This is a genomic window from Thermomonospora catenispora (genome assembly GCF_006363815.1).
GTDB lineage: Bacteria > Actinomycetota > Actinomycetes > Streptosporangiales > Streptosporangiaceae > Thermomonospora > Thermomonospora catenispora.
The window spans coordinates 54728-111060 of sequence record NZ_RRYT01000013.1 but is presented as its reverse complement, the minus strand read 5'-3'; the positions used below and the strand labels follow the sequence as shown (position 1 = coordinate 111060).

The following is a 56333-nucleotide window of genomic DNA, read 5'->3' as shown; positions in this document are numbered from 1 at the left end:
CCGCAGGATCTTGGTGCGCGGCGGTTGCGCGGCGGCCGCTCCCGCGGGAGCCGCTCCCCCTCCGTCCTCGACCCTGGTGGCCAGGGGGTCGGCGTTCGGCGGGACGTTCACCGGGCCGCCCGGCGCCTCGGGCTGCGGCCCGGGCGCCGCCATGGGCGAGGCGGCGGGAGCGTCCGGTCCCGGCTGCGGGCCGGGCGCGGGCATGCCCGGCTGCGGGCCGGGCGCCCCCACGGGCGCTCCGCCCGGCTGTCCGGGCTGCTGGAACCCCTGGTCGGCGGGCGGGGGCGGCGGGGCCTGGTTCTGCTGCTGCGCCTGCTGCTCCCACTGCTGCTGCTGCGGGGGAGTGGAGGGCGCGAAGCCCAGCTGGGTGTAGGGGACGACGAACCCGTCGCCCTGCTCCTCCTCGCCGTTCTCGGTGCCCGGCAGCGGATCCGGCGGGGCGATCTGCCCGGGACCGCCGGGCGCGCCGCCGGGACCGAACGGCTGCGCCGGGGCGGCGGCGCCGGGAACGCCCGGCGATCCGAACGCCTGTCCCGCGTCCGCCGGGCCCGGGCCGGCGGGAGAGGCGGCGGGCGGCTCGGGGGCGGGCTCCGGCTGGGCGGGGGCCTGCACGAACGGGTGGCCCGGGTCGGGCTGGTGCCCGGAGCCGCCGGGGGCCGCGGAGCCGCCGGGGGCGACGACGCCTCCCGGGGCGGCCCCGGGGAACCCGGGGGCGGGCAGCCCCGGCTGGCCCGGGGTCTGCAGCGACGGCGCCGCCCCCGGCGGCGGGGTCATCGGGGCGGCCGTGCTCGCGGCGCGCGCCCGCGTGGTGCCGATGATCTCGGCCAGGATCGCGGTGGGCACCGGGAATCCGCGGGGCCGGGCGGGGATGCCCGCCAGCCGGCACCAGGCCAGGTCGGCGGCGTAGGCGGCGGCCAGCAGCGGCTCGGCGCCGTCGGAGGAGGCGCCCTTGAGGTTGCCGTGCAGCGGCTCGGGCAGCCGGGCGTTCTGCGGCCACAGGCGGCGCAGCGGGTGCCCCGGCTGGGTCTGCACGGCCTGGATGGTGTAGCGGATCTCCGGGTCCAGCCACGGCACGACCCTGCCCGCGACGTCCTGCCGCACCTTGGCCAGGTCGGCGGCGATCAGCGCGGCGGCCACCAGCCGCGGCTCGATGTAGCCGGGATCGGCGGGGTCCCCGGCGATGGGGACGACCGCCTCGGCCAGCTCGTAGAAGGCGTGCCGGACGTTGTCGCCCGGGGAGCTCTCGGCGCGCAGCGCGGGCGCCAGGTTCGGCGGGCAGCGGGTCAGCCACTGCTGGACGATGGCCTGGTCGCCGTAGGAGAGGGCGCCGTAGTCGACCTGCGGGTTGGCCAGCGTGGTGCCCACGATCGCCATCAGCGCGTCGGCGCGGGCCTGGAACCTGGGGTCGTCGCGCAGCACGCTGGCCGTCGCCCACATGGTCCGCAGCACCGACACCGCCGCGTCCACCCGCCCGGCGCGCAGGCGCTCGGAGTACAGGGCGACCACCGCCTCCAGCGGCGGCGGGGTGAGCCAGCGCGGCCCGTCCACGGTCGGCAGCGGCTTGACCCGGTACGGCGACCACAGCTCCAGCAGCTGCGCGTCGAGCTTGGAGTCGAAGACCGGGGCGACCGCGCACCACAGCATCACGCCCCAGGTGACCGCGACCGTGCCGGGAGTCTCCTGGGTGAACAGCGACCACCAGTGCGGGTAGTCGGCGGCGGGCAGCGCCGCGGCCTGCTCGATGGTGGCCCGCATCCGCGCGGTCACGTCGGAGGAGAGGGAGCGGCCCACGAACGGCAGCGGGGCGGGCGCCCGGTAGGCGAAGTCGGGCCCGGCGGGCAGCACGTGCGGCGGCAGCTCGGGGGGCCGCCCGGCGTGCTGGGCGGGCCGCGCCGACATGCGGGTGGCGGGGGACTGCGGCGGCGGGCACAGGTACCACTGGCCGTCGGACGGGTGCCTCCGGTACCAGCGGGCCCACGCCCCGAACACCCACCACGTGCCGTCGGGCAGCACGAGCATGCGCCCCGCGATCGCATGCTGCCGCTGCTGCGGCGGCGCCGACGGCCACCACCCGGCGGACACCATCGATCTCGTGTCGCGCTCAGCCGCCGTGAACGGGTCCTGCCCCATCGGAGGTGCCGCCAGACCCTGCCCCATCGGGGGCGGAGCCCCGTATCCCGGTCCCCACACCACGTGGTCATGGTAGTTCCGCCGCGTCCCGGGCACCGCCGCATATCACCGCGGAGTGTCCGGCGCCGGTCACAGCGCCGTGAAAGGGACGGCCGCCCGGCCGCCGTCCCCTCGCCGGCCGATCGACGGTCAGCCTGCGGAGTCCCAGGACGCGGAGGTGCGGTGATGCTCCGCCTTGCGGACGTAGACCTGCCAGGTGTGCTCCAGCACCAGGCGGTCGTCGTCGTTCAGCTCCCGCACGACCCTGCCGGGGACGCCGGCGACCAGCACCCCGGAGGGGATCTGCTTGCCGGGCGGGACCAGCGCGCCCGCCGCGACCAGGGTGCCCGCGCCGATCCGGGCGCCGTTCAGCACGATCGCGCCGATGCCGATCAGCGAGCCGGTCTCCACATGGGCGCCGTGCACCATCGCCTTGTGCCCCAGGCTGACGCGGTCCTCCAGGATCGCCGGCATCCCGGGGTCGGCGTGCAGGCAGCACAGGTCCTGGATGTTGCACTCGTCGCCGACGATGATCTGCTCGTCGTCGCCGCGCAGCACGGACCCGTACCAGACGTTGGCGGACCGGCCCAGCGTCACCTTGCCGACGACCACCGCGCCGGGGGCGATCCAGGCCTGGGGGTGGATGTTCGGCTTGTCGGAGCCCAGCGACCCCACGTAGCTCATCTGACTCATGACGGCGATCGTAGGGAAGGGCCGCGTCGCCTCCTCGCCCGAGCCCCTGTCGCCCATGACCGCACCGGGCGTCCGGCCGTCACGCTCCGAGACGAAGAAATCGCAGCGAGAACGGGCATTCCGGTTGCGCAGGCGGGGCGGTCGGGGCGAGAGTCGACTCTTGACATCTGTGTGCTACTACAGAGGTTCCCGAGCGGGTTCCACCCCGCCCGCCGACCGTCGACTCCGACCCCCTTGACGGGGCATGCCCCGCCAACGACCCCCTTAGGCCCATGAGCAACGAAGCAGAAATCCTGCCGAACCTCCTCCAGCAGGACGAGGAGTTCGAGATCGTGATGCGCGGCTACAACCGCCGTCAGGTGGAGGACCGCCTGCGCGATCTCAAGACCAAGTACCAGAACCAGATCCGCGACCTGGAGGCCAGGCTGGCCCGCGCGCTCGACGACGTCGAGCGGACCCGGCGGGAGATGGCCGAGCTGCGCGAGGCCCGCAAGCCCACCGGCGACGACCTGAGCGAGCGGCTCCGGCAGATCATCAACCTGGCCGAGGAAGAGGCGCGCGACAAGGTGGCCGAGGCCGAGGCCCAGGGCGAGCAGATCCGCAAGGACGCCGAGGCCGAGTCGCAGCGGATCATCGACGAGGCCCGCGAGGCGGCCTCCCGGGACGTGGCCGAGGCCAAGGAGAAGGCCGGGCAGGTGCTGAACACCGCCAAGCAGGAGGCCGAGGCCATCCTGGCGGCGGCCAAGGCCGAGGCCGAGCAGACCGTCTCCACCGCCCGGCTGGAGGCCGAGCGCACGCTGACCACGGCCGAGCGCCGGGCCAGCGTGATCAACGAGGACGCCACCCAGCGGCTGGACAAGCTGACCCGCACGCACACCCAGGCGCTGCAGCGGCTCACCGAGATCCACGAGACGCTGGCCGGCCTGCTGCGCGCCGAGAACGAGGCGGGCCCGCTGGAGAAGATGGTCGACGACGCGGTGAGCCGGACCGCCGGCTCGCGCAAGCAGTCCGCCAAGGCCGCCCAGCCCGCCAAGCTCGCCAAGCCCGCTCCGTCGGCTCAGCCGGCGCAGCCGGCCAAGGCCGCCCAGCCGGCGCAGCCGGCGCCCGCCGAGTCGGAGCAGGCTCCGGCGCCCAAGCACGCCGTGGCCGCGCCGCCCGCGCCCGCCGAGCCCGCACCGACCAAGCCGGACCTGGCTCCGGCGCCGGAGCCCGCGCCCACGGTGCCGCCGCCGGCCAACGCGCTGGACGACAAGATCGTCCTGGACGACCTCAACGAGCTGGAGGGTCCTCGGCCGCTGCCCGGTCAGGCGCCGTCCGCCCCGACGGCCGACGCCTGACGCCGGGCCGCCGGTCGGACCGGGAGTCGGGGGTTGTGACCGGATGCGCCGCCGTGCGCACGGCGGCGCATCCGGTCGGCTGCGGTCGACGGTGTCCGGGCCCGCAGGGTCCGCGGCGCCCCGTGCGGGCCCGGTCCCGCAGGGCGGGGCCCGGCGGTCGGGCCTCCTCGCGGCCCGACCGGGCGCCGCGGGCGGGGGTCGTGATCCGGGGCCGTGACGCCGGGGACCCGGCGCCGGCGGAAGGTCAATAGGCTTTGACCGTGACCGACAGCAAGGGCCGTGGCGCGGTGCGGCCGATCCGCACGTTGGGCGATCCGGTGCTGCGCACCTCCTGTGATCCGGTGCGCGAGTTCGACGCCGCCCTCAAGCGCCTCATCGACGACATGTTCGCCAGCATGTACGCCGCCGAGGGCGTGGGGCTGGCCGCCAACCAGATCGGCGTGTCCCGCCAGGTGTTCGTCTACGACTGCGAGGACGACGACGGCCGCCGCCACGTGGGCCATGTGGTGAACCCCGTCCTGGTCGTCGAGGACGGCGAGATCATCACCGACAACGAGGGCTGCCTGTCCGTCCCCGGGCTGCACTTCCCCACTCCCCGGTACGCGCACGCGGTGGTGGAGGGCGTCGACTACAAGGGCTCTCCCGTGCGCGTGGAGGGCACCGGCTACTTCGCCCGCTGCCTGCAGCACGAGAGCTATCACCTGCGCGGCGGTCTGTACATCGACGTGCTCAAGGGCGAGACCCGCCGCGAGGCCATGCGGGCCATCCGTTCGCTCCAGTGACGAGGGGGCGGCCGCCGGGCCGTCCTTCGGTCGAGGGGGCGCCCGCTCCGCCCGGCGCCGGGCTCAGTACCAGCGCGCGGAGCGGGAGCGCTTGAGTTCGCCGCGGTGCCGTTTGTCCTTGAGGCGGCGTTCGTGGACGCGGCGGCTGGGTTTGGTGGGGCGGCGCGGTTTGGGGGGCGGGGCGGTGGCCTCGTGCAGGAGCATGGCCAGCCGCCGGCGGGCGGCCTCGCGGTTGCGCTGCTGGGAGCGGTGCTCCTCGGCGCGGATGGTCAGCACGCCGCCGCTGATGCGGTTGGCCAGCCGTTCCAGGACCCGGCGCCGATAGGGCTCGGGCAACGACGGAGAGCCGGCGACGTCGAAGGAGAGCTCGACGGCGGTGGCGCTGGTGTTGACGTGCTGCCCACCGGGTCCCGAGGAACGGGAGAAACGCCAGCGCAGCTCGGTCTCGGGGATGACGACCGAGCCTCGCACGCGGACGACGGTGGGCATGCGCCCGATTATCTCCCCTCGTCGTGGTCCATGTCGTTCGATTTTCGTCAGTGCGCACTGGCGAGCGAAGAAAGTGGTTACTTACACTCGTGCCATGAGCGACGGGCTGTTCACGGACGACGACATCATCCGCACGGTCACCAAAGAGGGGCTGCTGATCGCGGCGGGCGGGGCCGCCTCCCTCCTGCAGACCTCCCACCCCAAGGTCGCGCAGGGGGTGCATGACCACAGCTACACGTTCGACGACCCGATGACCCGGCTGCGCAACACCATGGGATGGGTCTACATGGTGGCGTTCGGCAGCCGTGAGGAGGCCGAGCGGATCAGCGCCATCGTCACCCGGATGCACGACCGGGTGGTCGGGCCCGGCTACCACGCCAACGACCCCGAGCTGCAGGTCTGGGTGGCCGCCACGCTGTTCGCGGTCGCCGCGCAGACCTACCAGATCCTGTTCCGGCGCCGGTTCACCGAGGAGGAGCTGGAGGAGTACTACCAGCAGGCCAAGATCTACGCGACGATCCTCGGCTGCCCCGAGGAGCGGATGCCGGCCACCTACCGGGACTTCCGCGAGTACTACGCCCACATGGTCAACACCCTGAAGATCAGCGACGCGTCCCGGCACATCGCCGACGGAGTGCTGCACCCCACCAGGCTGCCGTGGTTCATGCGGCCTTCGATGATCGTGATCCGGCTCATCACCCACGGCCTGATGCCGCCGCCGATCCGCGAGCAGTACGGCTGGAAGTACGGCAGGCTCCGCGAGCTCCAGTTCCACCTGCTGATGATGACGCTGTCGCTGATCTACCCGCGGCTGCCGGAACGGATCCGCACCCTGCCGCGGGAGATCTACATGCACCAGACCCGCAAGATGCTGCGGAGGCTGGCCGAGAAGGAGAACAAGCCCCGACTGAAGATCAAGGCCGACGCGGCCTGACCGCACGGGGCGTTCACCGCCGGCCGTCCGGGGTGCGGGGATCGGTCGACGGGCCGGGATCGTCCGCCGGAGAGGGGCCGTGCGGCGGGCGGGGGGCGGTCGACGGAGGGGCCCGATCCGCCTCCGGCACGGGCGGCGGATCGTCCGGCTGCACGCCCTCCTCCCACAGGGGCAGGATCACCCGGAAGGCGGCGCCCCGGCCCGGGGCGGTCTCCAGCTGGACGACGCCGTTGTGCGCGGCCACCAGGGCGGCGACGATGGCCAGCCCCAGCCCCGTGCCGCCGTCCTGCCGGCTGCGGGACTCCTCGGCCCGGTAGAAGCGTTCGAAGACCCGATGGGCCTGCTCGCGGGTGAGGCCCGGCCCGGTGTCGATGACCTCGCAGACCACGGCGGGCGTGCCGGGCGGGGCGCCGCGGGCGTGCAGCTCGTGCCGCTCGGCGGAGGTCCCGGGGCGCAGCCGCACCTCCACCGGGGTGCCGGCGGGGGTGTGCGTGACGGCGTTCTTGAGCAGGTTGCCCAGGATCTGGCGGAGCCGCGGCTCGTCCCCCATCACCTGGTAGGCCATGCCGCCCTCGACGGACAGCTCGACGGTGCGGTCGGGGGCGACCGCGCGGATCTCCTGGACGGACTCGGCGGCCACGGCCAGCAGGTCGACCGGGCTCAGCCGAAGGGGCCGCTGCCGGTCCAGCCGGGCCAGCAGGAGCAGATCCTCCACCAGCAGACCCATCCGGGCGGCGGTGTCCTCGATGCGGCCGAGCAGACGGTCGATCTCCTCGGGGGTGCGGGCGGCGCCCTGCCGGTACAGCTCGGCGAAGCCGCGGATGGCGGTGAGCGGGGTGCGCAGCTCGTGACCGGCGTCGGCGATGAAGCGGCGCATCCGGCGTTCGGACTCGCGGGCGGCGGCCTCGGAGATCTGGCGGGCCCGGAACGCGGCCTCGATCTGGGCGAGCATCCCGTTCAGGGATCTGCTGAGCCGCCCCACCTCGGTGCCCGGCTCGGCGTGCGGGACGCGGCGGGACAGGTCGCCGGCGGCGATGGCCTCGGCGGTCTCCTCGATCGCCTCCAGTGGGCGCAGGCTGGCGCTGACCATCCACACCCCCGCCCCGACCAGCACGAGCAGGACCGTCACCCCCACCACCAGGTCGATGGCGATGAGCCGCCGCACGGTGCGGTCGGCCTCGCCCAGGCTGACGCCCACGACCACGCTGCCGCCGCCCACCACGGGGACCGCCATCACCCGCCAGGAGGGGCCGCCGCCGGTGTCCGAGACGGTGAACGGCTCGTCGTACCGGCCGCCGAGATCCTCGGGAAGGCGCGGGCTCCCGGTGATCCAGGGGGCCTGGGTCTCGGTCCGCACGGTGCCGTCGGGGGCGCGGACCTGCCCGTACATGTCGGCGGGCACCCGCAGCATGATCCGCCCGTCCGGGTCGACCAGCGGCCGGGAGAGCTGGTCGACCAGCCGGGCGGTGGCCTGCCGCAGCTGCTCGTCGGCACGGGCGATCAGATGGCTGCGCAGGACCGACACCCCGGCGACGCCGATCACCGCCAGACCCGCCAGCACCAGCGCCAGCATGGCGGCGATGAGCTTGACCCGCAGCGGAACGCGGGCCGACAGGCGGTGCAGCGCCGCGACGGTCATGACCCCTGGGGCGGGCGGAGCACGTATCCGACCCCGCGCAGGGTGTGGATGAGCCTGGGCTCGGCGTTGTCGACCTTGCGACGCAGCGCCGAGACGTAGGACTCGACGATCCCGGCGTCGCCGCGGAAGTCGTAGTTCCACACGTGGTCGAGGATCTGCGCCTTGGACAGCACCCGTCCGGCGTTGGTCATGAAGTATCGCAGCAGCTTGAACTCGGTCGGCGACAGCGCGATCGGCCGTCCCGCCCGCCACACCTGGTGGCCGTCGTCGTCCAGCTCGATGTCGGCGACCACCAGCCGAGGGGAGGGTGCGGGCCGCTCGCCGCGGGTCCGCCGCAGCACCGCGTGGATGCGGGCGATGACCTCTTCCAGGCTGAACGGCTTGGTGACGTAGTCGTCGCCGCCGATGGTCAGTCCGGTGATGCGGTCCTGCACCGCGTCCCGGGCGGTCAGGAACAGCACCGGCGTCCGGGCGCCGCCCGACCGCAGCCGCCGCACCACGGCGAACCCGTCGAGGTCCGGCAGCATCACGTCCAGCACGATCAGGTCGGGCCGGTGCCGCAGCGCGGCCTCCACCGCGGCGGTGCCGTTGGTGGCGGTGACCACGTCGAACCCGGCGAAGCGCAGGCTGCCCGCCAGCAGTTCGAGGATGTTGGCGTCGTCCTCGACCACCAGCAGGCGGGCCGCCGGCGCGGCGCGCTCGTTCACGAGACCACTCTCCCCTTGTCCATCATGCCCAGGCTGGCCGGCGAACCTGAACGCATCCTGAAAGCCCGCCGAAAGCCCGCTGAGGGCGGTGAAGCGGGCGCGGGGCGGGGCGGGGAGGGCGTGAGAGCGGGCGCGGAGCACGCCCGGGACGGGCCGCGGGAGGAGCCGCGGACGGGGGCGGATGGGGCGGGCGCGGAACGGGCCCGGGAGGAGCACGTGAGGAGCGCAGAACGCCCCGGCCGTGCGGCCGGGGCGTTCCGATGCCGGGTCAGGCGATCACTCGCCCTTCCACACCGGCTTGCGCTTCTCCGCGAAGGCCTTCGGCCCCTCCTGGGCGTCCTTGGAGGTGAACACCGGGCCGGTGATCTCGCCCTGCTTGACCCACACCTGGTCGGCCGGCCAGGTCGGCGACTCGACGATGATCCGCTTGGTGGCGGCCAGCGCCAGCGGAGCGTTCTCGGCGATCTTGAGCGCCAGCTCCCGGGCGCCCTCCAGCGCCTGGCCGGGCTCGGTCAGCCGGTTGACGAAGCCCAGCTCGGCCATCCGCTCGGCGCCGTAGAAGTCGCCGGTCAGCGCGATCTCCATGGCGATGTGGTACGGGATCCGCTGCGGCAGCCGCAGCAGCCCGCCGCCGGCGGCGACCAGCCCGCGCTTGGGCTCGGGCAGGCCGAACTTGGCCTCCTTGGAGGCGACGATCATGTCGCAGGCCAGCGCGACCTCGCAGCCGCCGGCCAGCGCGTAGCCCTCGACCGCCGCGATGATCGGCTTGGCCGGGGGCTTCTCCACGATGCCGGCGAATCCGCGGCCCTCGGCCCACGGCAGCTCGCCCTTGAGGAAGCCCTTCAGGTCCATTCCGGAGCAGAACGTGCCGCCGGCCCCGGTGAGCACCGCCACCGACAGGTCCTTGCGGTTGTCCAGCTCATCGAGCGCCGCGGCGATGCCCTGGGCCACCGCGGCGTTCACCGCGTTCTTGGCCTCCGGGCGGTTGATGGTGATGACGAGGACGGCGCCATCGGTCTCGGTCAGTACCGCGTCGGACATGCCTGCCCCTCCTTACTTGGGCTGGAAGCGAATGGCGCCGTCGAAACGGATGACCTCGCCGTTCATGTAGTCGTTCTCGATGAGCGCGCGCACCAGGTGCGCGAACTCGGCGGGCTGGCCCATCCGCTTGGGGAACTGCACCGGCGCGACCAGCTTGGCCTTGAACGCCTCGGCGGCCTCGCCCTCGCCGTAGATCGGGGTGTCGATGATGCCCGGGCAGATGGTGTTGACCCGGACGCCGATGACCGACAGGTCACGGGCGGCCGGCAGCGTCATGCCGACGATGCCGCCCTTGGACGCCGAGTACGCCACCTGGCCGGTCTGGCCCTCCAGGGCGGCGACGGAGGCGGTGTTGATCACCACGCCGCGCTGGCCGTCGGCGTCGGCGGGCTCGGTCTTGGCGATGGCGGCGGCGCCGATCCGCATCAGGTTGAAGGTGCCGATCAGGTTGACGGCGATGACCTTCTGGTAGGTGGCCAGGTTGTGCGGGGAGCCGTCGCGGTTGACGGTGCGCTCGGCCCAGCCGATGCCGGCGCTGTTGACGATGATGCGCAGCGGGGCGCCGGTGTCCACCGCGGCCTGCACCGCGGCCTGCACCTGCCCCTCGTCGGAGACGTCGGTCTTGACGAAAACGCCGCCGATCTCGTCGGCCAGCGCCTTGCCCTTGTCCTCGTTCAGGTCGGCGATGACGACCTTGACGCCGTGGCCGGCCAGGTCGCGGGCGGTGGCCTCACCGAGACCGCTCGCACCACCGGAGATGACGGCGGAGACTCCGTTCAGGTCCATAAGCAGCACCTTACGTCAGGGACCGAATGTCGTTCGGGTTGATGTTACCCAGGGGTCAAACTACCGGGAATGTTTGACCCCGTGTCCAAGGGGGATGCGCCTTGGCGCCGTGAAGTCGCCGCGGAGCCGCCGCGGACCGTCCGCCGGCTCATCCGCCGACGACTCCGGCGACGCGATCTTGTCACCGAGTGAGCAGCGGGGACCCCATGAGCGAACGACCCGCCCAACAGCAGCCCTACCCCGGCCGCAGCGGAGATATGACACCCCGCCCGCGCGACGAGATGCGCGACTACACCGGCAGCGGGCTGCTGGAGGGACGACGCGCCCTGATCACCGGCGGCGACTCGGGCATCGGCCGCGCCGTCGCCGTGGCGTTCGCCAAAGAGGGCGCCGACGTGGCGATCACCTACCTGTCCGAGGACGCCGACGCCCGGCGCACCGCCGCACTGGTCGAACAGGAGGGCCGCCGCTGCCTGACGCTGGGCGGCGACATGGCCGAGGAGCGGCACTGCCGCGAGGTGGTCGAGCACGCCGCCCGCGGCCTCGGCGGGCTGGACGTGCTGGTGCTGCACCACGGCACCCAGCAGCCGGTGCAGGACCTGCGCCAGATCGACGACCGGCAGCTGCTCCGGACCTTCACCGTCAACGTCTTCAGCCTGCTGTGGACCGTGCAGGCGGCGTTGGACCACCTCGGCAAGGGCTCGTCCATCGTGATCACCGGCTCGATCAACGGGCTGCGCGGCAACGCGTCGCTGATCGACTACGCCGCCAGCAAGGCCGCGGCGATGAACCTCGCCCAATCCCTGGCCCAGCACCTGATGGAGCGGGGCATCCGGGTGAACTCGGTCGCCCCCGGCCCGGTGTGGACGCCGCTGATCCCGGCCACCCTGCCGGAGGAGAAGGTGGAGACGTTCGGACGGCAGGCCCCCATGGGGCGGGCCGCCGAGCCCGACGAGATCGCCCCGTCGTATGTGTTCTTCGCCAGCGACCGGCTCTCGTCGTACTACACCGGCCAGACCCTCGTCCCGGCGGGCGGGGAGATCCACCCGGGCTGAGCCCGCGCCCGCCGGCCCGCCTCCCGCCCCCGGGCCCCGCGCTCCTCAGCCGCGCCGACCGCCCCCGCGCGCCGCGGAACCGTGCTGCGGGACCCTGGCGCAGGGCCGTGCGCGGGGGCGCGCCACGGGGCCGTATCGCGCCCCGTGGCACGCGGCCATGACGCGGGGTCGCCCCGCGGGGCCGCCGCCGCGGCGCGTGGGCGCCCCGGAACGCTACGGGGTGCGGGTCTGCGGCTGATACCCCTCGGCCTCGCCGCCGGGCGCCTCCTCCGGCGCGTTGGGCGGATCGGTGGGGCTCGGCTGATGCTCGCCGCCGATGTCCGGCACCTCGTACGGCTCCTGGGCGTCGTCGTCGGCGGCGCCGGCGGCCTCGGCCCGCCGGTCCGCCAAGGGCTTGTCTCGGTTGTCGGCCATGGCGAGTACGTCACCGGTCACCGGGTTTCAAACATGACCCCCGGGGATCCCAGGAGGGATGGAGCTCAACCGCAGCGACCCCTCCGCCCCCGGCATCACCCGGCGCCGACACGGGCGGGGGTTCCGCCTCCTGGACGCCGACGGGCGTCCGGTGCCGCCCTCCACGGCGGCCCGGGTCGAGGACCTGGTGATCCCGCCGGCCTGGCGGGACGTGTGGATCTGCCCCGACCCCGACGGGCACATCCAGGCCGTCGGCACCGACGCCGCGGGCCGCCGCCAGTACCTGTACCACCCGCGGTGGCGCGAGCGACGGGACCGCGAGAAGCACGACCGGGTGCTGGACTTCGCCGAGGCGCTCCCGGCCGTCCGCGCCCGGGTCGCCGAGCACCTGTCGGGGCGGGGCCTGACCAGGGATCGGGTGCTGGCCGCCGCCGTCCGGCTGATCGACCTGGGGTTCTTCCGGGCCGGCGGGGAGGAGTACGCCGAGGAGAACGGCACGTTCGGGATGGCGACGGTGCTGCGCGAGCACGTGACCTGCCGCCGCAACGAAGTGATCTTCGAGTACCCGGCCAAGGGCGCCAAGGACCGCCATCAGGCGGTCGCCGAGGAGGCGGTGTGCCGGGTGGTCGGCGCCCTGAAGCGGCGCCGGGACGACGGTCCGGAGCTGCTGGCCTATCGGTCGCCGGACGGCGGCCGGCGCGATGTGACCTCCGCCGACATCAACGCCTATCTGCGCGAGGTCTCCGGCGGCGGCTTCACCGCCAAGGACTTCCGCACCTGGCACGCCACCGTGCTGGCCGCCGTGGGACTGGCCGTCTCGACGCAGGCGGCGACCGGCGAGGCGGCCCGCAGGAGGGCGGTGAGCCGGGTCGTCCGGGAGGTCGCCGACTACTTGGGCAACACCCCGGCGGTGGCGCGCGCCTCCTACATCGACGCGCGCGTCATCGCCTGGTACGAACGGGGCGTCACCGTCGCCCCCGCCCTGACCGCGCTGGGCGAGGGGGCCGACTTCGGGGAGCTCGCCACCCAGGGCGAGGTCGAACGCGCCGTCGTGGACATGCTGCGCCGTCCCCTGGAGGGCGGGTGAGCCGCCGCGGAGGCGGATGCGGGGTCGCCCGGGCCGCTGCGGGAGGCCGCCCGGCGCTCAGGCGCGGGTCGCGGCCGGCTCCAGGCAATAGACCGCGTACGCCTGCCCGAGCACCGGGAGGGCGACGTTGCGGACGCGGGTGCCGGCGGAGGTGACGCCCTTCTCGCTGCCCAGATGGGCATGCCCGTGGACGGCCAGGTCGGCGCCCGCCTCATCGATCGCCTCGGCCATCAGATAGCTGCCGAGGAACGGATAGATCTCCAGCGGCTCCCCCGCCAGCGTCTCCTTGATCGGCGAGTAGTGGGTGAGGGCGATCGTGACGTCCGCGCCCGCCTCGTTCACCTCCGTGAGCGCCTGCCGCAGGCGTTCGGAGAAGCTCCGGGTCTCCCGGACGAACTCCTTCATCACCCGCTCGCCGAACTCCCCGGCGCTGCGGCCCGGGAATCCGCCGCCGAACCCCTTGCCGCCGGCGACGCCCAGCCGGACGCCGTCGCAGTCGACGATCGCGCCGTCGCCCTCCAGCACGATGATCCCGGCGTCCCGGAGCATCGCGGCGATCTCGTCCTGGGCGTCGCTGTGGTGGTCGTGGTTGCCCAGCACGGCGATCACCGGTACCGGGGCGTCCTTGAGCTCCTCCACCGCGACCCGGCCCTCCTCGACGGTGCCGTGCCGGGTCAGGTCCCCGGCGACCAGCAGCACGTCGGCGTGCCCGGCCAGGCCCGTGACGTGCCGCCGGTACCGGCCGGCGGTGTCGGCGCCCACATGGATGTCACCGACCGCGGCGACGCGGATCATGAAAGGCGCTCCTGCTCGCCTTCGTCGGGCTCCCTGGAGGAGACCACCGACACCTCGTTGCACACCGGGTGCCCGTGCGCGGCGGCGCGGGCGGCCTCCTCGACGTCGCGCCTGCGCTCCGACGACATCACCCGGCCGCGCAGATAGACCTTCCCTTCCCGGACGTCCACCTGGACGCCCAGCTCGTGCGCCTCCTCGGCGACCCGGGCGCGGATGTGCTCGACCAGGTAGTGCGGCACGTCCTCGGTTCTGGTCACAGGAAGTCCCCCTCGATCACCTTCAGCCGGTGCAGCAGCGTCAAGAACGCGTACGCATAAGGGGAGTGCGCCGTCTCCTTGGCCACCTTCGGCCAGTCCACCTGCTCGCGCAGCGCCCGGCACACGTGCAGGAAGCCGCTGAAGTCGCAGGCCGTCTCGGTGAACGCCAGCAGTCGCATCACCACCAGGTCGTCGGCCGCCAGCACCGGCATGTGCACCGCCGCCACCGGCAGCTCCTCGGCCCGGGCCAGCAGCTCATCGTCCACCGGACGCCCCGACGGCCGGAAGATCAGATCGATCGGCCGGTCGCCGTCGTACACCTTGGCCAGCCAGTCCTCCGGGGTCTCCAGGCGGCGCATCCCGGCGGCGGTCAGCGCGGCCACCGCCGCGTCCACGTCCCGCTCCCGCAGCACGAAGTCCACATCGTGGGTGGAGATCGCCGCTCCCCTGGTGTAGGCGGCGAAGCCGCCGGCCAGCGCGAAGCCGACGCCGGCCTCCTTCAGCAGGCTCGCCACCCGCTTCAGGCTGGTGAGCAGCGTCTCCTCATCGGTCCGCGGCCTGACCTGCGGCATGCCCCCCGCCCTGCGCCTGGTGGTCCCGCCGCGCTCCCCGCGACGGGGTCGTGGCGACGCCGTACCCGCGCAGCGCCCCCTCATGCGCGCAGATCCGCCGCACGCCCTGCGCGAGGGCGCCCCCGAGCCCGGGCGGCGTCCGCGCCCCGCCCGCCCGGGCCCGGGGGACGGCGGCTGCTCAGCAGTCCACGAGCTCGGGGGACTGGTTGAGCAGCTGGGCGCGGGGCGAGACGAACTCCGCGTACCGCTGGGCGGTCCCCGGGGCGTCCGGGACGAACGCGGCGACGCGGTGGCAGTTCTGGAACGCCAGGCGGACGCCGAAGTGACGCTCGAGGGCGCCGCGCATGGCGTCGCTGGCCAGCGCCCGCAGCAGCTGACCGCGGGCGGCCTCGTCCGGCGGCGGGACCTGGTTGTCGGCGAAGCCGTCGGGGGCCTTCCGGGAACGTTCGGCGACCTCGCTGATCACCTGCCAGGCGTAGGGGAGCGAGTCGCGCACGCAGGCCAGGAAGTCCGCGTCGCGCACCTCGCCGTCTCGGGCCCGGCGCAGCAGGTCGTCGCTGACGGTCAGGGACATGGCAGGTCCTTTCTCCTGGGTCTCTCCCGGGTCGTGGCGGCCGGATCCGGCCATGCCCCCGAGTCTTGTATGAAAACGATTTTCATTGCAAGCGGTTCGGGTCGGCGGGTCGCGACGACGGTCGACGGAGGTCGAGGCGGGCGCCGCCGCCCGCGGCCCCGCCGACCAGGGATCGGCGCCCCGCCCCCGCAGGCCCGATCCGCAGGCCCCGAGCCCGCAGGCCGCCGCGCTCGGCAAGAACCCTCGGCTCCCCGTTCACCGCGATCGGCGAGGAACGGTCGGACGCCCCCAGATCCACGCCCCTGGGCCCGCACGCCTCCGGGGCCGGGGACGCCGCCCGCGGCCGACCTCCGGTCCGTCGACCGCCGGCCGCGAGGTCGCGGAACGCCCGCGACGACCCTCGCGCCCCCCATGAACCCCTCACGAGCCGACCCGGCCCGCCGACGGATCCACCGCCCGATTTCCCCGCACGCCGAGGCGGCGTCTCAGGGGAGACCGTCGCGAGCTCCTCACCAGGCCGTTTTCCCCGCACATCGAGGCGGTGCGAAGCCTCATGATCCGGTGCCTCCGACGGCGAATCACCAAGGCCGCACACGGCCCCCTTCAGAAGGCGGAAGCGCCCTATGCGCCCCGGTAATGATCATCTGACTTTTCGGATGCACCCGGCTGACGGAGTCGCTGTGATGATCCCGTGATCATCACCCCAGGGCGACGTCGACACTCCTCGAGGGCTTCTCTTCCGCGATCTTCCTCGTAATGCGACACAAGTCACACATTACTGATCATTTTCTACGTCTTCGCAGCTCAGAGGCATGATCGAAGGAATGTCACGAACCTTTTCTCGATCATCTCCATGCCGAACATTTGCCCTCTCAGGGTGACATGGTTAACGTTCTTCCCGGTTCCGGCGGTGACCGGATCACCGTCGGCGACCCACCCCGCCGACCCGGCGCACGGCGCATCAGATCGCCGTCGAGCCGCGTCGGCCGCCGAGTCCGTGCAGCCAGGAGGCACGGAGCCGGGATTCCCGCCCGCAATGGCGCAGGTTTCGGGACGCCGTTCAGCCGAAAACGCCGCTTCGGTCGGTTTCGGCTGCCCGGTAGGCACAAACCGCGAGGGCTGGAGCTGTTCTGAATACCTCCCGCATCACCCGACTCACGCTGAGCGGACTCGCGCTGAGCGCCTCCGCGACCGTGTTCACCACCGCGATGGCGGCCGCCCCGGCCGACGCGGCGACCAAGACGGCCGCCTTCCAGCCGGCCGCCACGGCCAAGGCACAGACCACGACCGCGAAGAAGTCGTCCTCCAAGGCCGCCAAACAGGCTCAGCTGGCGGAGAAGGCCGTCCGGTACGCCGCCAAGCAGATCGGCGACCCCTACCGCTACGGCGGCACCGGCCCCGACAGCTGGGACTGCTCCGGCCTCGCCGGCGGCGCCTGGCGCAAGGCGGGCGTGAAGCTCCCCCGCACCACCACCCAGATCTACAGCCACGTCAAGAAGAAGGTCTCCTACCGCAACCTCAAGCGCGGCGACCTGGTCTTCTTCTACAGCGGCCGCAGCCACATGGGCATCTACGTGGGCAAGGGCTACATGATCCACGCCCCCAGCAGCGGCAAGCGGGTCCAGAAGGTGAAGCTGAGCACCTACTACAAGAAGCACTTCAACGGCGCCGTCCGCCCTGGTCTGTGACCCCGCGCCTCGGCGGCGCCGTGGGCGCCCCGCCCGTCCACGGCGCCGCCCCTCCCCCGCCCGGATATCCCGTCGCGAACCCGTGATCCCTCTGGGTACCCTTACCAGCGGGTCGCTAGCTCAATTGGCAGAGCTCCGGACTTTTAATCCGTAGGTTGTGGGTTCGAGTCCCACGCGACCCACCACTGATGACCTGCGGCAAGGCGCGGGAAGGCCGGTGTGCGGCATCCCGGCCGCCCGCGTCCGCTCCCATGTTCGCCCCATACCCGCTCAAGGACCGGTCCAGGACACGGGCCATTCTCCCCTGCCTGAACATCCCGCCGCATCGGGCCGCCGTCTGATTCCCGGCCGGCGATGGTCGGCGGATGCTCCAGGGGCACGGCCGCGCTCGCCGGTCAGCCACGTGGGGTCCTGGATCCAGTCCACCCGACCGTCGGCCTTGGTGCCGGGAGCGACGGACAGGTGGTACCGGTGGCTCCACCGCCTCCGTCCAGCTCCTTCCATGCGAAGATCCGCCACACGGATGCAGGCGGACCATGGTGTGCGCCGGCGACTGCAACTCCGGGAAGGTCCGCTCGATGCGCACCGGCCTTGGGCGGCGTGGTCGGCCGCATCGCTTCTTCGGCCGACACGGCTCCCCTCATTAATCGAGCCGGAACTCAGGGACGGCCGATGACAAGGCCGGATCCGAGCTGAGGAGAAAAGCCACTCCGGTCGAGCGCATCGCCGGGCGCGGAGCCGCACATGCCCGACGCCGTCAAGGACGCTCCGGCCGTCGCTATGGCGTCCCGGTCATGTCGACCATGCCGTGGCGTGCGTCCACCTCGCGGATCCTGACGAGCAGGTCCACCGGCGTTCCGGCCTCGACCGGTCCTCGCCACGGGTGCGGGTGCCGTGGAACTCCCCAGGAGGAGCGGGTGAACCGTCCGAACCGGCAGATCCACGTATCGCGTGTGCGGGATTGGATCTCGGCGGCTGCTCGTTCGGGTCGGCCGTACACGCTGTCCGGTCGAGTGAAATCGGGCTCGTCGGGTCTGGGCGGCATCCGCATCGGCCTTGTTCTCCCTTGGAGGGTCGCATGCTCCGATGGCGTCGGTCGTCAGGGAGGTGCGGAGCCGCAGGGGGTTCGGGGACTGGCCCCGCAACAGCCCGGCCGGCTCGTGCAAGGCGGCCTGTCGCGGATCCGTCTCCGCCCTGGAGAGGTCGCCGGCGGAGGTCATACGGCGGCTTCCGGACAGAGCACACGGGCGTCCCGAACGATCTCCGCGAAGATGTCGCCGGGCCTCATCCGGCCGCCGCCGTCATGCTCGACCATGACGACCGCATCGGCCCTATCCCCGATGGCCACGCGAAGCAGCGGTCCGCTGTACCGATATCCCCTGCAATCTGGACTCAGCGCGACTTTGTGCAAAAGTCCGAATGCACCGGGCGGTGCGGCTCGAAGGGCGTCGACCATCTTCCGCAGGGCTCGGTCACGATCACTGCAGACGCCGACGGCACCGAATTCTGGCGGATCACCAAGGGCTTCGACGATGGTCCAAGAGAACAGGCCGTCGTCCGATGAGGAAGGCGCCGTCACCGGGACGGGCGCAACCGGCCGGGGCGGTGAGTGTTCTTCGAGCCGGGATGACATCAGGAACCTTTCGCATGCACCATCGCCAGTGACAAGGGCGGATGGGCATCCGCCCTGACCGCGTATTCCAGAGGTTCGTGCGGTCACTCGTCAGCGAACACCGAGGAGAAAGCGGCCGCCAGCCGACAAGGAACGACGAGGAGGGACAGCGGCCTCCGACACGTCCCGACAAGCCGAAGGAATACCGGGCGGTCAGGTGCCGCCGAACGCAGCGAGGACGCACGCTCATGGCATATGAGACGACTCAGCGAGTACGTGACCGGCTCCGCGCCGAACGCAAACGCCGAGGCTGGGACCCCGCCCGCCTTGCGCAAGAGATGCTCGCGGCGATGGACGAGCGCCAGCGGCCCACCCTGGCCAGCCTGGTCCGCAATATCGAACGGTGGGAGTCTGGGGACGTCACCCGGATCACCGAGCGATACCGGCTGTTGTACTGCAAGGTCCTGAAGATGTCCGAGGACGAGCTGTTCAACCTCGACGACCTTCCTCCGCAGAACGCGCCACCGCCTCGACCGACGCCCGGTGACGTTCCGGTGGTGCGGAGGATGCCGGCCGCGCTGACCGCCTCCGACCGACAGTTCGGGGGCGAGCACGCTCGTCAGTACGCCACCGAGTACCTCACCCGGGTGGTGCGGCCTCGCCTGCATGCGCATGCACCGGATCCGTTGCGCCGTGACCTGTTCACCGTGGCGACCGAGTTCTCGATGCGCGTCTCGGCGATGCACATGGACGTCGGGCAGAACGCCACCGCACGACAGCTGCTGGCGGACGCGGCGAGCATGGCTCACGAAACCGACGACACGACCTTGTCGGCATGGGTGCTGGCCCGCCGCGGTGAGCACGAACTCCAGATGGTCGCCATCGGCGCGGAGCCCGAGCGACGCCGTGTCCATATCGACCGGGCGATCGCCTACACCGACGGCGCCTGTGGCCTGGCCCGGCGCGCCGGCCCGCTCAGCAAGGCCTTCATCCACACCAAGCATGCGCTGGCCTGGTCGATGACCGGTGACCGAGCCGAGACCCGGCGCGCTCTGACGGCGATGTGGCGCGCCTACGAGCAGCCCACCACCAGCCCGGAGCCGGCCTGGGCGAGCGCCTACGGGTGGGGACACCTGCGACACGAGGAGGCCCGCTGTCTGGTCAACGTCGGGCTCGGTGAGCCTGCCGTGCGCGCGGCCGAGGAGTCCCTGACGGTTCGCAGCGACCTGCGGCCCCGGGCGTTCACCCTGGGAGTGCCGGCGATGGCACATGCCCAGTCCGGTCACATCGATCAGGCCTGCACCACGGCCCAGGAACTGATCACGGTAGCCGGCCATCTGTCGTCCGCGCGGGTACGGCTGCGGCTTTCGGAGGTGCTCCAGGCTCTGGAACCGCATCGAGCCGCCCCTGCCGTCAGGGACGTGTTCGAAGCGGCCCGGCCGGTGCTGCATCCCGCCGAATAGCCGGGGAGGCGGCGTCGGTATGCCTTCTTCGCCCCCTGAGGACGTTCTCCGCGTTCTGGCCGAGGTCGCCGAACGTTGCCGGGTCCCGACCGACGACGCGAGGCTGCTGCACCGGCACAGCAACACGGTGATCGCGCTTCCGTCCGCCCGTCTGTTGATCCGGATCGCCGGCGCTCCCGCCGCCTTCGAGCGCGTGGCCGCATCGATCGCGGTCACACGCTGGCTTCATGCCCGCGGCTTCCCCTGCGTCGTACCGGCCGAACAGGCGGGTCCGTTCCGGGTGGACGGGCGGGTGGTCTCGGTGTGGCGGCTGGCCGACGTCACCGACGGACCCGCCGGAACGGGCGGTGACCTGGGACGGCTGCTGCGGCTCCTGCACGACCAGCCCGCCCCGCCGTTCCCGCTCCCCCGCCTGACCGACCCTCTCGCCGGTGTCGCCGCGGCCGTCGACCACCACCCCGAAGGACTGACCGCCCGCGACCGAGCCTGGCTCACCGATCGGATCGCGACCTTGCGGCGCCGCTGGTCGGCCCTGCGCCCCGCATTGCCGACAGGACTGATCCATGCAGACGCCCACTCCAACAACCTCATCCCCACCCGCGGCGGAATGCTCTTGGGCGACTGGGACCACGTCGCCATCGGCCCTCGAGAGTGGGATCTCGTCCAGATCCATCACATGCGCCGCCGCTTCGGTCGGCACACCGCCCAGGAGATCGACGACTTCACCGCCGCCTACGGCTGGGACGTCCGTGCCTGGGACGGCTTCGACACGCTGCTGCGCATCCGGGAGATCAGCGGGCTGAGCCCGTACATCCGCCGCGCCACCGCCCAAGAGGCGGCCCGCGCCGAAGTGGCCCACCGGTTGGACACCCTCCGCCGAGAGGATCGCCACGCCCGGTGGAACCCACCGCCCCGCAGGTGATCGAACGGGTCGCATGCACGGGGTGCGGCCGTCGCGCGGAGCCCAAGGAGTCCCGCCGCTCCGCCCCGTTCGGGATCACCGAGCCGACCCCGCTCCGGAAGGGCGCCTGGAATGTCGGTGCCGTCGCAGAGGATGCCTCCGTCCGATTCCTCGATCGGGGGTGCTCCGATGGCGATCCATGTGGCGAGCAGGCGCAGGGCGAGGGCGTCCATCGAGGCGGCCCATCCCGGTGCGCTGATCGTGGACGTCACCTCGCGCGCCGAGCGGCCGTGGGTGCGGTTCAGCCCGTTCTATCCGCACGGCGGCATCCCCGTGCCGTTCTCCCCCGGCGTCACCGCCCAGTCGGTCGAGGGCATCTGGCAGGCGCTCAAGGTGTTCGCCGACGCCGACGTCGACCCGACCAAGCTGACGATCACCACGATGCGGGGCCTCAAGCGCACGGTGCGCAGGCACGGCCCGGTGCTCGGGCACCGAGCGGGACTGACGGGCGGGGAGCTGCTGCCGTACGAGGAGGCGCGCCGGCGGATCTACCTGCCGTCCTACCGCTGGGTCCTGGAGCATCGCGTCGCCGACCTGGTGGACCGGCTGCGCGAGCTGAGCTCCCGCCGGGACGTGGTGCTGCTGGACTACACGACGAACGGGGAGGTGAGCGACCTGTCCGCGCCGCTGTCGCACGCCGCCCTCATCCGCCGCCACCTCGAGGGCCGGTGGCCCGTGCCGCCGGCCGCCCCGTGAGGGACGCGGGGGACGGCCGTCATCCGGCGGGCGGTGCACCGGGCGCCGACGCCGGTCGAGCCGCTGGACGGCCCGCTCCGGCCCGAGGGCCGGGGGCCTGCACCGCGGATGTCCCGGGTCACGGCGCGGCGGCGCGGGCGTCCGGGACGGAGCACTCCCACAGGGTGCGGTAGAGGCCGGGACGGGCGATCAGGTCGGCGTGGGCGCCGCGCTGGACGACGCGGCCGGCGTCCAGCACGACGATCTCGTCGATCTCCTCCATCCCGGTCAGGTCGTGGGTGATGAGCAGGGTGCTGCGGCCCCGGGTGGCGCGCAGCAGGTCGGCGGTGAGCGCGGCGGCGGTGGGCCGGTCCAGGTGGGCGGTGGGCTCGTCCAGGATCATCAGGGCCGGGTCGGCGAGCAGGGCGCGGGCCAGGGCGAGGCGGCGGCGCTCCCCGCCGGACATTCGGGCGCCGTGGGCGCCGACGCGGGTGTCGAGGCCGTCGGGCAGCGACTCGATCCACGGCAGCAGCCGGGCCCGGGCGGCGGCGTCGGCCAGTTCGGCGTCGGTGGCGTCGGGGCGGGCGAGTCTCAGGTTGTCGCGGACGGTGGCGTCGAAGATGTGCGGGTCCTGGGGGCAGCCGCCGATCAGGCGGCGCACCTGGTCGGGGGCGAAGGCGGTCAGGTCGGTGCCGTTCAGGGTGATGACGCCGCCCGCCGGGTCCAGGAAGCGCAGCAGCAGGGCGGCCACGGTGCTCTTGCCCGCGCCGCTGGGCCCCACCAGCGCGACCCGCTTGCCGGGGGTCAGGTCCAGGTCCAGCCCGTCCACCGCGAGCGGGCCGCCCGGGGTGTAGCGGGCGCGCACGTCGCGCAGCCGCACGGTCAGCGGAGGCTCGGGCGGCGGCGCCGGCGTCGCCGGTTCGGCGACCGGGTCGGGGGCGTCCAGCACGTCGAGGATGCGGGCGGCGCCGGCCCGGGTCTCGGCGAGCTGGGCGGCCGCGGCGGGCAGGGCGGCGGTGGCCTCGAAGGCGGCCAGCGCGGTCAGCGTCAGCACCGCCAGCGGGACCCGGCCCAGCGTGCCGTCCTCCACCGCGGCGACCCCCAGCAGCAGCACCGCCCACACGGTCAGCCCCGCCGCCAGGGAGGCCAGTCCGGCGCCGGCGGCCTGCACCAGGGCGCCGCGGCGGCTCTGGGCGGTGAGTTCGGCGTCGGCCTCGGCGACGGCGGCCAGCGCCCGGTCCTGGGCGCCGAAGGCGTGCAGTTCGGCCGCTCCGGCCAGGGCGTCCACCACGCGGGCCGAGACGGCGCCGCGGGCGCGGGCGGTGCGGCGTCCGGCGGCGCGGGCCGACGCCGACGACAGCGCCGGCAGCAGCGCCCCCGCCGCCAGCAGTCCGAGCGCCAGCACGCCGGCGGCGGGGGCCAGCAGGAACGCGCAGGCGGCGACCGCGCCGCCGCCTGCGAGCGCGGCGGCGACCACCGGCACCACCCCGCGCACGAACAGGTCCTGGGTGGAGTCGACGTCGCTGACCAGCCGGGTGAGCAGGTCGCCGGAGCGGAGCGGGCGCAGCCCGGCGGGGGCCAGGCGCGCCAGCCGCCGGTAGATGCGCACCCGCACGTCCCCCAGCACCCGGAACGCCGCGTCGTGGGCGGTCAGCCGTTCCAGGTAGCGGAGGACGCCCCGGCCGACGCCCAGCGCCCGCACCGCCACCACGGCGATGGACAGGGCGGTGATGCCGGGATGCTCGGCGGCCCGGGCGATGAGGAACCCGGAGATCCCCAGCAGCCCGATGCCGGCGGCGGTGGTGGCGGCGCCCAGCAGCGCCGCCAGCGCCAGCCGTCCGCGCACCGGGCGGGCCGCCGCCAGCAGCCACGGCAACGGGCGGCGGCGCTCGAGAGGCTCGGCGGCGGTGGCGGTCATGAGGCCATCTCCAGGGCTCGGTGCGGCCTCGGCCGCGGGGGAGGGGATTCGGTGAGGCGGCCCGCCTCGATGCGCACGACGCGGTCGGCCAGGCGCGTCCAGGTCGGGTCGTGGGTGACCAGCACGACGGTGCGTCCGGCGGCCAGCCGGTGCACCGTCTCCTGCACGCCGTGGGCGGTGAGCGGGTCGAGGTGGGCGGTGGGCTCGTCCAGCAGCACCAGCGGCGCGTCGCGCAGGAAGGCGCGGGCCAGGGCGACGCGCTGCCGCTGGCCCGAGGACAGGCGGGCGCCGCGTTCGCCGACGCGGGTGTCGAGGCCGTCGGGCAGGGAGGCGATGAACTCCGCCAGGCCCGCCCGGGCGGCGGCGCGGCGCACCTCGGCGGGGGAGGCGTCGGGGCGGCCGAGCCGGATGTTGTCGGCGATGGTGCCGTCGAACAGGTGGGGGTGCTGCGGCACCCAGGAGATCTGGGCGCGCCAGGCCTCCACCGGGACGTCGGCGAAGCCCACCGTGCCGGCGGACGGTTCGACGAAGCGCAGCAGCAGGCTCAGCAGGGTGCTCTTGCCCGCGCCGCTGGGGCCGAGGACGACGATCCGCTCGCCGGGTTCGATGGTCAGCGACACGTTCTCCAGGGCGGGCCGGTCGCGTTCGGGATGGCGCACCGTGACGTCGCGCAGGACGATCGGGTCGCGGCGCAGGTCCGCGACGGCGCCGCCGGGGGCGGGGCGCCGCGGCGGCGGGGTGTCCAGCACCTCGAAGGCGCGTTCGGCGGCCGCCACGCCCTCCATGCCGGCGTGGAACTGGGCGCCGACGGTGCGCAGCGGCAGGTAGGCCTCCGGCGCCAGGATCAGCACCAGCAGCGCCGTCTCGTACGGGACGTCGCCGCCCAGCAGCCGCAGCCCCACCTGGACGGCCACCAGCGCCACCGCCAGCGTGGACAGCAGCTCCAGCACCATCGCCGACAGGAACGCCACCCGCAGCACCCGCATGGTGACCCGCCGGTGCGCGCCGGTCACCTCGGCGATCACCTTCGCCTGGGCCTCGGCCCGGTCGAACAGCTTCAGCGTCGGCAGCCCTTCGACCACGTCCAGGAAGTGGCCGCCGAGCCGTTCCAGCAGTCGCCATTGGCGTTCGGTGCGGGCCCGGGTGTGCAGGCCCACCAGGATCATGAACACCGGGATCAGCGGCAGCGTCACCGCGATGACCATCGCCGACAGCAGGTCCGCGCCGGCGATCACGGCCAGCACCGCGATCGGGGTGATGCACGCCAGCACCAGCTGCGGCAGGTAGCGGGCGAAGTAGACGTCCAGGGCGTCCAGGCCGCGGGTGGCGACGGTGGCGACCTCGCCGGCCCGCGCGCCGGCCGTCCACTGCGGCCCCAGCCTCAGGGCGTGCGCCACCAGGCGGCGCCGCAGCAGCGACCGGACGGTGCCGGCGTAGTGCAGCGCGGCGGCCTCGGCCAGGCCGTGCACGAGGGCGCGCGCCGCCACCACCGCCAGCAGCGCGCCGAGGGCCGTTCGCAGCTCGCTCGACCCCCGGCCGTCGAACGAGCCCGCCAGCACGTGGGCCAGCAGCGCCGCCTGGGCCAGCACCAGGCCGGTGGTGACGGCGCCCAGCAGCACGGTGAGGGCCAGGAAGGTCCGGGCCGGGCGGGCGTGCCGCAGCAGCCGGGGGTCGAGCGGTTTCATGCCCGGCTCCGCTCCGCGGCCCGTCCGGTCCGGGGGCCTTCGGCGGGACGGGCGGGGGCGCCCGCACCGGTCGGTCCGGCCGGTGCGGGCGGCACGATCGCCTCCCGGGTGAGCCGCGTGCGGAACACCCAGTACGTCCACGCCTGGTAGCCCAGCACGATCGGGGTGAAGATCACCGCGACCCAGGTCATCACCGTGAGCGTGTAGGGGCTGGAGGCGGCGTTGTCGACGGTCAGGCTGTAGGCGGGGTCGATGCTGGACGGCAGCACCGCCGGCCACAGGTCGCCGAACAGGGTGGCCACGGTGGCGACGATGGCGACCGCGGTGCCGGTGAACGCCCAGCCGTCCCGGCCGCGCAGGGCGGCCGCCACGCCGCCCGCCAGGGCCAGCGCCGCCACGGCGGTGGTCGCCCAGGTCCACGGCACCCCGAAGCGCATCCCGGTGATCACCAGGAAGGACGCCGCGCTCACCACGGTCGGCGGCGCGATGAACCGGATCGCCCGCCGCGCCTGGTCACGGACGTGGCCGCGGGTCTTCAGCGTCAGGAACACCGCGCCGTGCAGGGTGAACACCGACAGCGTGGTCAGCCCGCCCAGCAGCGCGTACGGGTTGAGCAGGTCGAGCAGGGTGCCGGTGTAGTGGTGCCGGGCGTCCAGCGGCACGCCCTGGAGGATGTTGGCGAACGCCACGCCCCACAGCAGGGCGGGGACGGCCGACCCCCAGAAGATGGCCCGGTCCCAGTTGCGCCGCCACCGGTCGCTGTCGATCTTGCCGCGGAACTCGAAGGCCACCCCGCGGGCGATCAGCGCCGCCAGGATCACCAGCAGCGCCAGGTAGAAGCCGCTGAAGAGGCTGGCGTACCACTCGGGGAAGGCGGCGAAGGTGGCGCCGCCGGCCACCAGCAGCCACACCTCGTTGCCGTCCCAGACCGGGCCGATCGAGTTGATCATGACTCGGCGGTCGACGTCGGAGTGCGGCGCCTTGCGGGGGGCCAGCACCGGCATCAGCACCCCGACCCCGAAGTCGAAGCCCTCCAGCAGGAAGTAGCCGGTCCACAGCACCGCGATCAGCAGGAACCAGACTGTGGTGAGTTCCATCGCTCACTCCCCGGTCGTCAGTAGGTGAAGGAGGGCATCGGTTCGTCCTCCTTGGGGGTCTCCGCCTCCGCGGGCGGCCCCTGCTTGGCGAAGCGCACCATCAGCACGCCCGCCACCACGGCCAGCACCCCGTACAAGACGGTGAAGACCGACAGCGAGACGATCACCTCGGCGCCGCCGACCGTCGGGGAGACCCCGTCCGCGGTCTTCAGCACCCCGTGCACCACCCAGGGCTGGCGGCCCATCTCGGTGAAGATCCAGCCCATGGTGTTGGCCAGGTAGGGCAGGGCGATCCCGGCCAGCGCCGCGCGGGTGAACCAGCGGCTGCGCGGGGTGCGGCCGTCGCGGGTCAGCCACAGTCCCCAGATCGCCACCGCGCCGGCCAGCAGGCCGAAGCCGATCATCAGCCGGAAGCTCCAGTAGGTGACCGGGACGATGGGGATGTAGTCGCCGTGGCCGTAGAGGGCCTCGTAGGCGCGCTGCACGTCGTTGATGCCCTCGACCCGGCCGTCGGGGTCGCCGGTCGCCATGACCGACAGCAGGTGCGGGACCCGCAGGCTCCACAGCTCCGCACGGCCGTCCAGGCTCCCGAGGGTGAACAGCGAGAAGGACGCGGGGGCGGAGGTGTCGTACAGCGCCTCGGCGGCGGCCATCTTCATCGGCTGCTGCTCGGTCATCAGCCGCGCCTGGATGTCGCCGGAGATCACCACGCCCAGCGACGCCGCCAGCGAGACGATCAGGCCGAGCCGCAGCGCCGGGCGGAACACCTCGGTGTCGCGGCGCTTGTGCAGGTACCAGGCGGAGATCCCGACGATCAGCATGCCGGCGGTGATCAGCGCGCCGAAGATGACGTGCGGGTAGGCCGCGAGGGTGGTGGGGTTGGTGAGCACCTTCCAGATGCTGGTCAGCTCGGCCCGGCCGGTGTCGGGGTTGATCCGGTAGCCGACCGGGTGCTGCATCCAGGAGTTGGCGGCCATGATGAAGTAGGCCGACAGGGCGGTGCCGATCGCCAGCAGCCAGATGCACGCCAGGTGCACCGCCGGCTTGAGCTTGTCCCACCCGAAGATCCACAGCCCCAGGAACGTGGACTCCAGGAAGAAGGCCAGCAGGCCTTCCATGGCGAGGGGGGCGCCGAACACGTCACCGACGAAGCGCGAGTACTCCGACCAGTTCATGCCGAACTGGAACTCCTGCACGATGCCGGTGACCACGCCGACGGCGAAGTTGATCAGTATCAACTTGCCGAAGAACTTGGTCATCCGCAGGTACCTGGGGTCCTTGCGGCGGAACCACATCGTCTGCATGACCGCCACCAGGACGGCCAGGCCGATGCTCAGCGGAACGAAGATGAAGTGGTAGACGGTGGTGATCCCGAACTGCCATCGGGCCAGGTCCAGAGCGTCCATGGGGCTCTCCTCGGCAGGCGGGGGACGGAGGCGGCCGCGCGGTCGCGCGGCCGCCCCCTCGGTGGTAGGTCCGGTGGTTCCAGCCCATCACCGGCCCTTCGCCCGCCTTAGGGGCGAAGGTCCATCGCCCGAGGGGACCTTCGCCCCTGCCGTCGAGGGCGTTCTTCCCGGCCCCCGAGCGTTTCCCCAGGTGGCCGCGGGTGCTCGCGGGTGCGGGGGCCCGTCGCCGCCGCGCTGTGTCATCGATCACGTTCGCCCAGCTCAGCGCGCGTTCTCCGGCCGGTCTCCCGGTCGGAGACGCCGGGGAGCCCGGCCGGCTCCCCGGCCGGTGCGGGGTCACCAGAGCATGCGGACCTCTTCGGCCCAGCCGAGCAGGCCGTCGATCAGGACGTCCCGTCCGTCGTCGGTGCGCACCCGCCCGTGGTAGCGGCCGAAGCACTGGTCGGTGCGGTTGGCCAGCAGGACGGCGTCGGTGCGGACGACCCGGTCGTGGAACGGGGTGAAGGTCAGCTCGACCTGCTCGCCGTCGGGGGTGCGGATCGTCCAGGGCGCCAGGAAGTCGCCCGGGTCGTAGCGCCACTCCAGCTCCTGGCCGATCTTGGTGAGCCGGCCGTCCACGCACACGGCGTTCTCGGTGACGCCGGTGCCCGCGGTCCACTTCCCGCCGAGCTGGAGTCCGACGACGCGGCCGTCGCTGCGGCCGGAGGCGGCGCCCCAGTTCCAGGTGATCGACCGCGGCCAGCGGCCCCTGCCGTGGTCCAGCACGCCCCAGGCGTCCTCACCGAACTCGTAGACGGTCGCGCCGATCCGCACGGTGCCGGTGGCGGGGCGGGCGGTGTGCTTGGCGGTGTACTGGAACCGCCGGTCGCTCCAGGGGACGACGACGCCCAGCGTCTCGTGCCCGTCCGGCAGCGCCACCGTCAGGTCGGCCTCCAGCGGCTCCCGGTCGGGGGTCAGGCAGCGCGCCCGCAGCCGGGTGCCGTCGGGCAGCGCGGTGATCTCCACGCGGACCTGCCCGCCGGTGGGGCGTTCGGGGCCGACCGCCACGTCGGTCCGCGGGTCGCCGGGGGTGCCGGCGATGACCGGCGGGAGGGACACCCCGCGCCCGAACGGGACCAGCGCGGTGCGCTCCACCTCGCGTCCGCCGTACTCCAGGAAGTAGACGCTGTTGAGGGCCAGGAAGTCCAGGTCGCTGACGGTGAGGGCGAGCAGGTGGGCGGGGGTGGTGACGCACCAGTACTCCCAGCGTTTGGTGCGGCCCCAGCCGCGCAGCCGGCAGGTGTGCAGGGGGCGGCGCGACCAGCCCACCGCGGCGGGGTTGAGCCGCCCGTCCGGCAGGCACAGTTCCACGGGCTCGGTGATCTCGCGTTCGGTGGTGGCCACCGGCCCAGCATAGAAACGGCGCCCCCCGATTTGGCGACACCATGTCCCCATCTTCTAGATTCGTCTCGGCATGCCGCCGATCCTTCGAGGTGGTCCGTGTTCCTGGCATTGCGCGACCTCCGGTTCGCCCGGGGGCGTTTCGCATTGATGGGCACCGTGGTCGGGTTGATCGCGGTGCTGGCCGTCCTGCTCACCGGCCTGGCCACCGGCCTGGTCAACGACAACGTGTCGGGGCTGCGCAGCCTCCCCGCCACCCATCTGGCCTTCCAGCCGGGCGTGGACGGCAACCTGTTCTCCCGCAGCACGGTCGATCCGGCGCTGGCGCAGGAGTGGGCGAAGGTCCCCGACATCCGCGCGGCGACCCCGTACGGCAACACGCTCGCCCACGCCAAGGAAGAGCGCAGCGGCAAGGACGTGGACGTCGCGGTGTTCGGCGTGGAGCCCGGCTCGTTCATGGCGCCCGAGCCGCTGACCGGCGACCCGCTGGGCAGCCGGGAGGACGGGGTGCTGATCTCCCGCAAGCTGGTGGACGAGGGCCTCAAGATCGGCGACACGCTGGTCGTGGAGCGCAGCGAGGTGCGGCTGCCGGTCATCGGCACCATCGGCGACGTCTCCTACGGGCATGTGGCGGTGGTGTACGCGCCGCTGAAGACCTGGCAGCGCATCCACTACGGGCTGCCCGGCGAGCCGCCCGAGGAGGCGTTCAAGGCGGCCACCGCCATCGCCCTGGACGGTGAGCCCGGCGCCGGCGGCCCCGAGGCCGAGGTGCTCAGCCGGGAGGACTCCTACGGACAGTCGCCGGGGTACTCCGCCGAGCAGGCCACGATGCAGATGATCCAGTTCTTCCTGTACGTGATCTCGATGTTCGTGGTCGGCGCCTTCTTCGTGGTCTGGACGATCCAGCGCAGGGACGAGATCGCGCTGGTGCGGGCGCTGGGCGGCTCGGCCGGCTACCTGCTCCGCGACGCCATCGCCCAGGTGCTGGTGGTGCTGGTGTCCGCCACCGCGGTCGGCACCGCGGTCGGCGCAGGGATGATCGCGCTGCTGCGGCGGGCCGCCCCCGGCATGCCGATCGCCTGGGCGCCCGGCCCGATCATCACCGCCATGGCGCTGCTGGTGGTGCTGGGCGTGCTGGGCGCGCTGGCGGCGCTGCGCCGCATCACCTCCGTCGATCCGCTGCTCGCCCTGGGAGGCAACCGATGACCGCCGCCACCGCCACCGCCACCGGGCTGGCCCTGGAGCAGGTCACCCTGGAGTACGGGACGGGTGAGACGCTGGTGACCGCGCTGGACGAGGTCACCTTGACCGTGGAGCCCGGAGAGTTCGTCGCGGTCGTCGGCCCGTCGGGGTCGGGCAAGTCCAGCCTGCTGGCCGTGGCGGGCGCGCTGATCCACCCCACCCGGGGCCGGGTGCGCATCGCCGATGTGACCGTCTCCGGCGCCAAGGCCGCCGAGCTGGCGAAGCTGCGCCGCACCCGGATCGGCTACGTCTTCCAAAGCGGCAACCTGCTGGCCTCGCTGACCGCCCGCGACCAGCTGCTCTTGGTGCCGCACCTGTCGGGGCGGATCACCGCCGAAGACCGCGCCCGCGCCGACGAGCTGCTGGAGGCGGTCGGGCTGACCGCCAAGGCCGACCGCCGCCCGCACGAGCTGTCCGGCGGCGAGCGGCAGCGGGTCGGGCTGGCCCGCGCGCTGATGAACCGGCCGGCGGTGCTGTTGGCCGACGAGCCCACCGCGGCGCTGGACCGCCGCCGGGCCCGCGAGATCGTGGCGCTGCTGGCCGCCCAGGCCCACGAGCGCAAGGCCGCCACCGTGATGGTCACCCACGACACCGACCTGCTGGAGGCCGCCGACCGGGTCGTCCACATGCGGGACGGTAAGCTGTCCTGACCTGCTCGCCGAGGACGCGCATGCCGAAGATCACCGCCCCGACCGTCGCCGAGCACCGCACCCGCCGGTACGCCGAGCTGCTGGAGGCGGCCCGGCAGATCGTGCTCGCCGACGGTCCGGAGGCGGTGACCCCGGGCGCGGTCGGCGCCCGCATCGGGCTGGCCCGCTCCAGCGTCTACAAGTACTTCCCCACCTCCCGCGACATCCTGGTGCACCTGCTGGAGGAGATCTTCCAGCGATGGATCGCCCGGCTCGGCGAGGTGATGGCCGCCCAGGCCGGCCCCGCCGAGCGGGTGACCGCCTACATCCGGACGTTCTTGGAATTCGCCGGGAGCGAGGAGCACCGCGTCGCCGACGCCATCGGCTTTCCCAACCTGCCGCCGCAGGACGCGGCGCGGATCCGCGTCCTGCACCGGCGGCTGACCGAGCCGCTCCGCCAGGCCCTCGTCGAGCTGGGCGACCCGTCCCCGCAGATCACCATGGAGTTGATGGTCGGCACGTTGAACGCCGCCACCCGCCTGATCGCCCAGGGGCATCCCGAGGCGCAGATCACCGCCGCGACCTTGGCGTTCGTCCGCCCTCCGGGAACGTGCGGCCGCCCGGGGCGGTGACCCTCTTCACGTGCGCCCTTCCGCGGGTCACAGGCGGGGACGCCGGGTCAGGCCGTGCCGCTGCGCGCCCCGGCCGGCCTGCGGCCGTTCGCGGGCGACCGCGGCGGTGCGCGATTCAGCGGGCGGGGAGCAGGACGGTCTCCCGCCACAAGGTCGGCAGGACCAGGCGGACGCCGTCGCGGCGGCTCTGCTCGACCAGGAAGCGCATCGAGGCGGCGACGTCGTCGGCGAAGTAGGGGAACGGGCGCAGCGGGCCGGTCAAGGGGGCGGTGAAGTCGTCCCAGTGGATCGGGATGACGACCTCGGCGCCGGTGGCGCGGACGGTCTCCGCCCAATACCGGCGGCGGTAGTCGTCGTCCTGTCTGCCGAGCTGCCCGATGCCCAGATAGACGACGTCGGCGCGGCGCCCGTCCAGCCGGCCCGGCACGAACCCGGCGCTGCCGTGGACCAGCACGGTGCCCAGCGGGTGCCGGAAGAACACCGAGTACGCCTCGCCCGTCCGGTACGCCGTGGCCCTGGCCGGCGGGGACAGCGGGGCGTCGACGGTGCCGGGGGCCAGGTCGCCAGGGCAGTGCACCCCGACGACGAAGGTGACCTCGAAGTCCCCGAACCGCACCGTCTCGCCGTCGTCCACGACGCGCAGCAGCTCCTCGGGCACCCCGTGGCCGCGGCCGATGTTGGCGGTGGACCGCGAGCCCACCAGCGTCGCCCCGAGCCGCCGGGCGATCACCGGGGCGTCCATGGCGTGGTCGTAGTGGGAGTGCACGCATATCACCGCCGCCAGCGAGCCGGCATGCCCGATGCCCGCCCGCCGCAGGCAGGCGTCGATCGCCTCCCGGTCGGGCGCGATCCGTCCCAGCCCCACCCGCAGCCAGCCCGGCCGGGTGAAGAACCCGTCGGTCAGCAGCGCGGTGCCCCCGTCCCGCAGCAGCACGCTGCTGGTCCCCAGGAACACCCCCGACACCCCGCCGTCCCCGTCGGCCACCGGAACGTCGGCCAGTCCGGCGAACGCGTCCATCCGCGGACGCCCCCACGGCCACCGCATGCATCCCTCCCGATCCTCGCCCGCTCTCCCCGGGTCCGCCGATTCTCTCCGAACGCCTCCCCCGGGGCGTGTGGGCGCGGCGGGCATCACCATGACGGCGGCGGCACGGCGTGGGCCGTCCTTCCGCTCCGCGGATCGCCCGCCTGCACACCCGTCCCCCTCGGGGAACGCGCGACCGTCTGAGGAGACGCCCGAAGAAGCGTCGTCGCACGGTCGAAGGCCCGGCGACGTGATCCCCGCCGCTCGCCATGGCCCAATCGGGCTCCCCCGGCGCCGGACGCGTGAGCCCTCCGGCTCGTGACGCTCCGGAGGAGGCGGGGAATCGCCGCGTCCGGACGGATGTGTAAGGCAGGCTTGCCCTTGTGGCGTGGGATGCTTGGGGGACGGGTCCGGCGGGGTTCCTGGCGGGCCTGCTGATCGCGACGGTCACCTCGCCGGTGGGCGTGTCCGGGGCGGTGTTCCTGCTGCCCGTGCAGCTCAGCGTGCTGGGTGTGCCGAACCCGGCGGTCACCCCGACGAACCTGCTGTTCAACATCGTCTCCGGTCCCGGTGCGCTCGCCCGCTACCGGGACCGTCTCAGCGGTCCGCTCACCCGGCTGCTCATCGCCGGGACGCTGCCGGGCGTCGTCATCGGGGCGATCGTCCGGGTCCATGTCGTTCCCGGCCCGGACGTCTTCCGGATCCTGGTGGGGCTGTTCCTGCTGCCGTTGGGGGTGTGGCTGTGCGTCCGCGCCGCCCGACGCCCCGCCGAGCCGGGCGGGAGCGGGCCCTCACCGCGCTTCACCACCGCCCTCGCCCTGGGCGTGGGGGTCGTCGGCGGCGTCTACGGCATCGGCGGCGGCTCCATCCTCGGCCCCATCCTGGTGGGCCGCGGCCTGCCGGTCGCGACCGTCGCCCCCGCCGCACTGGCCTCGACCTTCCTGACCTCGGTGGTCGGCGCCCTGACGTATGCGGTCTTGTCCTTCACCGCCGAAGGGGACATCGCGCCGGTGTGGTCGCTGGGTCTGCTGTGCGGCCTGGGCGGTCTGATCGGCGGATATCTCGGCGCCCGGCTGCAGCCGCACCTCCCGGAACGGGCCCTGCGTCTGATCCTCGGTCTTCTGGCGTCCGTCCTCGCCGTCCTCTACCTGATCCAGGGCCTCCGCTGAAGGGGGAGGGGACGGCCGCGGCGCAGGTTCTCGTCGTCGTCCGCTGCGCCAGGTGCCGGCTTGTGGCGGCGCCGTTCCGCCGTGCGGCGGACGCGAGGGGCCTGTGACCGTCCAGGCCCCCGGTGCGCGACGCATGCGGACGATCGCCCCGGTCGGTCGGCGGTGTGATCCGCCGGGCGGCGCATGGCCCCAGCCCTCTTCAACCCGGCCATGCGCCACCACGCCGCGGCCCGGTCTCGAAGGCCGCCCCACGCCGGCCCGGGTCGTTCCGCCGGCGCCGGGTGCGTCGACCGCGGCGGCGGGACGCCGCCCCCTCGCCGGTCACGCCGTCATCGCCGCGCCGGTCATGCGGCGGGTCGGCGGATCTGCGCTCCGCTCGCCGGGCCGCCCGCGCTCGGGCCGCAGCCGGCACCGGGCGCCAGGCTCAGTCCGTGTACCGGGTGGTGCACACCCAGGTGATCCAGCGGCCGCCGCCGGCGTTGGAGATGGCGTTGTTCTGCGCCTGGGTCCGGGTGCTGCCTCGACCGCCCCAGTACTTGTTGGTCTTGGGGTTGTAGGCGACGGCGCCGCAGCTGTTGACGAAGACCACCAGCACCTTGCAGTCGGAGCGGCGGCACTCCCGCAGCGCCCGCTGCTCGGCGCCGGAGCTGGTGCTGTAGTCCCAGGACTTGCCGATGCTGCCGTCGGGCGCCACCGCGATGGCGCCGTAGTACTGCCGCCGCGGCGTGTAGACCGGGGGCGGCGTGTAGGCGGGAGGCGTGTACGCCGGGGGCGGCGTGTACGCCGGGATCGTCGGGCGCGACGGCAGGGTGTAGGTGGGGGACGGCCAGCTGTCCGGAATCTTGCGCGCGGTGGTCGTGCCGCTCGAGCTGCCGGCGGCGAACAGCCACCACAGCAGGCCGGCGCCGCCGATCACCGCCACCAGCGCCACGACGGCGATGATGATGACGGCCGCAGCGTTGTCGTTCGACCGCCGCGGGCCCGTGGGTCCCATTCCGGGAGGGGGACCGGGCGGCGTCGGCGGTCCGGGCGGAGGCCCGTACGAGGGCGGCTGTGGGGGTTGCACGGTCATCCACTCCCCGAATACGTCAATGTACGGAATATCGCGATGATCGCCTCATTGGCGTGAGCCGATACGTGAGACGCGCTTTCTGTGGGTTCGGTTCCGCTCCAGTTCGATGATCTTTCAACGGTCGGCGACACCGCCGGTCCGCGGCCGGATCCGGTCATCACGGATCACGATCCCCGGCCGGGAGACGGCGTCCGGCCGCCCCGGGGGGCGCATTCACCGAACGTCTTCGCGCGCTTTCAGCGCACGTCTTCACGAAGATCGACGCGATCGCCGCTCGCCGCGGCGTCCACAGGTGAGCCGCGGGGTGTGGAAACGGCCGGGCGGGGACCGGCGGTCGTTCACCGGGTCCCCGCCCGGCCGCATGAGGAGAAATCCGCACCGCCCTTCGGCGACGCACCGGTGCGGCCGCCCGTCGTCTCGCCGACGCGGCCTCCGCCGGACGGCGTCTCGCCGCAGGGGGCGAAGCGGAGAACCCGTTGACATCCGCATCGCCGCGCGGCCAGACCACTGCCGGCGGCGACATGCACCGGTCGAGACGACGGCGTCGCCCTCATGTGCTCCGCAGCGAACGTGAGGTTTCGGCGTCCGAGCGGGACGCCGTCGATGCGGCCGGCGACGAATCGCCGGAGGGCGATGACCTCAGGAGCGCATTCGCGCGGCGCGGACCGGTGAAGGCCCGGCCGGCACGTCGAGCGCTCAGCCCTTGGAACCGAGCTCGGGAAGATTCTTTGCCAGCGGCACGAACTCCGACACCGACAGCAGCCCATCGCCGTCGGTGTCGTATTCGGCGAACAGCGCCTTGACGATCCCCGACAGGTCGTCCACTTCGGACGCCGGGAACATCCCCGCGATCGCCGCGGTCACCTCCTCCACGGTGAGCCGCCCATCTCCGTTGACGTCGTAGCGGGCGAACACCGCCTCGTACTGATCAGACATGATCCCCTTCCGCAACGCGGGCGTGGTCCTCGATCGTAACCACTCCCACGGCGGCCGACGGCGCGGACGGGGCGGAGTCCGGCGACGGCGGCGAGCCGTCCATGAGGCCGCCCGCGCGTCCGTCCTTCTCGGCCGGCCGGCGCGCGGGCGACCTCGGCGAGGAGGTCGCCGTTGCCCGCGCCGGTGCGGCTCGGGGACCCGGGAGCCCGCGGAAGGACCGGGCGCCGGGGAGGGCCGCCCCGTCCTGACGTGCGAGCGGGTCGCGGGGGGCTCAGACGGGGACCGGCTTGCGCCGTTCCACCGCCTGGAGGGCCTGGAGCAGGTAGCGGCGGAAGAGCGGGTAGTTCTCGCTCATCGGGAAGTGCCCGATGTCCTTCATCTCGATGAAGGTGCAGTTCCCGATCGCCGCCGCGGTCCGGGCGCTGTCGGCGGGCGTGGTCAGGTAGTCGTACTCGCCGGTGAGCATGACCAGGGGACACCGGTCGGTGTCGATCTCGCCGAGGCGACCGCGCAGATCGTGGTCGACGGAGTAGAAGTACAGGTCTCCCTTGAAGGCCTCGGATCCCTGGGTGTAGTAGAACCAGGTCTTCCACCGGTCGGCTTCGGGAGACTGCGGGGCCATCAGGTCCCACACCCCGCTCGCGCACACCTGTGCGGCGTTGGCGTGGGGGTGCTGCCACCAGTCGAGGTAGAAGCCGGGAGAGTGGTCGGCGCCCTCCACCGCCAGGATGCCGCCGAACCGGTCGGGGTGCCGCAGCGCCAGCTGCAGGGCGACGTTCCCGCCGAACGAGCAGCCCATGAAGATCGGGTCCCGCAGGTCGAGGGCGTCGCACAGCGCGACGATGAAGGCGCAGTAGTGGTCGGCGGTGAGCCGGTACTCCTCCTTCCACCACTCGGTGTTCTCCGGCGGGTCGGACTTGCCGTGGCGGGGCAGGTCGTAGGCGATGATCCGGTACCGGGAGGCGATCTCCTCGTCCTCCAGCAGGCCGCGCCACTGGTGGTTGTGACATCCGGCCGTGTGCTGGCAGACCAGGGGCTGTCCGGTGCCGTTCTCCAGGTAGAAGACCTTGTATTCCAGTCCGTCGACCTCGAAGGTCACATAGTGTCCGGTGACCGGGGAGATCCTGCTCATGGTGTCGTCCTTCCTCACACGGGGGAGCCGACGGTGCGCAGCAGCTCGATCTGGCGGGTGATGCAGCGCAGGTTCTGCATGAGGACGAGCAGGTCGCCCTCCAGCCGCATGTCGCGTCGGAAGCTGGCCGACCAGATCCCGTGGAACATCGGCTCGGGCACCGGGCGGCCGAAGCCGCGCCAGGTCTCCGCGCTCGCCCGGATCGCGAACTGGTAGGGCGCCTCGAGCGGGCCCGGATCGACCGCGACGTGCACGACCTTGCCGGACACGACGTCGATGACGAAGGAGTGCTCGCCGGCGTCCAGCAGGTACGAGCAGGTGAAGTGCTTGCCGTGGGCCTGGATCTCCGGGTCGGTGTTGTTGGCCTCGGCGAAGGCGTCGGCCCACTCCTGGGCCGAGAGGACGGGGGTCGGTGCGGTCATCGCCGGGACTCCCTCCTGAACGGGTCGGCTGCCGCCGTTCACGACGGCGGGGCGCTCATCGCGCTCGGATGGGACCCCGTACCCGCCGATTGCCGTCCGATAGTTCACAGAAAACTCTTTTTAGGGAGAATTGCACCTTCTGTGCAGATCACTCCGGTGCCGCAGAACTCGTTAACCTTTGGGCCGGCCCTCGGGAGCATGCGGCGTCGGGATGGCGCATGGGCCGGTGGCGTCGAGGAGGGCGGGCGATGAACGAGTTCGATTTCGGGGAGTTCCTCCGGGCGTCCGAACGCCAGGCGGCCAAGTCGCAGGAGCTGACGCGCAAGTCGGCCGAGCTGGTCGGGCGCGCCGAATCCCCCGACGGCCGGGTCGAGGTCGAGTGGACCCACGAGCGCGGACTGGCCGGGCTGCGGATCGGCCCGCGCGCGATGCGGTCGTCGTCCACCGAGCTGGCCGAGCTGATCGTCACGACGGCCCAGGTCGCCGAGGACGACCTGCGCGCCCAGGCCGACGCGCTCACCGAGGAGCTCTTCGGCCCCGACGGCGATCCCCTGGAGGTGCTAGAGGACCCGGAGGCGGTCCAGGACAAGATCAAGGAGCTGCAGGACGGGTTCCACGGCACCCTGCAGGACGCCACCGCCCTGCCGGAGAACCTGCGCCGGACGCTGGGGCGGTGAGACCGGTGTTCGGCACCACCGATCTGGTGATCGACGACGAAGAGATCACCGACAAGAACGGCACCGCACTGGCCGAGATCCGCCGCCCGCGGCTCTCGTGGCGCACGCTGCCGCCCGGCTCCCGGGAAGGGCTGAGCGTCGTGGGAACGGACGGGACGACGCTGCTCCGACTCGAGCATCCCCAGGGTCCGAAGATCACGTCCCTGTGGGTTCGTGACGGCGCCGGCGACCCCGTCGGCGAGTTCCGCAACCGCAGCCGGCTCGCCCCCGCCGGCGGACGTTTCGACGTGCTGCGGGACGACGCGGTGATCGGCACGGCCCACAGCGGCACCCTGCTGGACTTCCTGGAGGCGGCGACCGCGGAGGGCGAGCGGGTCGCCACGGCCGAGCGGGTGGGCGAGAGCTGGTTCGTCGAACTGAGCCCCGGCATCACCGACGACTGGACACGGCTGTTCGTGGCCCTGGTGATCGCCACCGAGCAGGTGCGGTTCCAGCAGCGGGAGTGGTGAACGGGGCCGCCCTGGAGCCCATGAGGCGGACGGGGCGGCCGGCCGTCCAGGCCGGATCGGACCGGCGTCCGGCTCGCGCCGTGGGGGCGGCGTCCCGCCGGTCGTCCAGATCCCGGCCGGCCCCGATCCCGCCGCGGCGGGTCAGCCCTTGCGGTTGCGCCACTGGCCCAGCCGGTGGGCCTGAACGTACTCGCGGATCTCCTTGACCTGCCACTTGTGCATGCCCCCCACCTCGTCGGTGACGATGGCCAGCCGGAGCCGGCCGGGCTGCCTCTCCAGCGGGCGTAGCTGCTTGGGCAGTTCCGGGAGCCGAGCGCGGTCGTACCAGAGCGAAAGCTCCGGGAAACCGCCCCGGGTGCGCAACAGCCCGATCCCCTCGATCGCCTCCACGGGCAGGACGTACTCCCGGTCTCCGATCGAGTGGATCAGGCCCCGCGGGGTCAGCCGCAGCCGTGCGGCGCCGTGCACCCGGTTCGACACGCCGATGGCGACGGCCAGGCCGATCAGCAGGACGCCGACCACGATCAGCGGTATCGAATACCAACCGTCGGTCATCGCCCCCGCCCCGCCGGCGATGCCGCCCGCGAGCACGAGCGCGACGATGCCGAGCGGCGCGTAGACGGAGCTGTCCCTCAGGACGATCTCCCCGCGAGCGGGCATCATGGCGCCTCCTCAGTCCTCGCGCGGCAGCACGTCGGTGCGCTTGAACGTAGCCGTCGCCGTACTCGGTGGCCTTGGTCCACGGAGAGGTGAAGGTGGGGGTGCCCTCCATGTCCCTCCCGAGGGCTCCGCTGCGATCTTGGCATGAGACGAAGATCCGGGAGCGGGCGTTCCAGGCGCCGACACGTCTTCGGCCCGGAACGATGCGTTCCGGGCCGAAGACGTCCGGCGGACCGGAGGACGAGGGTCAGGGGATCAGGAGGCGGACCCCAGCCACAGGTCGCACTTGTGGTCCTGGGGGAAGGTGGTGCTCGGCGCGATCGCATCGGGGGCGAGGATCTGGACCTTCGGGAACCGCTCCCAGCGCGGGGCGCCGAGGGCGTAGGGGACGCCGGTCCTGGCGAAGTTGGTCCAGTACTTCAGCATGCGGTCCGACAGGGCCTTCTGGGCGGGGGTGCCGGAGACGTCGCCGAACACGTACCGGATCTCCGAGCCGTGCGGGGCGCCGATCGGGAAGCTGATCGGCAGGTTCAGGTAGTCCATGGCGTTCCGGTCGGCGAACTCGTACTGGTAGGACCGGGTGTGCTTGGCCGCCAGCCGCGCCGTCTGGGACTGCGAGCAGGAGAACTGGGAGTCGGTGAAGACCGCGCCCAGCGCCTCCGCGGGCGTGCCGTAGTCCGACAGCGGGTAGCGGGCCAGGATCTCATCGGTCCGGTCGCCGTAGACCGCGCGGACCGCGACCGGGTAGCCCTCCGCGGTGAGCTGCCGGCCCGCCAGGTCGTAGGTGGAGGCCACGGTGAGCCGCCCCTCGTCGGCGGTGGTGCCCTGCAGGACGGGGACCCGGTGGAACAGCCCGCGGTCCAGCGCCTCGGTCACCTGCCGCGGGAGCACCTTGCCGTCGACGTTCGGCACCCAGCGGACGTTCGGGGCCGTGGAGGCGTTCAACACCTCCTCGGCGGACTTGCCGCGCAGGCAGGCCACGTCGGCGCAGCCCAGGGACTCGGCCCAGGCGGCGCCGGAGCGCTCCTGGTCGGCCCGGGCGGGCAGGGGGAAGCCGCAGCCCGACTGGGCGATGGCCCGGTGGAACAGTCCCGTCGACAGGGGCGAGATCAGGTTGTGGCAGACGCTGCCGCCGCCGGCCGACTCGCCGAAGATCGTCACGTTGCCGGGGTCGCCGCCGAACGCGGCGATGTTCTGCCGCACCCAGCGCAGGGCCGCCTGCTGGTCCAGCAGCCCGTAGTTGCCCGATGTCCCGTGCGGCGACTCCTTGGTCAGGTCCGGGTGGGCGAAGTAGCCGAACGCCCCGAGCCGGTAGTTGAGGGTGACGACGACCACGTCCCCCTTGGCCGCCAGGGTGCCGCCGCCATAGAACGCCCCGGAGCCGACGGTGAACCCGCCGCCGTGGATCCACACCATCACCGGCCGCTTGCGCAGGGACCGCCGGGCGGGCGTGTAGACGTTCAGGTACAGGCAGTCCTCGCTGGGCGTGCCGGGGCCCGTCAGGTCGCCCCAGGGCGTGTCCGAGGGGTGCTGCATGCAGGGGTTGCCCGGCTCGGTGGCGTCCCGCACGCCCGACCAGCGCGCAGGCGGGGACGGCGGCCTCCAGCGCCGCTCCCCGACCGGCGGGGCGGCATAGGGGATGCCGAGGTAGGAGTTCGCGGCCTCCCCCGCCTTCCCCTGTACCTTCCCGTATCTGGTCGTGACGATCGGGCCGTCGTCCGCCGCCGCCGGAACGGCGGTCAGCCCGCCGACCGACAGCATGAGCGCGCCCGACAGCACCCCTGCCCGTCGTATCCAAGGCGATCGCCGACGGATCCCCGCCAGGCGTCCGATGAGCGAACCCGACATCGCACCTCCGTACGGGAGTGGTGGCACTGGCCCCAGCAGCCTGACAAGCGGACCGGCCGTCCGGCATCGCGCAAATCACCGGTCGTCGGTGTCCGGTCCCGGCCTTCCCGCGGAGCGGACGGGGGCGACGGGAACGCGCACGCCCGCCGGGATCGAGGCCCGGCGGGCGCATCGTCCGGTGCGCGGGGGAGGCGACCGCGGTGATCGTCCGTCCGCCGGTCGCCCGGTGGCGTCACCCGATCCGTCGGGCGGACCGCAGGAGCGCGACGGCGCGGACGGTGATGTAGCCGCGCCATTCCAGGGCCGCGGCCGGGGACGCGGTGGCGTACTCGACGGTCCAGCCGCCGTCGGGCCGTTGCCGGGCCGCCAGGCGGTCGAGCTCGGCGTCGATCAGGGCGGGGTCGAACAGATCCCGGGCCGGGCCGGGGAACGGGACGAAGTCCAACGGGCGCAGGACCTCGTTCTCGGTGCCTCCCTCGACGTGGACGACGCCGTCCGGCGGGAGGCGGCGGAGGAGATCCGCCAGCAGTCCGGCGGCCTCGGGGCGGATGTCGTGGACGGCGTCCAGGAACTGGATCGCGAACGCCAGGACCAAAGCGGGCGGGGTCGTCTCGAGCGCCCCGATGGCGTCCAGGCAGTAACCGGTGGCGCGCTGCAGCCAAGGATGCGCGGCGATCTCGGGGTGGTGGGCGGCGGCGCGGTGGGCCATGCCCGTCACGGCGGCGGTGATCTGCAGCGACGATGCGGTGGGGTCGGCGCCGGTCCACCAGGGTGCGCAGCCCGCGGGTTCGGTCACCGGCAGTGCGAACGGCAGTCCGCCGTCCGGCAGCGACACCGACTCCAGCCAGTCGCACAGCTCCCGGACGCGGGAGGTGCGCACCGGTCCCGCCTCGGCGAAGACCTCCATCGCGTGCAGCGCCCCGGCCGGCTGGCTCTCGGGGGAGCGCAGGTCCGGCTCCAGGCCCCAGCCGTAGCCGCCGTCCGGGTTGCGGTAGCCGTCCAGCGCGGCGAGCAGCGCCTCGGGGTCGCCGGGGCCGGTGAGCAGCTCCCAGCGTCGCCGATCGAGCTGCCGGGCGTGCGAGGCCATGAAGCGGGCGGCGGCGGCCAGGTCGATGGGTGAGGTCGAAGACATGAGGCCCAGCACATCACGCGTCCCGCAACGCCGCCTCCTCGGACACGGCCGTCAGCCCGACCGGACCGTGGAGGATCCGGTGGGTCGCGGCGACGACGAGCAGCAGCAGCGCCATCCCCGGGTCGACGGTGGGGATCCCGATGAGCCGGTGGGTCAGCAGCCGCCGGTCGGCCGGTCCCACGAAGTACGGCAGGTCGGGCGCCATCGCCCCGGCGACCAGGGCGGAGGGCACCAGCGGTCCGCGCGCCAGGGGCAGCCGATCGCCGGGTGGCTCAGCGTGAACGGCATGGTCTGTCTCTCGGTCCGGTCAGCCGGTCGGGGTCGGGGTCGGCACGGCGGATCGCTGGGCGCGCAGGTCGCGCAGGATCCGGTCGACGTCGGCCCGGGCGAGCGGACGCGCCACCGCGTGCGCCTCGGCCCGCACGATGTGGCGGCGCGGCGTGTAGGAGGGCGGGATGTGGAAGCCGGCGCGGCAGGAGGCGGTGGCGCTGCCGTTCGGCCGCATGGTCCGGGTGATCCGGCAGGTGCGCACGGGACGGCCGTCGAGGGTCATGGTGATCGTGATCGCGGCGTGGACCGGCCGGTCGGGGGCGGTGGTGGAGCCGTCGGCGGGAACGCTGTTGGTAACCCTCACATGGGCGGTGCAGCCGTTCACGTCACAGGGCGACAGCCGGATCGACCCGTCCAGGGAGAACTCCACCCGCGGGTCCACCGAGTCCGTCAGCTCGCGGACCCCGCCCTGCAGCTCCTCGTACCACCGCCCGATCTCCCGCTCGTCGGGGAAGGTCAGGTCGAGCCGGAACTCCCCGGTCGGCGCGCCGCCGCGCGCCGCCGCCGGCTGCACGGTAGCGGGCCCGTCCGGATCCGGCCGGACGGTGGGGATCCGCGGGACCATCGGCGGTCTGCGCAGCTCGTCGTCGCCGAATCCCCTGGTCTCGATCCGCAGGATCCGCCGGGGGTCGGTCGCGGCGAGGTAGACGTTCCAGCGGGCGGTGGTCACCCGTTTGACGGGGGCGCCGTCCAGGAGGGCGTTCTCGACGAGCACGCCCGTGGTCGCGGCCTCCTGCTCGACCGCCCGTCCCAGCTCGGCGGGCGCGAGGGTCCCCGGGACGTCGAGGCCGAGCTCCGCCGGCGGCATCCCCACCCAGTGGCCGGCGTACTCCCGCAGCAGGTCCTCGTCCGCCATCCCGGAGGACCGCCAGAACCCCTCGTCGCCCTTGATGAAGGTCCGGCCGTCGACGGCCAGCAGCCGCAGCTCGTCGTCGTCCACGGTCATCGTGCCGTGCGCCGCTCCGTGCCGGGTGACCCGGAGGTCGACGCGGGACCGCTTGCCGCCGGCGGCGACCACGCCCCGGTAGCGGGCCGCCGCGGCGTCCGCCAGCCGCGCCGCGGCCCGCCGCAGCTGTGCCGCCGCGGTCCTCTCCGGGGCGGGGGGACGGTCGCCGAGCCGTCCGTCCCCGACGAACAGCCCCACCACGACCAGGGTCGCCAGCAGGGCGACGACGAGCGCGCCGGCCACCACGCCCCCGGCGGTCTTCCGCCGCGACCGGCCTCCTCCGCCTCCCGGCGGCGGCCCGGGCGGGTGGGCTCCCCGCAGGGGCGGCCCGCCCGGCGGCGGTCCTCCCCGGCTCGGGCCGGGCGGCGGCGCGAAGGGCTGGGCCGGCGGGATCGGCTCCGGCCCCTGATCGTGCTCGTTCCCCACCGGACCTCCCTCCCGAGCGATCGGCCACCACACCCATGAAACAGCCGGGCCATGACGATCCGCCCGAGCGGCCCGATTCGGGCGCACAGGGAAAAGGATTATGGGCCATGGAGAACGCCGGGCGCATCCGGCCGCCCGGCCGGGGCGCGTCCGGGGTCGTCCCCTCGGTCAGGCGTAGCGGCCGAGGACCGCGACCGGGCAGTGGGCGTGGTGGAGCACGCCGTGGCTGACCGAGCCGAGCAGCATGTCCCGCAGCAGACTGCGGCCGCGGGCGTTCACCACCAGCAGGTCGGCCTGCCGGGAGGCGGTCGTCAGGGCCTGGACCGGATGGTCGCGCACCATGTCCGTCACCACGGCCACATCCCCGTGGCGCTCCCGGTAGGGGGTCAGCAGGTCGTCGATCTGGTGGCGGCGGGCCTCCTCGATCTGGGCCATGTCCTCGTAGTATCCGGCGGGCGTCACCGGCCCCTCGGACAGCTGGAAGGCGTGCAGCACCCGCAGCCGTGCGTCGCGCAGCGCGGCGGCCTCGAAGGCGTACGCGAGCGCGGCGTCGTCCGCGGTGTCCGGGTCGATGCCCAGGACGACCTCGCCGCGGACGGGTCCCGGCTCGCCGCGCACCACGATGACCGGGCCGCGGGCGTGACCGGCGACGCGCAGGCCGATGGAGCCCAGCAGCAGGCTGGCGAACCCGCCCCGTCCGCGGTGCCCCAGGACCAGGGCGGCGGCGGTGGCGGCGCGCTCCCGCAGGGCGACGGGGACGGAGCCGCGGGCAATCTCGGTGGTCGCCGCAAGGCCCGGGTGACGGTCGAGCGCGAGCTTGTGCGCCTCCGCGAGGAGGGCCTCGGCCGTCGCCGTGGCCCGGTCGGTGATGCGGGCGTCGGGCGAGCCCAGCACGTCGTAGGGGGCCTCGTCGATGACGTGCACGATCTGCAGCGGCAGGCCGCGCAGCACGGCCTCGTCGGCGGCCCAGCGGACGGCGCGGTCGGCGGGCGGGGAGCCGTCGGTGGCGACGATGATGGCGGCCATCGGATCCTCCTTCGGTGGTGCTCCCGAGGGGGTCGTTGTACCCGTCGCCGTCCCGGAGAAGCCGGAGGAGCGGCATCCGGCCCGCGATGACGCGGACGGCCGGCGGGCCGGGGCCGTGGGGTCGTCGGGGACGCGGAGGCGGGGACGATGATGGCTGTCGGCGCCTCCGTCCGCACCGGGCGGCGGCGTGCGGTCCTGAGGCGAAGGAGCTCGACCATGCTTGTCCGAGAGGCCATGACCTCCCCCGTCGTGACGGTGCCGCCTTCGGCGACCGTCCGGCAGGCCATCCGTCTGCTGCACGAGCACGACATCACCGCGATGCCGGTGGTGGACGACTCCGGGGCGATGGTGGGGATCGTCAGCGACATGGATCTGCTGCGCGGCGAGTTCCAGGCCGATCCGCGGGCGTTCGCGCTGCCGGTGGCGGGACCGGACGAGCCTCCGCCGCGGCTGGTGTCGGACGTGATGATCCGGGACGTGCGCACCGCCCAGCCCACCACCGACGTGGCCGAGCTGGCGGAGATGATGCTGCGCACCCACATCAAGAGCGTTCCGGTGCTGGACGACGGCCGGATCGTCGGGATGATCAGCCGCCGGGACCTGATCGCCGTGCTGGCGCGCGGGGACGCCCGGATCCGCGACGACGTGCTGGCGGCGCTGGCCGAGCTGCTGCCGAACGGCCACGCCTGGACCGCCGGCGTCCACGAGGGCGAGGTGCGCCTGTCCGGCCCGGCCGACGAGGACGCCCGGCGCATCGCCGAGACCCTCACCCGCACGATCCCCGGCGTGACCCGCGTGGTGTTCCAGGAGTCCGCCTGAGGCGCCCCGGCCGGCCGGGACCCGGGACCGCCGTGCGGTCCCGCCCCGATGTCCGGTGCGTGCGACGGGGGCGCCGCCGGCGGCCCGGGGGCGCTTTTCGTCCCCGTCTGGTCGGGTACCGACGCAGCCGTGACCCAGAACACGGTGGAAGGCCTGGCGAACCGGCTGCGGGGCCGGGTCGTGCGGCCGACGGACGCGGACTACGACCGGGTCCGCGCGGTGTGGAACGGGATGGTCGACAAGCGCCCGGCGCTCATCGTGCGGTGCGCCGGGACGAGCGATGTGCTCGAGGCGGTCCGCCACGCCCGGGCACGGGGCCTGCCGGTCGCGGTGCGCGGCGGCGGGCACAACGTGTCCGGGGCCGCGGTCTGCGACGACGGGCTGGTCGTCGATCTGACGCCGATGCGGGGGGTGCGGGTCGATCCCGCCGCCGGAACCGTGCGGGCGGACGGCGGCGTCACGATCGGCGACCTGGACCGCGAGACGCAGGCGTTCGGGCTGGCGGTGCCGATGGGGGTGGTCACCGAGACCGGCATCGCCGGGCTCACGCTGGGCGGCGGGCTGGGCTGGCTGCGCCGCAAGTACGGGTTGAGCTGCGACGATTTGATCTCGGCGGACGTGGTGACGGCGGACGGCCGGGTGGTGGCGGCCGAGTCCGACCCCGAGCTGATGTGGGCGCTGAAGGGGGGCGGGGGGAACTTCGGCGTGGTCACCTCGTTCGAGTTCCGCGCCCACCCGGTGGGGCCGGAGGTGTTCTTCGCCCAGGTGATCCACGCGGGCCGGGACGCCCGTTCCGCGCTGCGCGCCTACCGGGAGTGGGCGGCCGCCGCGCCGGATGAGATCAGCTCGTTCGCGATCCTGTGGCACGGGCCCCCGGACGAGGCCGTCCCGGCCGAGCACCACGGCGCGCCGATCGTGGTGTTCGCCGCCCTGCACAGCGGCTCCCCCCGGGAGGGCGAGGAGGCGCTGCGGCCGCTCCGCGCCATCGGCACGCCGATCGCCGACCTCTCGGCGGCCTCCTCCTACCTGGAGGTGCAGCGGTTCTTCGACGAGGACTATCCGGCGCACGTGATGCGGTACTACTGGAAGTCCCGTTATCTGACCGGGCTGCCCGACGAGCTGATCGACGTGCTGGTGGAGCTGAACGAGGCCGCCCCCTCCCCGCACTCCACCCTCGACGTCTGGCAGCTGGGCGGGGCGTTCGCCCGGGTGGGCGCTCAGGACACGGCGTTCGGCGACCGTTCGGCGCCGTTCCTGCTCGGCATCGAGGCCAACTGGGAGGATCCGGCCGACGACGAGGCGTGCATCGCCTGGGCCCGCCGCGTCCACGCGGCGGCGGCGCCGTTCTCGACCGGGGCGGAGTATCTGAACTTCCCCGGGCTGTACGAGGACGCCGACCGGACCGTGCGGGACACGTTCGGCGCCAACCTGGACCGTCTGGCGGCGGTGAAACGCCGCTACGACCCCGACAACCTCTTCCGCTTCACGCACAACATCAGGCCGTCCTGAACGTCTCGCGCCCGAGCCGACGACCGGGGCGGTCCGCCGCCGTGCGGGGTCGCCGGGCACGCGTTCGGAGCCGTGCGGGGCCGGAGATCACCTGGAGGTCTCGGTTTCGCAGGCGGGGATCCGGCGGGCGGGGACGGCCTGATAGGGCGGGGTCATGGACAGATCGTTCTTCCGTGCCCTCGCGGTCCTCGCCGCGGCCCTGCTGGCGATCCCCGTGGCGTCCGCCCCGGCGCAGGCGCGTCCGGAGCCCACCGCGCCCAAGGAGTTCGTGGCGCTGCGCGATGTGGACCGCACGATCCTGGAGGAGATCCGCTACACCACGGCGCACAACTTCGTCGGGGACCCGATCGACGGCTACCGCCAGCCGATGTGCATCTTGACCAGGCCCGCCGCCGAGGCCCTGCATCGGGCCCAGCGCACGCTGCTGCGCCGGGGCTATTCGCTGAAGGTCTATGACTGCTACCGGCCGCAGCGGGCGGTGGACCACTTCGTCGCCTGGGCCCAGGACCTGGACGACCAGCGGATGAAGGCCGAGTTCTACCCGCGGGTGGACAAGGCCGACCTGTTCGCCGACGGGTACATCGCCGAGAAGTCCGGGCACAGCCGGGGCAGCACCGTGGACGTGACCCTCGTCAAGCTCCCCGCGCGGCCCACCCGGCCCTACCGGCCGGGCGAGCGGCTGGTCCCCTGCTACTACCCGCAGCACCTGCGGTTCCCGGACAACTCCATCGACATGGGAACGGGGTACGACTGCTTCGACACCCTCTCCCACACCCTCGATCCGCGCATCACCGGCGAGCAGCGGGCCAACCGCCTCCTGCTGAAGAGCGCCCTCGAGGCGGAGGGCTTCGTCAACCTCCCCGAGGAGTGGTGGCACTTCACCCACAAGCCGGAGTCGTTCCCCGACACCTACTTCGACTTCCCCGTCTCCCGCAGCTCCCTGACCCCTCGGCGGTGACCTCCCGGGGGCCGGCGGGCCGTGACCGGCGTCGAGGCGTCCGGTCGCGGCCCCGCCGCCGCGGTCACCGTTCCGTCCGGGCGTCGGGGCGGGAGGCCCGGGAGCGGACGTCGCGGTAGAGGGAGAGCATGAGGTCGCTCTGCCGGCGCGGATGCAGATCCATGGCGCGGCGGCGGGCGGCGGCCCCACGGCCGCGGGCCAGCTCGGGGTCGAGCAGCAGCTCCGCGATCGCCGCCCCCATCTCGGCGGCGGTGGGCGCGGTGAGGATCATCTCGTCCCGCAGCGGGCTCGCCTTGTGCAGGGCCTCGTCGACCACCACCGACGGCACCCCGGCGAGGGAGGCCTCGTGCAGGACCAGGGCCTGGGTGTCGGTCTGGGAGGGGAAGCCGAACACCTGGGCGGCCGCGTAGGCGGCGCCGACCACCGAGGGCGGCTGCTGCCCGGTGGTGACCGTGCGGTGGGCGACGCCGGCGTCCTTCAGCGCCCGGCGCAGCCAGCGCCGCTTGTACAGGGCGCCGACCAGGACCAGCCAGGCGTCCGGGACGGTCTGCAGCACGGTGCGGAACGCCTGGGCGAGCAGGTCGACCCCCTTCTCGGGGGTGACCCGGCCGACGAACAGCACCATGGGCGCACGGGCGGGGACCCCCCAGCGGGCACGGAACTCCTGGTCGGCGCCGGGGGGCACCCGGACGGGGGACACGCCGTTGGGCGCCACGACCACCCGGGGGTGCCGGGCCAGCCACGCGTTCCGGTTCAAGATCGCCTCGGTGGGCACCACGAGCGCGTCGGCGTCGCCGTACAGCAGGGCGTTGGCGGCGTCGATGATCTCCTCGCGTCGTTCGGCGGGCGGGCACTGCACGCCCAGGCGCCGCGCATAGGCGCGCAGCATCAGGCGCAGCGCGCAGGTGGGGATGCGGTAGGCGTCGGCGTAGGCGTGCAGGTCCGTGTGGTAGGTGGCGACCATGGGCAGGCCGAGCCGCCGGGCCGCCAGGGCGCCCAGGAGCCCGACGGTGCCGGGGGTGTGCACGTGGATCAGCGACGGGGACCAGTCGGCGACCTTCGCCACGTGGCGCAGCCGGGGGTGGCACAGCCGCATCTCGGCGACCCCGGCCGGGATCGACCGCAGGGGGAGCCCCACCTCGCCGGGGCTCTGGGACCGGTGGCGGGGCGCGACCAGCAGGCCCGGGTGTCCGGCGGCGTGCAGTTCGGGGATCAGGGTCTGCAGCGAGGTCACCACGCCGTTCCGGTGCGGCAGGAACGTGTCGCTGAAGTGCGCCACCCGCACGGGGACGCCTGCTCCGGTACTGGTCATCTTCAACTCCGCAACGTGACGCGATATCGGCGGCGTCCCTGCCCGGCGGGGCGGCCACCCGGGTGACCCGACCGAACGCCCACCAGCCGGCAAGGTCCCGATGACAGGTGAAGCGGCACCCGCTCCCGCGAGCGCCGCCAGGAGACCTTTATCACCTCCGGGCCGATCTCGCCCGTTTCCCGGCAATTTGTGATCGGCCGACCTTACCCGTTCACCCGCCGGTTCCGCAGCCCCTTGGGCGCGACGCCGATCGAATCGGCGGCGTTCGGCGGCGCAGGCACGCCGCCGAACGGGCCGCCGCGAGCCCCCGTCGCCGGACGGCGGGCGTCGGCGGCGCATCGCGAAGCGGCCGGGATCGCCCTGTCCGATGCAGGACGAATCCGGTGATGATCCACTGAAACCGACCCGTGGCACTAAAGTGAACGCCGCCCGGTGTCGGCGACGAGGAAGGCGTCTGCGATGACCGACCAGGACTGGGAGCGCGACCCGCAGCCGGTGATCGACACCAGCAAGCCGCATTCGGCGCGGGTGTGGAACTACTGGTTGGGCGGCAAGGACAACTACCCGATCGACCGGGAGGTCGGCGAGCAGGTCCGCAAGGTGTACCCGGGGATCGTCGACGTGGCCCGGCACTCCCGGGCCTTCTTGGGCCGGGCGGTCCGCTACCTGGCCGGCGAGGTGGGGATCGACCAGTTCCTGGACCTGGGCACCGGCCTGCCCACGGTCGACAACACCCACGAGGTCGCCCAGCGCGTCAACCCGGCCTGCAAGATCGTGTACGTCGACAACGACCCGCTGGTGCTCGTGCACGCCCGCGCCCTGCTGACCAGCACCCCCGAGGGGGAGTGCCAGTACGTCGACGCCGACGTCCGCGACCCCGAATACGTGCTGCAGCAGGCGGCCCGCACCCTGGACTTCTCCCGGCCGATCGGGCTGATGATGCTGGGGATCCTGGGCAACGTCTGGGACGACGCCGAGGCCACCGCGATCCGCGACCATCTGGTGGCGGCGCTGCCCTCGGGCAGCTATCTGGTCCTGGAGGACGGCACCGACGCGGTGGACCCCGAGGCCGCCGCCAAGGCGGAGCAGACCCGCGCCGAGGCGGGCGACCCCTACAAGCTGCGCACCCCCGAGCAGATCGCGGCGTTCTTCGACGGCCTGGAGCTCGTCGAGCCGGGGGTGGTGTCGGTGTCCCGGTGGCGCCCCGAACCCACCCCCTGGGGTCTCCCGGAGGAGGTGACCGCCTACTGCGGGGTGGCCCGCAAGCCCTGAAGGCAGCCGGAGGGCTCCTCAGCCCACCGCGCGCTTCACCAGCTCGACGATCCGCTCCTCCACCTCGGGCGTCACCTCGGTCAACGCGAACGCGGTCGGCCACATCGGACCGTCGTCCAGCTTGGCCACGTCGTTGAACCCGAACGTCGCGTACCGCGACTTGAACTTCTCGGCGCTCTGGAAGAAGCACAGCACCTTGCCGTTCAGCGCATAGGCGGGCATGCCATACCAGAGCCTGGGCGCGAGGGCGGGGGCGTTGGCCTTGATGAGGGCGTGGATGCGCTCGGCCATGACCCGATCGGATTCCTGCATGTCGGCGATCTTGGCGAGGACGTCCCGCTCCGCCTCCGCCGCCTTCTCCGCACGCGAACCGCGGCGCCGCGCCGCCTTCTTCTGCTCCTGGGCGTGCTCTTTCATCGCGGCCCGCTCTTCGGCGGTGAAGCCCTCGTACGCGCTGTCCTCGGCGCCGGCCATGATCACTCCTTTGTCGTCGGTCACGCTCGGCCCGGGGCATCCCGCCGAGCGATCACCGTCACCATGGCGTCGCCCGGCAGGTGCCGGTCGCTTCCACGCCGGGCCCGGAACCTATCACGGGCATTGCGCCGGTGACGGTTCCACGCTCGCACGGACATGTCGAAACGGCGAATTGCACCCTGCGCGCAACCGGCCGGGAGGTCCGGAGACGATCACCGTCTCCGCTCCGGGGAGCACGCCCACCATGGGTTTCGTCCCCATCGGTCCGTCTGTCGGGGACGTTCCGGAACCGGCTCTGACCGGTTCCGGTCAGTCGATCGCAGGGGATTTCCCCGGAGCGGCGAGGGGTCCACGGCCGCATCGTCCTCCCCGGCGCCGGCGCTCCGCCGCGCACGACGCGTCCGCCGGGCCCGCTAGGAGTACACCCCCAGCCAGGTGCGGATCGTCGCGACCTCGTCCTCGGTGAACGTCTCCCCGTAGGCGTCTCCGTAGGCGCGGCCGAGCACGTTGTCCACGAACGCCGCACCGATCTCCGCCGCGGTCGGCGGCGGCTCGCGGTTCAGCGGGCAGCCGCGCGAAATGCCGCGCACGACGAACATGACGGTGGCGCGGTCGACGGCGAACCCCTTCTCCCGGAGCCAGTCCCGCGACCAGTTCGTGCACTGGGCCAGATTGAAATGGTGAGTGTGGGCGTACACGGACAGCGCCTGATAGATCGGCGGCCACCACTCCTGGGGCAGCCGAGGCAGATTGATCAGCTCGACCAGACGCTCGACGGGCTCCGGCAGGGAGACCCGCGGCGCCACGGCGGCCGAGCCCTCGGGGGGAGAGTGGCGGCTCTCATCCCATATCTCATGCTGTGACATCCGCAGGTTGGGCAGTTTCAGGCTCCTCACCGCCCGGGCGAAGCCGCCGAAGCCGAACCAGTTGGTCTCGCCGACCACCTCGCCCAGCTCACTGCGCAGCTGGTCGGCGAGGGCGGCCATGTTCAGCGGAGCGGACGCGTCGTTGTACCTGGCGACGACCGCCGACCGGAAGGCCTCGTACGCCACGGTCTGATCGGCCGGCACGACGGCGGCGGGCACGACCTCGCCGCCGGCCTTGCCGTCGATCTCCCCGTCGGCCTTCCCATCGACCTTGCCGTCGATCTCCCCGTCGGCCCCGCCGGACTCGGCCGCCGCGACGCCGTCCCCCTCGCCGGCGAGGTTCCCGGCGAAGTTCCCATCGGAGCCCTCGGCGAAGTCCTCGGCGCAATCGACCGGCCCGCCCTGCACCAGCGCCAGCAGCCGCCGGCTGCCGAGCACGCGATCGGCGATCGAGGTGAACGCCTCGGCCGAATCCACCGCCGACACGATCATGGTCCGCCGGTCGGCCCGGCGCAGCCGCTGCAGCAGCGGCGTCATATCGGAATCGCCGGAGGCGATGACGAACTCGTCGTATCTGGTGTCCGCCGACAGCGCGTCGATGGCGTCGACGACGATCCTGATGTCGGCGCCGTTCTTCGTGGAATTGTAGGGAGGGCAGTCGACCACCTCGAAACCGGCCCGGATGAACGCCGACCGGAATCGGAAGAACTGCAGACGGGACGGCTCACCGGCGGGGTTGTAATGATTCACCCAGCCGGCCGGGTTGAGATAGCAGCGCAGGATCAGCCAGCGCCGTGGGGCGTCCACCGTCAGCGTCGTCGACAGGCGGCGCAGCCAAGTCTCAGGGCTGCTCGCGAACTGGATCGCCACCTCGGGGTTCAATCCGAAAAGCCCGGTGAATACATTATCGAAGTCCAGATAAAGCGCAGATCGAGCATACTCCACGAAAGCAACCTATAGCGGATCCGGGCAAAGATCAACGCGATACATATCCATCCGCAAAGACAGATCTCCCGGGCAGTGCGGGACACTGCGGCGCCCCCGATCCGGGACGCGGCGGATCCGGCCGGACGAATGCAACGAAGAAGGCATTCTGAAAACGGCCAAGCATATCGGGCTCCCGATTATCGGGCAAGAAGGATCCGGTGGATTCGAGGCGGGCGCATCCGGTGCGGCCCGCTCCCCGCCCATGGCCGACGCCGCGCCGGTCCCTCGGCCCACCGGCGCCGCGGGGCCCGGCCCCGCATCGAGCCGTGCGGAGCGCATGCGTGCTCCGAGGCGGGAGGGGTGTGATCGCGCAGGTGGAGGAACGTGTGCCCCCAACGGGATTCGAACCCGTGCTACCGCCTTGAAAGGGCGGCGTCCTAGGCCGCTAGACGATGGGGGCCGCCGGCGTTGCCTGCCGTCAGCATAGGGGAAATGAGAGCGGGACGCCTATTCGGGGCGTCCCGGTCCCGTCAGGGACGGCCGGTCGGGCTCGCGGTCGCCGACGGGGTGTCGCGGCTCGGGGCGAGCGTGGGCGGGCGCGTGGGCCACCGGGTGGGGTCCAGGGACGGCCACTGGGAGGGCGTGGGGGTCGGGACGACGGTGGGGGCCGGCCCGGTGATCGTCCGGTCGGGCTCGGGCTCCAGGTGACGCTCGATGAGGGCGGAGGTGAGGCCGAGACCGCCGAGGCGGAGGTCGTCCCAGCCCTGGAGGCGCCTGGTGGTGCGGTTGAAGTACAGGACCGAGAGCTCGATGGGGGTGGGCTCCTCGTTCTCCAGCCCGCGCAGGCCGGCGCCGCCGGTGGAGCCCTGCACGAACAGGCGGGTGCCGGTGGGCAGGAGCTCGGTGCCGCGCCGGTGGGTGTGGCCGGACAGGATGAGGGGGGTCCTGCCGCTGAACCCCTCGGCCTGGTCGGGATCGTGCACGACCACCACGTCGGGGGCGGGGCCCGCGTTGTGCAGGTCGGCGCCCTGCCGGGCCCCCAGGTTCCTCAGCTGGGCGGCGGTGACCTCGTCGTCGCGGGTGGTCTTGTCGGGGGTGAAGCGGGGGTCGCCCACCCCGTGGATGCGCAGACCCGCGACCTCCGCGGTCCGCCCGTCCAGGACGACGGCGTTCTTCTGTTCGGCGACGGCCTGCTGGGTGGCCTTGGAGTCGTGGTTGCCGCGGACGAACACGTACGGGATCTTCAGGTCCCCGATGCTCTTGACGAACCGGTCCTCGGGGCCGCTGCCGTGGTCGGTCAGGTCCCCGCTGTCGATGATCAGGTCGGCCTGGAACTGGGTGCTGACGGAGCGGATGACGTCCCAGGCGGCCGGGTTCAGATGGATGTCGGAGACGTGGACGACGCGCAGCGTGGAGGGGTCGGGCTCGTAGACGGGCAGCGTGGAGGTGGCGGCGTACAGGCGGGTGACGTTGCCGACCAGGCGGGCGAGCTGGGCCCGGTAGTGGGAGAAGCGCTCGACGATGTTCTCCACGTCGCCGACGACCTGAGGGGCGTTGGCGAGCAGGCCGGTGTAGCGGGGCTCGCCCACGGACTGGGGGTTGAACGTCGCATACGCCAGCAGGCAGGTGGCGACCAGCCCGCCCGCGCCGGCGCCCATGGACAGCAGTGCGCCGCGCCAGGAGCGGAACACCAGCAGCCCGGCCAGGAAGGCGAAGACCGTCGCGAACAGGGCGGCGCGGACGATCAGCACGATGACGCCGTGGCGGACCTGATCGTCGACGGTGTCGGCGAGCCGGTCCAGCGCGTCGTCCTGCTCGATGAGCCTGCGGGCGGGTTCGGCGTGCAGTTCGGCGATCTGGGCGTTGAGCCGGACCGGGCCCCAGTGGCTGTCGAACTGGAGCGAGCCCAGCGGCGGGATCTGGACGGTGGTGCCGCCGTTCCAGGACGGGCGGATGGACAGCGACACGTCGGCGGGCCCGACGGGGGTCTCCACCCGGCCGCCGAGCAGCATGCCGATCATGCCGCCGGCGAGTCCCACCACGACGATCGTCCCGACGCGGACGGCGCGGCGCCGCCGCAGCCGTGCGGTGCGGGCGTGCAGCGTCCGGAGCCGCTCGCCCCAGGCGGAGAGCACAGCGGAGGAAGACCCGGGGGAAGCGGGCGAGGGCCCTGCCGCCGGATCGGCGGGGGGTGGGGAGGATCGGCGTCGACGGAAGCGCCCGAGCACCACGTCGCCTCCTCTCCTCGTCCTCGACAATGGTGCCGTGATCGAGCTGTCGCGCGAGGAGTTCGAGGAGCTCGTCTCTGAGGCCCTCGACACCGTTCCGCCCGAGCTGACCGAGCTGATGGACAACGTCGTCATCCTGGTGGAGGACGACGCCCCCGAGCCCGGCCTGCTCGGCCTCTACCACGGTGTACCGCTCACCGAGCGCGGCGATTGGTACGCAGGCGTCCTGCCCGACCACATCTCGATCTACCGTAAGGAGATTCTGGCCATCTGTGACTCCATCGACGATGTCATCGAAGAGGTACGTATCACTGTCGTCCACGAGATAGCCCACCACTTCGGCATCTCCGACGAGTGGCTGCACCGGCACGGCTACTGACCGCAGCACCCCCTTCTCCCGCCCCGCCGCAACCCGTTCCACCAATTGAGCACAGAAGGTCACATCCATGCGACGGAGCGTGAGTTAATAGGGGGGATCACGCTCGGCACCCGGGCGCACACGGACTGGAGATGTCTTGGCGGAAAGGCAGAGCGGCAGGCACCGACGCCCGCGCGAACGCCAGGCGACCTATCGTGAGGTCTTCGCCATCGGCGAGTTCCGTGCGCTGTGGCTGGCCCAAGCCCTGTCGTACGTCGGCGACCAGCTCGCCCAAGTGGCGCTGGCCGTCCTGGTGTTCCACCGCACCGGCTCCCCCCTGCTCACCGCCGTCACCTATGCGCTGACCTATCTGCCGCCGATCGTGGGCGGCCCGATCCTGTCCGGGCTGGCCGACATGTTCCCCCGGCGCAGCGTGATGGTGGTCTGCGACGTGCTGCGGGCGTGCCTGGTCGCCCTGATGACGCTGCAGGGGCTGCCGTTCCCCGTGCTGTGCGCGCTGGTGTTCGCGACCGTGCTGCTGGGGGCGCCGTTCACCGCGGCGCGGGCGGCGCTGCTGCCCGA

At 73.0% G+C, this 56333-nt stretch carries 53 protein-coding genes and 2 tRNA genes (1 of these 55 cut by a window edge); 22 read left to right on the top strand and 33 right to left on the bottom strand.

Features of this window, described 5'->3' with window-relative positions; all coding sequences use genetic code 11:
* Positions 1-2319: 2319 nt before the first annotated feature.
* The gene (locus tag EIO00_RS12675; RefSeq protein ID WP_140178459.1) at positions 2320-2862 is read right to left on the bottom strand and encodes a gamma carbonic anhydrase family protein; all 543 of its coding nucleotides are present in this window, start codon (positions 2860-2862) and stop codon (positions 2320-2322) included.
* Between the two features lie 272 nt (positions 2863-3134).
* On the opposite strand from EIO00_RS12675, the gene EIO00_RS12670 reads away from it, so the two are divergent.
* The gene (locus EIO00_RS12670) at positions 3135-4199 is read left to right on the top strand and encodes a hypothetical protein (protein WP_241661306.1); all 1065 of its coding nucleotides are present in this window, start codon (positions 3135-3137) and stop codon (positions 4197-4199) included.
* Between the two features lie 260 nt (positions 4200-4459).
* Positions 4460-4981, top strand: coding sequence for a peptide deformylase (def, locus tag EIO00_RS12665; RefSeq protein ID WP_338325923.1), 522 nt, complete (start codon positions 4460-4462; stop codon positions 4979-4981).
* A 63-nt stretch (positions 4982-5044) separates the two neighbouring features.
* Here def and arfB read toward each other — a convergent pair whose 3' ends face one another.
* Entirely contained in the window at positions 5045-5470 is a 426-nt protein-coding gene (gene arfB, locus EIO00_RS12660; protein WP_140178453.1) for an alternative ribosome rescue aminoacyl-tRNA hydrolase ArfB, read from the bottom strand.
* A 94-nt stretch (positions 5471-5564) separates the two neighbouring features.
* Between arfB and EIO00_RS12655 the strand changes: the two genes are divergently transcribed.
* A complete protein-coding gene (locus tag EIO00_RS12655) occupies positions 5565-6404 on the top strand; it encodes an oxygenase MpaB family protein (RefSeq protein ID WP_140178451.1) in 840 nt (279 codons plus the stop codon).
* A gap of 13 nt (positions 6405-6417) precedes the next feature.
* Here the strand turns inward: EIO00_RS12655 and EIO00_RS12650 are convergent, their stop codons facing one another.
* From EIO00_RS12650 to EIO00_RS12635, 4 genes are all read right to left on the bottom strand, one after another.
* Positions 6418-8043: a sensor histidine kinase gene (locus EIO00_RS12650; RefSeq protein WP_206664123.1), complete on the bottom strand. Its 1626-nt coding sequence runs from the start codon at positions 8041-8043 to the stop codon at positions 6418-6420.
* On the bottom strand, positions 8040-8750 hold the full coding sequence (locus tag EIO00_RS12645) for a response regulator transcription factor (RefSeq protein WP_140178448.1): 711 nt from the start codon (positions 8748-8750) through the stop codon (positions 8040-8042). The genes EIO00_RS12650 and EIO00_RS12645 overlap by 4 nt, the downstream gene beginning before the upstream one ends.
* 276 nt (positions 8751-9026) lie before the next feature.
* Positions 9027-9791 carry a crotonase/enoyl-CoA hydratase family protein gene (locus tag EIO00_RS12640; protein WP_140178445.1) on the bottom strand — a complete coding sequence of 255 codons (765 nt, stop codon included), beginning with the start codon at positions 9789-9791 and terminating at the stop codon, positions 9027-9029.
* A 12-nt stretch (positions 9792-9803) separates the two neighbouring features.
* Positions 9804-10577 (bottom strand): SDR family NAD(P)-dependent oxidoreductase, encoded by a 774-nt coding sequence (locus tag EIO00_RS12635; protein ID WP_140178442.1) that lies wholly within the window; start codon positions 10575-10577, stop codon positions 9804-9806.
* 206 nt (positions 10578-10783) lie between these two features.
* On the opposite strand from EIO00_RS12635, the gene EIO00_RS12630 reads away from it, so the two are divergent.
* Entirely contained in the window at positions 10784-11632 is an 849-nt protein-coding gene (locus tag EIO00_RS12630) for an SDR family oxidoreductase (RefSeq protein ID WP_140178439.1), read from the top strand.
* 213 nt (positions 11633-11845) lie between these two features.
* Here the strand turns inward: EIO00_RS12630 and EIO00_RS12625 are convergent, their stop codons facing one another.
* Positions 11846-12046 (bottom strand): hypothetical protein, encoded by a 201-nt coding sequence (locus EIO00_RS12625; protein ID WP_140178436.1) that lies wholly within the window; start codon positions 12044-12046, stop codon positions 11846-11848.
* 58 nt (positions 12047-12104) lie between these two features.
* On the opposite strand from EIO00_RS12625, the gene EIO00_RS12620 reads away from it, so the two are divergent.
* Entirely contained in the window at positions 12105-13133 is a 1029-nt protein-coding gene (locus EIO00_RS12620; protein WP_140178433.1) for a DNA topoisomerase IB, read from the top strand.
* Positions 13134-13190: 57 nt separating this feature from the next.
* On the opposite strand, the gene EIO00_RS12615 is transcribed toward EIO00_RS12620, so the two are convergent.
* From EIO00_RS12615 to EIO00_RS12600, 4 genes are all read right to left on the bottom strand, one after another.
* Complete coding sequence (locus EIO00_RS12615; RefSeq protein WP_140178431.1) at positions 13191-13928, bottom strand: metallophosphoesterase family protein; 738 nt, start codon at positions 13926-13928, stop codon at positions 13191-13193.
* Positions 13925-14185, bottom strand: a complete 261-nt coding sequence (locus EIO00_RS12610; protein ID WP_140178428.1) for a BON domain-containing protein — start codon at positions 14183-14185, stop codon at positions 13925-13927. Before EIO00_RS12610 ends, EIO00_RS12615 begins: the two co-directional genes overlap by 4 nt.
* A complete protein-coding gene (locus tag EIO00_RS12605) occupies positions 14182-14757 on the bottom strand; it encodes a nucleotidyltransferase (RefSeq protein ID WP_140178425.1) in 576 nt (191 codons plus the stop codon). The genes EIO00_RS12610 and EIO00_RS12605 overlap by 4 nt, the downstream gene beginning before the upstream one ends.
* 178 nt (positions 14758-14935) lie before the next feature.
* Positions 14936-15331: an SCO5389 family protein gene (locus tag EIO00_RS12600; RefSeq protein WP_140178422.1), complete on the bottom strand. Its 396-nt coding sequence runs from the start codon at positions 15329-15331 to the stop codon at positions 14936-14938.
* Between the two features lie 1193 nt (positions 15332-16524).
* Here EIO00_RS12600 and EIO00_RS12595 point away from each other — a divergent pair.
* Complete coding sequence (locus EIO00_RS12595) at positions 16525-17019, top strand: C40 family peptidase (protein ID WP_241661305.1); 495 nt, start codon at positions 16525-16527, stop codon at positions 17017-17019.
* A gap of 109 nt (positions 17020-17128) precedes the next feature.
* Positions 17129-17204: transfer RNA gene (locus tag EIO00_RS12590), tRNA-Lys, on the top strand.
* Positions 17205-18235: 1031 nt separating this feature from the next.
* Here the strand turns inward: EIO00_RS12590 and EIO00_RS24805 are convergent.
* Positions 18236-18652 (bottom strand): hypothetical protein, encoded by a 417-nt coding sequence (locus EIO00_RS24805; RefSeq protein ID WP_206664122.1) that lies wholly within the window; start codon positions 18650-18652, stop codon positions 18236-18238.
* A 329-nt stretch (positions 18653-18981) separates the two neighbouring features.
* On the opposite strand from EIO00_RS24805, the gene EIO00_RS12580 reads away from it, so the two are divergent.
* The 3 genes from EIO00_RS12580 (at position 18982) to EIO00_RS12570 (ending at position 21751) form a co-directional block, all read left to right on the top strand.
* Positions 18982-20094: an NsdA family TPR-like regulatory protein gene (locus tag EIO00_RS12580; RefSeq protein WP_140178417.1), complete on the top strand. Its 1113-nt coding sequence runs from the start codon at positions 18982-18984 to the stop codon at positions 20092-20094.
* Between the two features lie 19 nt (positions 20095-20113).
* Positions 20114-21016 (top strand): aminoglycoside phosphotransferase family protein, encoded by a 903-nt coding sequence (locus EIO00_RS12575; RefSeq protein WP_140178414.1) that lies wholly within the window; start codon positions 20114-20116, stop codon positions 21014-21016.
* Between the two features lie 168 nt (positions 21017-21184).
* Positions 21185-21751 (top strand): DUF6939 family protein, encoded by a 567-nt coding sequence (locus EIO00_RS12570; RefSeq protein WP_140178411.1) that lies wholly within the window; start codon positions 21185-21187, stop codon positions 21749-21751.
* A gap of 118 nt (positions 21752-21869) precedes the next feature.
* On the opposite strand, the gene cydC is transcribed toward EIO00_RS12570, so the two are convergent.
* The 5 genes from cydC to EIO00_RS12545 form a co-directional block, all read right to left on the bottom strand.
* Positions 21870-23648, bottom strand: coding sequence for a thiol reductant ABC exporter subunit CydC (gene cydC, locus EIO00_RS12565; protein WP_140178408.1), 1779 nt, complete (start codon positions 23646-23648; stop codon positions 21870-21872).
* A complete protein-coding gene (cydD, locus tag EIO00_RS12560; protein WP_140178405.1) occupies positions 23645-25333 on the bottom strand; it encodes a thiol reductant ABC exporter subunit CydD in 1689 nt (562 codons plus the stop codon). The genes cydC and cydD overlap by 4 nt, the downstream gene beginning before the upstream one ends.
* Positions 25330-26430 (bottom strand): cytochrome d ubiquinol oxidase subunit II, encoded by a 1101-nt coding sequence (gene cydB, locus EIO00_RS12555; RefSeq protein WP_140178401.1) that lies wholly within the window; start codon positions 26428-26430, stop codon positions 25330-25332. The genes cydD and cydB overlap by 4 nt, the downstream gene beginning before the upstream one ends.
* A gap of 17 nt (positions 26431-26447) precedes the next feature.
* Positions 26448-27836, bottom strand: coding sequence for a cytochrome ubiquinol oxidase subunit I (locus tag EIO00_RS12550; RefSeq protein ID WP_140178398.1), 1389 nt, complete (start codon positions 27834-27836; stop codon positions 26448-26450).
* 336 nt (positions 27837-28172) lie between these two features.
* Positions 28173-29219, bottom strand: a complete 1047-nt coding sequence (locus EIO00_RS12545) for a DUF2804 domain-containing protein (protein ID WP_140178396.1) — start codon at positions 29217-29219, stop codon at positions 28173-28175.
* A 96-nt stretch (positions 29220-29315) separates the two neighbouring features.
* Here EIO00_RS12545 and EIO00_RS12540 point away from each other — a divergent pair, with 96 nt between their 5' ends.
* The 3 genes from EIO00_RS12540 to EIO00_RS12530 are packed head-to-tail and all read left to right on the top strand — an operon-like array spanning position 29316 to position 31719.
* Complete coding sequence (locus EIO00_RS12540; RefSeq protein WP_140178393.1) at positions 29316-30422, top strand: ABC transporter permease; 1107 nt, start codon at positions 29316-29318, stop codon at positions 30420-30422.
* Positions 30419-31108, top strand: coding sequence for an ABC transporter ATP-binding protein (locus EIO00_RS12535; protein WP_140178390.1), 690 nt, complete (start codon positions 30419-30421; stop codon positions 31106-31108). Before EIO00_RS12540 ends, EIO00_RS12535 begins: the two co-directional genes overlap by 4 nt.
* 20 nt (positions 31109-31128) lie before the next feature.
* Positions 31129-31719 carry a TetR/AcrR family transcriptional regulator gene (locus tag EIO00_RS12530; RefSeq protein ID WP_140178387.1) on the top strand — a complete coding sequence of 197 codons (591 nt, stop codon included), beginning with the start codon at positions 31129-31131 and terminating at the stop codon, positions 31717-31719.
* Between the two features lie 115 nt (positions 31720-31834).
* Here the strand turns inward: EIO00_RS12530 and EIO00_RS12525 are convergent, their stop codons facing one another.
* Positions 31835-32764, bottom strand: coding sequence for an MBL fold metallo-hydrolase (locus tag EIO00_RS12525; protein WP_140178384.1), 930 nt, complete (start codon positions 32762-32764; stop codon positions 31835-31837).
* A gap of 362 nt (positions 32765-33126) precedes the next feature.
* On the opposite strand from EIO00_RS12525, the gene EIO00_RS12520 reads away from it, so the two are divergent.
* Positions 33127-33912, top strand: a complete 786-nt coding sequence (locus EIO00_RS12520; RefSeq protein ID WP_140178382.1) for a sulfite exporter TauE/SafE family protein — start codon at positions 33127-33129, stop codon at positions 33910-33912.
* Positions 33913-34336: 424 nt separating this feature from the next.
* Here EIO00_RS12520 and EIO00_RS12515 read toward each other — a convergent pair whose 3' ends face one another.
* The 4 genes from EIO00_RS12515 to EIO00_RS12500 all read right to left on the bottom strand — a co-directional run bounded on the left by EIO00_RS12515 (position 34337) and on the right by EIO00_RS12500 (position 37474).
* On the bottom strand, positions 34337-34906 hold the full coding sequence (locus EIO00_RS12515) for a DUF4189 domain-containing protein (protein WP_161602714.1): 570 nt from the start codon (positions 34904-34906) through the stop codon (positions 34337-34339).
* A 774-nt stretch (positions 34907-35680) separates the two neighbouring features.
* Positions 35681-35920, bottom strand: a complete 240-nt coding sequence (locus tag EIO00_RS12510; RefSeq protein WP_140178376.1) for an EF-hand domain-containing protein — start codon at positions 35918-35920, stop codon at positions 35681-35683.
* Between the two features lie 271 nt (positions 35921-36191).
* Positions 36192-37052 (bottom strand): alpha/beta fold hydrolase, encoded by an 861-nt coding sequence (locus EIO00_RS12505; protein WP_140178373.1) that lies wholly within the window; start codon positions 37050-37052, stop codon positions 36192-36194.
* A gap of 14 nt (positions 37053-37066) precedes the next feature.
* Positions 37067-37474, bottom strand: a complete 408-nt coding sequence (locus tag EIO00_RS12500; protein ID WP_140178370.1) for a hypothetical protein — start codon at positions 37472-37474, stop codon at positions 37067-37069.
* A 248-nt stretch (positions 37475-37722) separates the two neighbouring features.
* Here EIO00_RS12500 and EIO00_RS12495 point away from each other — a divergent pair, with 248 nt between their 5' ends.
* Together EIO00_RS12495 and EIO00_RS12490 are read left to right on the top strand one after the other, a co-directional pair.
* On the top strand, positions 37723-38151 hold the full coding sequence (locus EIO00_RS12495; RefSeq protein WP_140178367.1) for a YbaB/EbfC family nucleoid-associated protein: 429 nt from the start codon (positions 37723-37725) through the stop codon (positions 38149-38151).
* Entirely contained in the window at positions 38148-38660 is a 513-nt protein-coding gene (locus tag EIO00_RS12490) for a hypothetical protein (protein WP_140178364.1), read from the top strand. The genes EIO00_RS12495 and EIO00_RS12490 overlap by 4 nt, the downstream gene beginning before the upstream one ends.
* Before the next feature lie 141 nt (positions 38661-38801).
* Here EIO00_RS12490 and EIO00_RS12485 read toward each other — a convergent pair whose 3' ends face one another.
* From EIO00_RS12485 to EIO00_RS12455, 6 genes are all read right to left on the bottom strand, one after another.
* A complete protein-coding gene (locus EIO00_RS12485; RefSeq protein WP_140178362.1) occupies positions 38802-39323 on the bottom strand; it encodes a hypothetical protein in 522 nt (173 codons plus the stop codon).
* A 252-nt stretch (positions 39324-39575) separates the two neighbouring features.
* Complete coding sequence (locus EIO00_RS12480; RefSeq protein ID WP_241661304.1) at positions 39576-41099, bottom strand: carboxylesterase/lipase family protein; 1524 nt, start codon at positions 41097-41099, stop codon at positions 39576-39578.
* 301 nt (positions 41100-41400) lie between these two features.
* Complete coding sequence (locus EIO00_RS12475; protein ID WP_140178356.1) at positions 41401-42300, bottom strand: prenyltransferase/squalene oxidase repeat-containing protein; 900 nt, start codon at positions 42298-42300, stop codon at positions 41401-41403.
* Positions 42301-42313: 13 nt separating this feature from the next.
* The gene (locus tag EIO00_RS12470; RefSeq protein WP_277752876.1) at positions 42314-42550 is read right to left on the bottom strand and encodes a DUF4184 family protein; all 237 of its coding nucleotides are present in this window, start codon (positions 42548-42550) and stop codon (positions 42314-42316) included.
* Between the two features lie 57 nt (positions 42551-42607).
* Positions 42608-43822 (bottom strand): hypothetical protein, encoded by a 1215-nt coding sequence (locus EIO00_RS12465; RefSeq protein WP_140178350.1) that lies wholly within the window; start codon positions 43820-43822, stop codon positions 42608-42610.
* A 348-nt stretch (positions 43823-44170) separates the two neighbouring features.
* Positions 44171-45028 (bottom strand): universal stress protein, encoded by an 858-nt coding sequence (locus EIO00_RS12455; RefSeq protein ID WP_140178348.1) that lies wholly within the window; start codon positions 45026-45028, stop codon positions 44171-44173.
* 216 nt (positions 45029-45244) lie between these two features.
* Between EIO00_RS12455 and EIO00_RS12450 the strand changes: the two genes are divergently transcribed.
* From EIO00_RS12450 to EIO00_RS12440, 3 genes are all read left to right on the top strand, one after another.
* Positions 45245-45847, top strand: a complete 603-nt coding sequence (locus EIO00_RS12450; RefSeq protein ID WP_140178345.1) for a CBS domain-containing protein — start codon at positions 45245-45247, stop codon at positions 45845-45847.
* A 129-nt stretch (positions 45848-45976) separates the two neighbouring features.
* A complete protein-coding gene (locus tag EIO00_RS12445) occupies positions 45977-47356 on the top strand; it encodes an FAD-binding oxidoreductase (protein WP_241661303.1) in 1380 nt (459 codons plus the stop codon).
* Positions 47357-47510: 154 nt separating this feature from the next.
* Positions 47511-48314, top strand: a complete 804-nt coding sequence (locus EIO00_RS12440; protein WP_140178343.1) for a M15 family metallopeptidase — start codon at positions 47511-47513, stop codon at positions 48312-48314.
* Positions 48315-48378: 64 nt separating this feature from the next.
* Here the strand turns inward: EIO00_RS12440 and EIO00_RS12435 are convergent, their stop codons facing one another.
* Positions 48379-49626: a glycosyltransferase gene (locus EIO00_RS12435; protein ID WP_161602713.1), complete on the bottom strand. Its 1248-nt coding sequence runs from the start codon at positions 49624-49626 to the stop codon at positions 48379-48381.
* 459 nt (positions 49627-50085) lie between these two features.
* On the opposite strand from EIO00_RS12435, the gene EIO00_RS12430 reads away from it, so the two are divergent.
* Positions 50086-50898 carry an SAM-dependent methyltransferase gene (locus EIO00_RS12430; protein WP_140178337.1) on the top strand — a complete coding sequence of 271 codons (813 nt, stop codon included), beginning with the start codon at positions 50086-50088 and terminating at the stop codon, positions 50896-50898.
* Between the two features lie 18 nt (positions 50899-50916).
* Here EIO00_RS12430 and EIO00_RS12425 read toward each other — a convergent pair whose 3' ends face one another.
* The 4 genes from EIO00_RS12425 to EIO00_RS12410 form a co-directional block, all read right to left on the bottom strand.
* On the bottom strand, positions 50917-51372 hold the full coding sequence (locus tag EIO00_RS12425; protein WP_140178334.1) for an iron chaperone: 456 nt from the start codon (positions 51370-51372) through the stop codon (positions 50917-50919).
* A 413-nt stretch (positions 51373-51785) separates the two neighbouring features.
* Positions 51786-53183 carry an NYN domain-containing protein gene (locus tag EIO00_RS12420; protein ID WP_140178331.1) on the bottom strand — a complete coding sequence of 466 codons (1398 nt, stop codon included), beginning with the start codon at positions 53181-53183 and terminating at the stop codon, positions 51786-51788.
* 369 nt (positions 53184-53552) lie between these two features.
* Positions 53553-53625: transfer RNA gene (locus EIO00_RS12415), tRNA-Glu, on the bottom strand.
* A gap of 70 nt (positions 53626-53695) precedes the next feature.
* The gene (locus tag EIO00_RS12410) at positions 53696-55300 is read right to left on the bottom strand and encodes a metallophosphoesterase family protein (RefSeq protein ID WP_338325922.1); all 1605 of its coding nucleotides are present in this window, start codon (positions 55298-55300) and stop codon (positions 53696-53698) included.
* Between the two features lie 130 nt (positions 55301-55430).
* Here EIO00_RS12410 and EIO00_RS12405 point away from each other — a divergent pair, with 130 nt between their 5' ends.
* Positions 55431-55772, top strand: a complete 342-nt coding sequence (locus EIO00_RS12405; RefSeq protein ID WP_140178328.1) for a metallopeptidase family protein — start codon at positions 55431-55433, stop codon at positions 55770-55772.
* Positions 55773-55908: 136 nt separating this feature from the next.
* Positions 55909-56333: the beginning of an MFS transporter gene (locus EIO00_RS12400; protein WP_140178325.1), read on the top strand. The gene runs 1003 nt beyond the window's last position; 425 of the gene's 1428 nt are visible here — the first part of the coding sequence; its start codon is at positions 55909-55911; the stop codon falls past the right edge of the window.

Coding starts and splice junctions, on each gene's coding strand:
- EIO00_RS12675 (WP_140178459.1), bottom strand. CDS start 2,862: ATGAGTCAGATGAGCTACGTGGGGTCGCTGGGCTCCGACAAGCCGAAC.
- cydD (WP_140178405.1), bottom strand. CDS start 25,333: ATGAAACCGCTCGACCCCCGGCTGCTGCGGCACGCCCGCCCGGCCCGG.
- EIO00_RS12485 (WP_140178362.1), bottom strand. CDS start 39,323: ATGATGCCCGCTCGCGGGGAGATCGTCCTGAGGGACAGCTCCGTCTAC.
- EIO00_RS12535 (WP_140178390.1), top strand. CDS start 30,419: ATGACCGCCGCCACCGCCACCGCCACCGGGCTGGCCCTGGAGCAGGTC.
- EIO00_RS12575 (WP_140178414.1), top strand. CDS start 20,114: ATGCCTTCTTCGCCCCCTGAGGACGTTCTCCGCGTTCTGGCCGAGGTC.
- EIO00_RS12440 (WP_140178343.1), top strand. CDS start 47,511: ATGGACAGATCGTTCTTCCGTGCCCTCGCGGTCCTCGCCGCGGCCCTG.
- EIO00_RS12670 (WP_241661306.1), top strand. CDS start 3,135: ATGAGCAACGAAGCAGAAATCCTGCCGAACCTCCTCCAGCAGGACGAG.
- EIO00_RS12550 (WP_140178398.1), bottom strand. CDS start 27,836: ATGGACGCTCTGGACCTGGCCCGATGGCAGTTCGGGATCACCACCGTC.
- EIO00_RS12450 (WP_140178345.1), top strand. CDS start 45,245: ATGCTTGTCCGAGAGGCCATGACCTCCCCCGTCGTGACGGTGCCGCCT.
- EIO00_RS12655 (WP_140178451.1), top strand. CDS start 5,565: ATGAGCGACGGGCTGTTCACGGACGACGACATCATCCGCACGGTCACC.
- EIO00_RS24805 (WP_206664122.1), bottom strand. CDS start 18,652: ATGTCATCCCGGCTCGAAGAACACTCACCGCCCCGGCCGGTTGCGCCC.
- EIO00_RS12425 (WP_140178334.1), bottom strand. CDS start 51,372: ATGGCCGGCGCCGAGGACAGCGCGTACGAGGGCTTCACCGCCGAAGAG.
- EIO00_RS12615 (WP_140178431.1), bottom strand. CDS start 13,928: ATGATCCGCGTCGCCGCGGTCGGTGACATCCATGTGGGCGCCGACACC.
- arfB (WP_140178453.1), bottom strand. CDS start 5,470: ATGCCCACCGTCGTCCGCGTGCGAGGCTCGGTCGTCATCCCCGAGACC.
- EIO00_RS12530 (WP_140178387.1), top strand. CDS start 31,129: ATGCCGAAGATCACCGCCCCGACCGTCGCCGAGCACCGCACCCGCCGG.
- EIO00_RS12580 (WP_140178417.1), top strand. CDS start 18,982: ATGGACGAGCGCCAGCGGCCCACCCTGGCCAGCCTGGTCCGCAATATC.
- EIO00_RS12525 (WP_140178384.1), bottom strand. CDS start 32,764: ATGCGGTGGCCGTGGGGGCGTCCGCGGATGGACGCGTTCGCCGGACTG.
- cydB (WP_140178401.1), bottom strand. CDS start 26,430: ATGGAACTCACCACAGTCTGGTTCCTGCTGATCGCGGTGCTGTGGACC.
- EIO00_RS12515 (WP_161602714.1), bottom strand. CDS start 34,906: ATGGGACCCACGGGCCCGCGGCGGTCGAACGACAACGCTGCGGCCGTC.
- EIO00_RS12630 (WP_140178439.1), top strand. CDS start 10,784: ATGAGCGAACGACCCGCCCAACAGCAGCCCTACCCCGGCCGCAGCGGA.
- EIO00_RS12620 (WP_140178433.1), top strand. CDS start 12,105: ATGGAGCTCAACCGCAGCGACCCCTCCGCCCCCGGCATCACCCGGCGC.
- EIO00_RS12625 (WP_140178436.1), bottom strand. CDS start 12,046: ATGGCCGACAACCGAGACAAGCCCTTGGCGGACCGGCGGGCCGAGGCC.
- EIO00_RS12605 (WP_140178425.1), bottom strand. CDS start 14,757: ATGCCGCAGGTCAGGCCGCGGACCGATGAGGAGACGCTGCTCACCAGC.
- EIO00_RS12635 (WP_140178442.1), bottom strand. CDS start 10,577: ATGGACCTGAACGGAGTCTCCGCCGTCATCTCCGGTGGTGCGAGCGGT.
- EIO00_RS12650 (WP_206664123.1), bottom strand. CDS start 8,043: ATGACCGTCGCGGCGCTGCACCGCCTGTCGGCCCGCGTTCCGCTGCGG.
- EIO00_RS12500 (WP_140178370.1), bottom strand. CDS start 37,474: ATGACCGCACCGACCCCCGTCCTCTCGGCCCAGGAGTGGGCCGACGCC.
- EIO00_RS12435 (WP_161602713.1), bottom strand. CDS start 49,626: ATGACCAGTACCGGAGCAGGCGTCCCCGTGCGGGTGGCGCACTTCAGC.
- EIO00_RS12495 (WP_140178367.1), top strand. CDS start 37,723: ATGAACGAGTTCGATTTCGGGGAGTTCCTCCGGGCGTCCGAACGCCAG.
- EIO00_RS12455 (WP_140178348.1), bottom strand. CDS start 45,028: ATGGCCGCCATCATCGTCGCCACCGACGGCTCCCCGCCCGCCGACCGC.
- EIO00_RS12510 (WP_140178376.1), bottom strand. CDS start 35,920: ATGTCTGATCAGTACGAGGCGGTGTTCGCCCGCTACGACGTCAACGGA.
- EIO00_RS12505 (WP_140178373.1), bottom strand. CDS start 37,052: ATGAGCAGGATCTCCCCGGTCACCGGACACTATGTGACCTTCGAGGTC.
- EIO00_RS12475 (WP_140178356.1), bottom strand. CDS start 42,300: ATGTCTTCGACCTCACCCATCGACCTGGCCGCCGCCGCCCGCTTCATG.
- cydC (WP_140178408.1), bottom strand. CDS start 23,648: ATGACCGCCACCGCCGCCGAGCCTCTCGAGCGCCGCCGCCCGTTGCCG.
- EIO00_RS12600 (WP_140178422.1), bottom strand. CDS start 15,331: ATGTCCCTGACCGTCAGCGACGACCTGCTGCGCCGGGCCCGAGACGGC.
- EIO00_RS12640 (WP_140178445.1), bottom strand. CDS start 9,791: ATGTCCGACGCGGTACTGACCGAGACCGATGGCGCCGTCCTCGTCATC.
- EIO00_RS12430 (WP_140178337.1), top strand. CDS start 50,086: ATGACCGACCAGGACTGGGAGCGCGACCCGCAGCCGGTGATCGACACC.
- EIO00_RS12570 (WP_140178411.1), top strand. CDS start 21,185: ATGGCGATCCATGTGGCGAGCAGGCGCAGGGCGAGGGCGTCCATCGAG.